The sequence below is a fragment of the Arthrobacter sp. T572 genome (genome assembly GCF_056780115.1).
The window spans coordinates 4,043,821-4,099,310 of record NZ_JBRAZQ010000002.1 but is presented as its reverse complement, the minus strand read 5'-3'; the positions used below and the strand labels follow the sequence as shown (position 1 = coordinate 4,099,310).

At 64.5% G+C, this 55,490-nt stretch carries 53 protein-coding genes and 1 riboswitch; of the genes, 34 read left to right on the top strand and 19 right to left on the bottom strand.

Annotated elements, in window-relative coordinates; translation table 11 throughout:
• The first annotated feature begins 171 nt into the window (after positions 1 to 171).
• A complete protein-coding gene (locus ACUYMZ_RS20170) occupies positions 172 to 519 on the top strand; it encodes a hypothetical protein (RefSeq protein WP_481605612.1) in 348 nt (115 codons plus the stop codon).
• A 34-nt stretch (positions 520 to 553) separates the two neighbouring features.
• Here the strand turns inward: ACUYMZ_RS20170 and mscL are convergent, their stop codons facing one another.
• The 5 genes from mscL to speB form a co-directional block, all read right to left on the bottom strand.
• Positions 554 to 1,012, bottom strand: a complete 459-nt coding sequence (mscL, locus tag ACUYMZ_RS20165) for a large conductance mechanosensitive channel protein MscL (protein WP_426004801.1) — start codon at positions 1,010 to 1,012, stop codon at positions 554 to 556.
• 197 nt (positions 1,013 to 1,209) lie between these two features.
• Positions 1,210 to 2,502: a D-arabinono-1,4-lactone oxidase gene (locus tag ACUYMZ_RS20160; protein ID WP_481605610.1), complete on the bottom strand. Its 1,293-nt coding sequence runs from the start codon at positions 2,500 to 2,502 to the stop codon at positions 1,210 to 1,212.
• A 42-nt stretch (positions 2,503 to 2,544) separates the two neighbouring features.
• Positions 2,545 to 4,050, bottom strand: coding sequence for an aldehyde dehydrogenase family protein (locus ACUYMZ_RS20155; protein ID WP_481605608.1), 1,506 nt, complete (start codon positions 4,048 to 4,050; stop codon positions 2,545 to 2,547).
• 27 nt (positions 4,051 to 4,077) lie between these two features.
• Positions 4,078 to 5,529 (bottom strand): purine-cytosine permease family protein, encoded by a 1,452-nt coding sequence (locus ACUYMZ_RS20150; RefSeq protein ID WP_481605606.1) that lies wholly within the window; start codon positions 5,527 to 5,529, stop codon positions 4,078 to 4,080.
• The gene (speB, locus tag ACUYMZ_RS20145; protein WP_481605604.1) at positions 5,526 to 6,524 is read right to left on the bottom strand and encodes an agmatinase; all 999 of its coding nucleotides are present in this window, start codon (positions 6,522 to 6,524) and stop codon (positions 5,526 to 5,528) included. Before speB ends, ACUYMZ_RS20150 begins: the two co-directional genes overlap by 4 nt.
• 165 nt (positions 6,525 to 6,689) lie before the next feature.
• Here speB and ACUYMZ_RS20140 point away from each other — a divergent pair, with 165 nt between their 5' ends.
• The 7 genes from ACUYMZ_RS20140 (at position 6,690) to lipA (ending at position 17,106) form a co-directional block, all read left to right on the top strand.
• A complete protein-coding gene (locus ACUYMZ_RS20140) occupies positions 6,690 to 8,183 on the top strand; it encodes a PucR family transcriptional regulator (RefSeq protein WP_481605602.1) in 1,494 nt (497 codons plus the stop codon).
• Between the two features lie 97 nt (positions 8,184 to 8,280).
• Positions 8,281 to 8,380: riboswitch (glycine riboswitch) on the top strand.
• 158 nt (positions 8,381 to 8,538) lie between these two features.
• The gene (gene gcvP / locus ACUYMZ_RS20135; protein WP_481605600.1) at positions 8,539 to 11,379 is read left to right on the top strand and encodes an aminomethyl-transferring glycine dehydrogenase; all 2,841 of its coding nucleotides are present in this window, start codon (positions 8,539 to 8,541) and stop codon (positions 11,377 to 11,379) included.
• Positions 11,380 to 11,390: 11 nt separating this feature from the next.
• Positions 11,391 to 12,512 (top strand): glycine cleavage system aminomethyltransferase GcvT, encoded by a 1,122-nt coding sequence (gene gcvT / locus ACUYMZ_RS20130; protein ID WP_481605598.1) that lies wholly within the window; start codon positions 11,391 to 11,393, stop codon positions 12,510 to 12,512.
• A 20-nt stretch (positions 12,513 to 12,532) separates the two neighbouring features.
• Positions 12,533 to 12,916 carry a glycine cleavage system protein GcvH gene (gene gcvH, locus ACUYMZ_RS20125; RefSeq protein ID WP_481605596.1) on the top strand — a complete coding sequence of 128 codons (384 nt, stop codon included), beginning with the start codon at positions 12,533 to 12,535 and terminating at the stop codon, positions 12,914 to 12,916.
• Complete coding sequence (gene glyA, locus ACUYMZ_RS20120) at positions 12,913 to 14,232, top strand: serine hydroxymethyltransferase (RefSeq protein WP_481605594.1); 1,320 nt, start codon at positions 12,913 to 12,915, stop codon at positions 14,230 to 14,232. Before gcvH ends, glyA begins: the two co-directional genes overlap by 4 nt.
• 432 nt (positions 14,233 to 14,664) lie before the next feature.
• On the top strand, positions 14,665 to 16,065 hold the full coding sequence (locus tag ACUYMZ_RS20115) for an L-serine ammonia-lyase (RefSeq protein WP_481605592.1): 1,401 nt from the start codon (positions 14,665 to 14,667) through the stop codon (positions 16,063 to 16,065).
• A 33-nt stretch (positions 16,066 to 16,098) separates the two neighbouring features.
• Positions 16,099 to 17,106: a lipoyl synthase gene (gene lipA / locus ACUYMZ_RS20110; RefSeq protein ID WP_426007037.1), complete on the top strand. Its 1,008-nt coding sequence runs from the start codon at positions 16,099 to 16,101 to the stop codon at positions 17,104 to 17,106.
• Here lipA and ACUYMZ_RS20105 read toward each other — a convergent pair.
• Positions 17,103 to 17,270 (bottom strand): hypothetical protein, encoded by a 168-nt coding sequence (locus ACUYMZ_RS20105; protein ID WP_481605590.1) that lies wholly within the window; start codon positions 17,268 to 17,270, stop codon positions 17,103 to 17,105. The genes lipA and ACUYMZ_RS20105 overlap by 4 nt on opposite strands.
• 459 nt (positions 17,271 to 17,729) lie before the next feature.
• Between ACUYMZ_RS20105 and ACUYMZ_RS20100 the strand changes: the two genes are divergently transcribed.
• The 12 genes from ACUYMZ_RS20100 (at position 17,730) to ACUYMZ_RS20045 (ending at position 28,137) form a co-directional block, all read left to right on the top strand.
• Entirely contained in the window at positions 17,730 to 18,185 is a 456-nt protein-coding gene (locus ACUYMZ_RS20100; RefSeq protein ID WP_426004785.1) for a hypothetical protein, read from the top strand.
• A gap of 81 nt (positions 18,186 to 18,266) precedes the next feature.
• Complete coding sequence (locus ACUYMZ_RS20095; protein ID WP_481605588.1) at positions 18,267 to 19,106, top strand: COG1470 family protein; 840 nt, start codon at positions 18,267 to 18,269, stop codon at positions 19,104 to 19,106.
• A 1-nt stretch (position 19,107) separates the two neighbouring features.
• The gene (locus ACUYMZ_RS20090; protein ID WP_481605586.1) at positions 19,108 to 19,629 is read left to right on the top strand and encodes a hypothetical protein; all 522 of its coding nucleotides are present in this window, start codon (positions 19,108 to 19,110) and stop codon (positions 19,627 to 19,629) included.
• Positions 19,626 to 20,873 (top strand): hypothetical protein, encoded by a 1,248-nt coding sequence (locus ACUYMZ_RS20085; RefSeq protein ID WP_481605584.1) that lies wholly within the window; start codon positions 19,626 to 19,628, stop codon positions 20,871 to 20,873. The genes ACUYMZ_RS20090 and ACUYMZ_RS20085 overlap by 4 nt, the downstream gene beginning before the upstream one ends.
• Positions 20,874 to 21,031: 158 nt before the next feature.
• Positions 21,032 to 22,090: an FUSC family protein gene (locus ACUYMZ_RS20080; protein ID WP_481605945.1), complete on the top strand. Its 1,059-nt coding sequence runs from the start codon at positions 21,032 to 21,034 to the stop codon at positions 22,088 to 22,090.
• Positions 22,091 to 22,174: 84 nt separating this feature from the next.
• On the top strand, positions 22,175 to 22,672 hold the full coding sequence (locus ACUYMZ_RS20075; RefSeq protein ID WP_481605582.1) for a MarR family winged helix-turn-helix transcriptional regulator: 498 nt from the start codon (positions 22,175 to 22,177) through the stop codon (positions 22,670 to 22,672).
• 84 nt (positions 22,673 to 22,756) lie between these two features.
• Positions 22,757 to 23,467 carry a hypothetical protein gene (locus ACUYMZ_RS20070; RefSeq protein ID WP_481605580.1) on the top strand — a complete coding sequence of 237 codons (711 nt, stop codon included), beginning with the start codon at positions 22,757 to 22,759 and terminating at the stop codon, positions 23,465 to 23,467.
• Positions 23,464 to 24,327, top strand: coding sequence for a serine/threonine-protein kinase (locus ACUYMZ_RS20065; protein WP_481605579.1), 864 nt, complete (start codon positions 23,464 to 23,466; stop codon positions 24,325 to 24,327). Before ACUYMZ_RS20070 ends, ACUYMZ_RS20065 begins: the two co-directional genes overlap by 4 nt.
• Positions 24,328 to 24,428: 101 nt before the next feature.
• Complete coding sequence (locus ACUYMZ_RS20060; RefSeq protein ID WP_481605577.1) at positions 24,429 to 25,919, top strand: hypothetical protein; 1,491 nt, start codon at positions 24,429 to 24,431, stop codon at positions 25,917 to 25,919.
• 166 nt (positions 25,920 to 26,085) lie between these two features.
• Positions 26,086 to 26,691, top strand: a complete 606-nt coding sequence (locus ACUYMZ_RS20055; protein WP_481605575.1) for a TasA family protein — start codon at positions 26,086 to 26,088, stop codon at positions 26,689 to 26,691.
• 194 nt (positions 26,692 to 26,885) lie between these two features.
• Positions 26,886 to 27,659 carry a signal peptidase I gene (locus tag ACUYMZ_RS20050; protein ID WP_481605573.1) on the top strand — a complete coding sequence of 258 codons (774 nt, stop codon included), beginning with the start codon at positions 26,886 to 26,888 and terminating at the stop codon, positions 27,657 to 27,659.
• Positions 27,652 to 28,137: an Hpt domain-containing protein gene (locus ACUYMZ_RS20045; RefSeq protein ID WP_481605571.1), complete on the top strand. Its 486-nt coding sequence runs from the start codon at positions 27,652 to 27,654 to the stop codon at positions 28,135 to 28,137. Before ACUYMZ_RS20050 ends, ACUYMZ_RS20045 begins: the two co-directional genes overlap by 8 nt.
• Before the next feature lie 40 nt (positions 28,138 to 28,177).
• Here the strand turns inward: ACUYMZ_RS20045 and ACUYMZ_RS20040 are convergent, their stop codons facing one another.
• Positions 28,178 to 29,455 carry an MFS transporter gene (locus ACUYMZ_RS20040; protein WP_481605569.1) on the bottom strand — a complete coding sequence of 426 codons (1,278 nt, stop codon included), beginning with the start codon at positions 29,453 to 29,455 and terminating at the stop codon, positions 28,178 to 28,180.
• Between the two features lie 211 nt (positions 29,456 to 29,666).
• On the opposite strand from ACUYMZ_RS20040, the gene ACUYMZ_RS20035 reads away from it, so the two are divergent.
• A complete protein-coding gene (locus ACUYMZ_RS20035) occupies positions 29,667 to 30,407 on the top strand; it encodes an IclR family transcriptional regulator (protein ID WP_426004771.1) in 741 nt (246 codons plus the stop codon).
• A gap of 107 nt (positions 30,408 to 30,514) precedes the next feature.
• A complete protein-coding gene (locus tag ACUYMZ_RS20030; protein ID WP_481605567.1) occupies positions 30,515 to 31,702 on the top strand; it encodes a 4-hydroxybenzoate 3-monooxygenase in 1,188 nt (395 codons plus the stop codon).
• A 313-nt stretch (positions 31,703 to 32,015) separates the two neighbouring features.
• Here the strand turns inward: ACUYMZ_RS20030 and ACUYMZ_RS20025 are convergent, their stop codons facing one another.
• Positions 32,016 to 34,217, bottom strand: a complete 2,202-nt coding sequence (locus tag ACUYMZ_RS20025) for an HNH endonuclease signature motif containing protein (RefSeq protein WP_481605565.1) — start codon at positions 34,215 to 34,217, stop codon at positions 32,016 to 32,018.
• Between the two features lie 52 nt (positions 34,218 to 34,269).
• On the opposite strand from ACUYMZ_RS20025, the gene ACUYMZ_RS20020 reads away from it, so the two are divergent.
• The 3 genes from ACUYMZ_RS20020 (at position 34,270) to ACUYMZ_RS20010 (ending at position 36,056) form a co-directional block, all read left to right on the top strand.
• Positions 34,270 to 34,638 carry a hypothetical protein gene (locus tag ACUYMZ_RS20020; protein WP_481605563.1) on the top strand — a complete coding sequence of 123 codons (369 nt, stop codon included), beginning with the start codon at positions 34,270 to 34,272 and terminating at the stop codon, positions 34,636 to 34,638.
• A 187-nt stretch (positions 34,639 to 34,825) separates the two neighbouring features.
• A complete protein-coding gene (locus ACUYMZ_RS20015; protein ID WP_481605561.1) occupies positions 34,826 to 35,716 on the top strand; it encodes a DUF2382 domain-containing protein in 891 nt (296 codons plus the stop codon).
• Positions 35,717 to 35,891: 175 nt separating this feature from the next.
• Positions 35,892 to 36,056 (top strand): hypothetical protein, encoded by a 165-nt coding sequence (locus ACUYMZ_RS20010; RefSeq protein WP_442423125.1) that lies wholly within the window; start codon positions 35,892 to 35,894, stop codon positions 36,054 to 36,056.
• Position 36,057: 1 nt separating this feature from the next.
• On the opposite strand, the gene ACUYMZ_RS20005 is transcribed toward ACUYMZ_RS20010, so the two are convergent.
• Positions 36,058 to 37,959: a glycoside hydrolase family 15 protein gene (locus ACUYMZ_RS20005; protein ID WP_481605558.1), complete on the bottom strand. Its 1,902-nt coding sequence runs from the start codon at positions 37,957 to 37,959 to the stop codon at positions 36,058 to 36,060.
• A 204-nt stretch (positions 37,960 to 38,163) separates the two neighbouring features.
• Here ACUYMZ_RS20005 and ACUYMZ_RS20000 point away from each other — a divergent pair, with 204 nt between their 5' ends.
• Positions 38,164 to 38,400, top strand: coding sequence for a DUF6458 family protein (locus ACUYMZ_RS20000; RefSeq protein WP_426004765.1), 237 nt, complete (start codon positions 38,164 to 38,166; stop codon positions 38,398 to 38,400).
• Positions 38,401 to 38,500: 100 nt separating this feature from the next.
• Here ACUYMZ_RS20000 and ACUYMZ_RS19995 read toward each other — a convergent pair whose 3' ends face one another.
• A complete protein-coding gene (locus ACUYMZ_RS19995) occupies positions 38,501 to 39,289 on the bottom strand; it encodes a ZIP family metal transporter (RefSeq protein ID WP_481605944.1) in 789 nt (262 codons plus the stop codon).
• Between the two features lie 77 nt (positions 39,290 to 39,366).
• On the opposite strand from ACUYMZ_RS19995, the gene ACUYMZ_RS19990 reads away from it, so the two are divergent.
• Complete coding sequence (locus ACUYMZ_RS19990) at positions 39,367 to 39,651, top strand: hypothetical protein (protein ID WP_426004763.1); 285 nt, start codon at positions 39,367 to 39,369, stop codon at positions 39,649 to 39,651.
• An 81-nt stretch (positions 39,652 to 39,732) separates the two neighbouring features.
• Here the strand turns inward: ACUYMZ_RS19990 and ACUYMZ_RS19985 are convergent, their stop codons facing one another.
• Positions 39,733 to 40,020 (bottom strand): hypothetical protein, encoded by a 288-nt coding sequence (locus ACUYMZ_RS19985; protein WP_481605556.1) that lies wholly within the window; start codon positions 40,018 to 40,020, stop codon positions 39,733 to 39,735.
• Positions 40,021 to 40,161: 141 nt separating this feature from the next.
• Between ACUYMZ_RS19985 and ACUYMZ_RS19980 the strand changes: the two genes are divergently transcribed.
• Positions 40,162 to 40,326, top strand: coding sequence for a hypothetical protein (locus ACUYMZ_RS19980; protein WP_481605554.1), 165 nt, complete (start codon positions 40,162 to 40,164; stop codon positions 40,324 to 40,326).
• A gap of 5 nt (positions 40,327 to 40,331) precedes the next feature.
• Here ACUYMZ_RS19980 and ACUYMZ_RS19975 read toward each other — a convergent pair whose 3' ends face one another.
• Positions 40,332 to 40,925 carry a histidine phosphatase family protein gene (locus ACUYMZ_RS19975; RefSeq protein ID WP_481605552.1) on the bottom strand — a complete coding sequence of 198 codons (594 nt, stop codon included), beginning with the start codon at positions 40,923 to 40,925 and terminating at the stop codon, positions 40,332 to 40,334.
• A gap of 115 nt (positions 40,926 to 41,040) precedes the next feature.
• Here ACUYMZ_RS19975 and ACUYMZ_RS19970 point away from each other — a divergent pair, with 115 nt between their 5' ends.
• From ACUYMZ_RS19970 to ACUYMZ_RS19950, 5 genes are all read left to right on the top strand, one after another.
• Positions 41,041 to 41,376, top strand: a complete 336-nt coding sequence (locus ACUYMZ_RS19970; RefSeq protein WP_481605550.1) for a hypothetical protein — start codon at positions 41,041 to 41,043, stop codon at positions 41,374 to 41,376.
• 122 nt (positions 41,377 to 41,498) lie between these two features.
• Positions 41,499 to 42,221, top strand: a complete 723-nt coding sequence (locus ACUYMZ_RS19965; RefSeq protein WP_481605548.1) for a GAF and ANTAR domain-containing protein — start codon at positions 41,499 to 41,501, stop codon at positions 42,219 to 42,221.
• A gap of 14 nt (positions 42,222 to 42,235) precedes the next feature.
• Positions 42,236 to 42,529 (top strand): hypothetical protein, encoded by a 294-nt coding sequence (locus tag ACUYMZ_RS19960; RefSeq protein ID WP_481605546.1) that lies wholly within the window; start codon positions 42,236 to 42,238, stop codon positions 42,527 to 42,529.
• A gap of 54 nt (positions 42,530 to 42,583) precedes the next feature.
• Positions 42,584 to 43,327, top strand: a complete 744-nt coding sequence (locus tag ACUYMZ_RS19955) for a GAF and ANTAR domain-containing protein (protein WP_481605545.1) — start codon at positions 42,584 to 42,586, stop codon at positions 43,325 to 43,327.
• A 318-nt stretch (positions 43,328 to 43,645) separates the two neighbouring features.
• Positions 43,646 to 45,112: a serine/threonine-protein kinase gene (locus tag ACUYMZ_RS19950; protein ID WP_481605543.1), complete on the top strand. Its 1,467-nt coding sequence runs from the start codon at positions 43,646 to 43,648 to the stop codon at positions 45,110 to 45,112.
• 232 nt (positions 45,113 to 45,344) lie between these two features.
• Here the strand turns inward: ACUYMZ_RS19950 and ACUYMZ_RS19945 are convergent, their stop codons facing one another.
• The gene (locus tag ACUYMZ_RS19945) at positions 45,345 to 46,574 is read right to left on the bottom strand and encodes a GAF domain-containing sensor histidine kinase (RefSeq protein ID WP_481605541.1); all 1,230 of its coding nucleotides are present in this window, start codon (positions 46,572 to 46,574) and stop codon (positions 45,345 to 45,347) included.
• Between the two features lie 154 nt (positions 46,575 to 46,728).
• On the opposite strand from ACUYMZ_RS19945, the gene ACUYMZ_RS19940 reads away from it, so the two are divergent.
• The gene (locus ACUYMZ_RS19940; RefSeq protein WP_481605539.1) at positions 46,729 to 47,193 is read left to right on the top strand and encodes a phage tail protein; all 465 of its coding nucleotides are present in this window, start codon (positions 46,729 to 46,731) and stop codon (positions 47,191 to 47,193) included.
• Between the two features lie 31 nt (positions 47,194 to 47,224).
• Here the strand turns inward: ACUYMZ_RS19940 and ACUYMZ_RS19935 are convergent, their stop codons facing one another.
• The 6 genes from ACUYMZ_RS19935 to ACUYMZ_RS19910 all read right to left on the bottom strand — a co-directional run bounded on the left by ACUYMZ_RS19935 (position 47,225) and on the right by ACUYMZ_RS19910 (position 54,719).
• On the bottom strand, positions 47,225 to 48,592 hold the full coding sequence (locus tag ACUYMZ_RS19935) for a NosD domain-containing protein (protein WP_481605941.1): 1,368 nt from the start codon (positions 48,590 to 48,592) through the stop codon (positions 47,225 to 47,227).
• 79 nt (positions 48,593 to 48,671) lie between these two features.
• Positions 48,672 to 50,255, bottom strand: coding sequence for a glycoside hydrolase family 32 protein (locus ACUYMZ_RS19930; protein WP_481605538.1), 1,584 nt, complete (start codon positions 50,253 to 50,255; stop codon positions 48,672 to 48,674).
• 41 nt (positions 50,256 to 50,296) lie between these two features.
• The gene (locus ACUYMZ_RS19925) at positions 50,297 to 51,337 is read right to left on the bottom strand and encodes a LacI family DNA-binding transcriptional regulator (RefSeq protein ID WP_481605939.1); all 1,041 of its coding nucleotides are present in this window, start codon (positions 51,335 to 51,337) and stop codon (positions 50,297 to 50,299) included.
• Between the two features lie 87 nt (positions 51,338 to 51,424).
• The gene (locus tag ACUYMZ_RS19920) at positions 51,425 to 52,459 is read right to left on the bottom strand and encodes a carbohydrate ABC transporter permease (RefSeq protein ID WP_481605536.1); all 1,035 of its coding nucleotides are present in this window, start codon (positions 52,457 to 52,459) and stop codon (positions 51,425 to 51,427) included.
• Entirely contained in the window at positions 52,459 to 53,346 is an 888-nt protein-coding gene (locus ACUYMZ_RS19915) for a carbohydrate ABC transporter permease (protein WP_426004747.1), read from the bottom strand. The genes ACUYMZ_RS19920 and ACUYMZ_RS19915 overlap by 1 nt, the downstream gene beginning before the upstream one ends.
• A gap of 86 nt (positions 53,347 to 53,432) precedes the next feature.
• Positions 53,433 to 54,719 carry an ABC transporter substrate-binding protein gene (locus ACUYMZ_RS19910; protein ID WP_481605534.1) on the bottom strand — a complete coding sequence of 429 codons (1,287 nt, stop codon included), beginning with the start codon at positions 54,717 to 54,719 and terminating at the stop codon, positions 53,433 to 53,435.
• Between the last annotated feature and the right edge of the window lie 771 nt (positions 54,720 to 55,490).

Sequence of the window (55,490 nt, the reverse complement as noted above, 5' to 3'; positions counted from 1 at the left end):
CAGACGCGGCGGCCGGGCTCGATGTGGCACCTCACCGCACCTCCAATTTTAGGATGCAAACTGCCCCGCGCGCAGGATCCCAGCCTGCTCCGCGCACCCTTCCCGGCCATCCGGCGTCGTTCTAAGCTGTTCCGTACGTGCGTTGCCATCCACCCAACAGGAGGTTGCCAAGTGACCGTGAAGCTCAACAAGAAGGCGTTCGACCACGCCAAACACCTGATCCGGGATGGCAAGGTAGCCAAAGACGAACGGGACGACTGGAGCGAGCACTCGCCCTCAACCAAGGACGAGAACGCGTTCCTGGACAAGCACGGCTTCGCTGACTACGGAAAGTGGTACCTCGGCGTCGACGATGAACACCCGGACAACCAGAAGGGGCACTACAAGTTTCCGATCGGCGATTTCAAGAAGATCCACCGCTGCGGAGTCATCTCGGCTGAGAGCCGGGCCGGACAATACGACTACGACGACATCCGCGACGCCCTCGGGAAGCTGCTGGAACAGATCGACGAGGAGTGAACGGCAGCAACAGGGAATGAATGCTGCGGCTCCCTCAGCGGATGCGGTCGGAGTCCAGGTCGTCGTCCAGGTTGCGGTCGGTGCGCGCGTTGGCAGCGCCTTCCTTGAGCAGGTCGCGGATTTCTGCGAGGAGAGCAGTGTCGGCCGGAAGCGGTTCTTCCTCCGGCTCCTCGGTGGCCAGGCGGTCCTTGACCATTGAATTGATCTTGTTCATGGGCGCCACAAAGATGAAGTAGACCACTGCGGCGGTGATCAGGAACGTCACCAGTGCCGTCAGCACAGCACCCAGGTTGACGAAGGTGGCCGGGTTGTCCTGCCAGATGCGGAAGCCCAGGCCATCCGCATTCACACCGCCTGCTGCGGCGATCACGGGGTTGATGATGTTGTTGGTGAATGCGGTGACCAACGCGGTGAAGGCACTGCCGATAACGACGGCGATGGCCAGCTCGATCACGTTGCCGCGGAGTATGAAGTCCTTGAAACCCTTAAACATGTCATGTCCTCTGATTGGTGCGGGGCGTATGGCTCCAGCAGAGATCAAACTACCACTGCGGGGTTTCAAGAAGGTGCAGCGGGGCGAGGGAGCGATCGGAAAATGCGGCCGGGATGTGAGCGAGCATCGGCAGTGATGGATGCCCGCTCACATCCCGGCCCACTTTTGCGGATGCCCGCTCAGATCCTTTGCACGCCCTAACCGAACAGGGCCCGGGTGTGGTCGTTGAGGAAGATGCCGCGGGGGTCGAACTCACGGCGAACCTGGAGGAACGTGTCCAGCTCCGGGTAGAGGCGTTCCAGCCGGCTCCGGGTCATGAAGTGGATCTTGCCCCAGTGTGCCCTTGGTTCGAAGTCCTGGAGCACGGCGTCGGCGTCGCGGAAGAACTGCCAGTAGTCCGTCCCGGGCTTGGTGGTGAGCGTAATGACCGTGCTGTCGCGGCCCTGGAACTGTGACATGTAGGCATCGTCGGCCTTCACCCAGCGGACTTCCACGGGGTACTTCTGGTCAGGGTGCTTGGAGCGGATCAGGTCCTGGATGGCTTCCGTGGCCGCCAGCCCGTCCTCGCTGCGGACAAAGTATTCGAGCTCGTGGAACTGCGTGGTGAAACCGCCCGGGTAGATCCGGTATGAACGGTCCAGCCGCGCGCCCTCGATAGTGGAGATGCCAGACTCGTCCTTCAGGTCCATCACGTTGTAGCGCTTGGTGTAGCTCCGGTTGGCCATATTGTGGTCCGGCGAACCGGGGAGGTCCAGGAGTTCGCAGGAGTCCTCCTCGGGGCACCACAGGAACGAGTAGTGCCGGTTGGAGTCGATGTCTTCCTGCCAAGTAGCCGCCGTCTCGGACCACGTCGGATAGGTGATTTCCTCCTGCAGGTAGTACTTGTCATCCACCTCGAGTTCGACCTCAAGGAAGATCCCCAAAGTCCCCAAGGCCACCTGGGCCGCACGGAGTTCGCGAAGCTGTCCTTCGCCGATCTCCACTATCTCGCCGTAGCCGTTGATCAGTTTCACCCAGCGCAGCTTTGACGAGAAGCTTCCAAGGTCCTTGCCGGATCCGTGGGTGCTGGTGGCCAGGGCCCCGGCGATCTGCTGCTTGTCGATGTCGCCTTGGTTGCTGAGCGCGAGGCCCTGCTCCCAGAGCGGGTCGCCGAAAGCGTTGATGGTGGTTCCGGCCAAGGCCCGGGCACGGCGATTCAAGCGGTCCGTTCCGGTGATCCCGGTGAGCTTGGACATGTCCAGCAGGACGCCACCGGTCTGCACCAGGGGAGAGGACGAATGTCCCGAGCCAGCCGCCCGCACCGGCAGGCCCTCGCGGATGGCGAACCGTACGGCGTCGAGAGTCTCCTGCTCATTCCTTGGCTGGACGGTGAAGACGGGAGTCGAGGTTTGGTTGCCGCCCCAGTTGGTCCACGGGACCTCGGTCTGGAAAGGGGCCGACGGCGTGGCTGCAGGCGGTGCCGAGGGAACGATGGGGTTCACAGTGGTCATTTCACAAAGCTCCGTTGCTTCTCTGGTTTCGCGTAGTGGGGCTTACGCGCCGTGGTTAATCATGACGTGCTTGGTCCGGGAGTAGTCATCCAGGGCGTAGAGGGAGAGGTCACGGCCGTAGCCGGAACCCTTGAACCCGCCCCAGGGAACCTCGTTCGCCAGCACCAGGTGGGCGTTGACCCATACCGTGCCGAAGTCCAACTGCTTGGGGACGCGGAGTGAAAGGCTGGAATCCTTGGTCCACACGGAGGCGGAGAGGCCGTAGGGACTCTCGTTGGCGCGGGTCACGGCTTCCTCGGTGCTGCTGAAGGATTCCACGGTGACCACAGGGCCGAAGATCTCGTGCGTCGCTATGGGCGCTCCCGCCGGAACGCCGGTGATGACGGTCGGTTCGATGAAGAAGCCGGTCCCTTCAAGAGCGGACCCACCAAGGGCGATGGTCAGTCCCGCGGAACGGGCTTCTGCCAGCGCTTCCTTGACGCGTTCGAAGTGCGGCCGGGAAATCATGGGGCCCATCTCCACCGTGTCCCCGGCATCCGGGGCACCCACCACCAGCGAACCCACCTCTTCAACCAGGTGTTGGGTGAATTCCTCGGCCACCGACTCGTGGACCAGCACACGGCAGGCTGCACCGCAGTCCTGGCCCGCGTTCCAGTACCCGGCGTTCCGGACGCCGGCAGCGGCAGCCCGGAGGTCGGCGTCGGGAAACACCACAACGGGAGCCTTGCCGCCCAGCTCAAGGTGGACGCGTTTGACGGAACGGGCCGCCGTTTCCGCAACGGCCTGGCCACTGACGACGCTGCCGGTCAGCGCCACCAGTGCGATATCGGGGTGCTCCGACAGCCGCTGGCCCACTGTCCGGCCTTGGCCGGTCACGACGTTGAGGATGCCGTCCGGGATGCGACCGGCCAGGAGTTCGACGAGCTTCAGCGTGGAGAGCGGCGTCTGTTCCGAGGGCTTCATGACGATGCTGTTGCCAGCAGCCAGGATAGGCGCGATCTTCCAGGCGGCCATGAGGAGCGGGTAGTTCCACGGGGTGATGACGCCAACCACGCCCACCGGCTCACGAAGGATCACGGAGGTGTGGTCGGTCGCGTAGTCCCCACCTGCCATGGAGGTCAGCGTCCGGGAGGCGCCGGCCATGAAACGGAAGGTATCGATGGTGCTGGTCACGTCGTCTTCGGCGACCGCCAATGGCTTGCCTGTGTTGGCGGACTCGATGACTTCAAATGCCTCGCGGTTGGCTTCGATGATGTTCGCGATGAGGTTCAGGACGTCTGCGCGCTCCTTCGGGGTGGTGGCACCCCAGGTTTTCTGGGCTTCGACGGCGGCTGCCACCGCGGCGTCCACATCGGCCGCGGTGCCCGCCTGGACAGAGGTGATGATTTCCTCGGTGGCGGGATTGACGACCTCGATCAGGTTGCCGGAAGCAGCGGCGGGAACGAAGGATCCATTCATGAAGTGCCCGGTGGGCGGAAGGACCGCGGAGACATCGGAGGTGCCTTCGGCACGGTGGACGGTGAACGTCTCGGACTGGGTGGTGGTCATGATGCTTCGCTTTCAGATGAGGTCTGGTCAGATGAGGTCAGGGGTGAGGGAGCTGGATGGAAAGGGGGCGGCTTCTGTCTTCTTGCCGAACAGGCGGGCCGCAACGTAGTAAAGCGGTGCGACGACCACCAGGCCGACGATCCAGGAGATGTCCACACCGCCCATGGCCGCAGCCAGCGGCCCGGTGTAGATGGCGGTTGCTGAGAAGGGCACCTGGATCAGGGCGCCTGCTATGTACGAACCGATGGCGACCCAATTGAACCGCCCGTACACGCCGCCGTCGCGTTTGAAGAAGTCCTCTACGCGGTATTCGCCGTGCTGCAGCAGGTAGTAGTCCACCAGGTTGATGGCGGTCCAGGGGACCAGGACGTACATCAGGAAGGACAGGAAGTTGGTGTAGAAGAGGATGAAGTTGTCGCGGGCGAACAGGGCGATGGAGACAGCAAGGATAAAGAGCACGACGGCGGCCACGCTGCGGGTTTTCGCGCGGGGAAGCCAGGTGGGCTTGAAGGTCTGTCCGATGGTCAGTGCGCAGAGGACGCCGCAGTAGAGGTTCATGGCGTTGGAGGCTGCTACGCCCAGGCAGAAGATGCCGACGATGATCAGTGTCCAGGGTTGGAGGAGGGTGCCCAGGCTGCCGACGATCTCTACGTCGCCGGCGCTCATGGACACTGCCAACGTGCCAACCAAGGCACCCAGGAGCATGGGGAAGAGCGTACCCAGTACGCAGCCTGAGTAAGAAGCCCAGAAGGCCGGGGCGGACCCCGTGCCTTGCGGCATGTAGCGGGAATAGTCTGAAACGTAGGGCGCGTAAGCCAACTGCCACAGGGCCGAGACGGAGATGGTGCCCATGAAGCCCACCCAGTTGAAGTTGCCTTGCTCCAGGAAGTTGGCTGGAAGACCATGCACAAGGAATATCCAGCCGAAAGCCAGCAGCAGCGCCAAGCCTGCCGCTACGCTCAAAATACGGGCGTAGGCGTGAATGAGCCGGTAGCCGAAGATCGTGGCGATGACGCTGACCACACCGATGATGATGATGCCCGCGTCAACGCTGATTCCCGGGCTGACGGCGGCCAACGCTTCGCCGCCGAACACCAGGTTGGCGGCGAAGAATCCCACGTACATGACCACCACGATCACCACGATCAACAGGGCGCCGAACGAACCGAACTGGCCGCGGGTCTGGATCATCTGGGCAACCCCGAGCTGGGGTCCTTGAGCAGAGTGCAGGGCCATGAAAATGCCGCCGAGCAGGTTGCCGATGATGATGCCGACGATCGCGGGGATGAAGCTCAAACCGAACACCGTGGTTGCGAGGCCGCCGGTCACGATGGTCATGATCATGATGTTGGAACCAAACCAGATGGTGAACAGGTCCCGGGCCTTGCCGTGGCGTTCGTTGAGGGGAATCGGCTGGATGGTCTTGTCCTCAAGCCGCGGAACCTCTGTTGCCTGTTTCGTGGATGACAGCGTACTCATGATGCGCTCCGGGACACCGATTCGAGTTCACGGATTTCGGAGGCCTTGCTCCGGTTGACCATCAGGGCGAGGAGGTCGAAGACCAGCGTGGCTGCGGCCACCGTGGTGATGTCTGCGTGGTCGTAGGCGGGAGCGACTTCCACCACGTCTGCTCCGACGATGTTGATGCCGTCCAAACCGCGGAGCAGGGCAAGGAGTTCGCGGGAGTGGAGCCCGCCCATCTCCGGGGTGCCGGTGCCGGGAGCGTAGGAAGGGTCCAGGACGTCGATGTCGATCGAGACATAGACAGGCGTGTCGCCAAGGCGTTCCTTGACCCGCTCGATCGCCGCCGGAACACCCATGACGTCCAGGTCCGAGCAGCGGATGATCTGGAAGCCGAACTCGTGGTCCCGGAGGAAGTCGTTGCGGTCATATACCGGTCCGCGGATACCCACATGCATCGACTTGTCCTCCACCAGCAAGCCCTCCTCGAAGGCGCGGCGGAAGATGGTGCCGTGCGTGATCGGCTGGTCGAAGTACGTGTCCCACGTGTCCAGGTGGGCGTCGAAATGCAGGAGCGCAACCGGCCCGTGGACCTTGTGCAGTGCCCGCAGCATCGGCAGGGCAATGGTGTGGTCGCCACCGATGGCTACCAAGCGCTTCGATTCGCTGATGAGGGGCAGGGCCTGCTCCTCGATTTCGCGAACGGCGCGGGTGATGTCGTAAGGGGTGCAGGCGATGTCGCCTGCATCAACGACCTGGGCTTCGTACACGGGCTCGACGTCGAGCTCGGGGTGGTAGCCGGGGCGCAGGAGACGCGATGCCTCGCGAACCGCGGCAGGGCCAAAACGGGCGCCGGGCCGGAAGGAGGTTCCGCCGTCGAACGGCACGCCGACAATGGCGATGTCGTAGTCCGGAACGCGGTCGATCTGGGGGAGTCGGGCGAAGGTGCCGAGGCCGGCGTAGCGGGGAACCTTGGTTGCGTCTACGGGGCCGATGGGCTGGTGCGTGGTCATGGCTGAATCCTTCGAGTAGCTGGGTGCTCGCCGTTGAGCGGGAAGTGCATAACTCAATTCTTGGTGACCCCGATCACTGCGGATAGCGGTACATTGACTACAAATGGTCGGGGTGTTTAGACAAACGTCTAAAGGCCCCGAAACAAGACCCAGGAGTCATCATCCATGGCCATCACCGTCGCCGAACTCGTGGCCGAGCCGCAGCTCGCTCTGACCCTCCTGGCCGGCGCCAGCGGCACCGGCAACCGCATCACGTGGGCCCACACTTCCGACCTGCCGCGATTGTGGGAGTGGGTCACCGGCGGCGAACTCATGATGACCAACGGGCTCTCGATCCCGGCGGACCCGGACGGTCAAGTGGCGCTCGCAGAGGCCTTGGTGGATGCCGGTGCCAGTGCGTTGGCGATTGGCGAGAAGATGCACGCGCCGCCGCTGACGGAGGAATTCCTGCAGGCCTGCGACCGGCTTCCCCTGCCCCTGATCAACATCCCATACCCGCTCCCGTTCATCGCCATTGCGCGGTCCGTGGCCGAGTCGTCGCTGCTTGAGGAATCGCGGCGGCTTCGGCAGACGGCCCGGGTGTACGACCTCCTCCGCACGGCCGGCGCCTCGGAGGACCACTGGCAAAGCCTGGTGCTGCGGCTCGCCACGGAGCTGGATTCGGAGCTGTTCGTGGTGGACCGCCGTTGCCTCCATCCATGGCACCCCGAGGGGCAGTCCCTGCCGGAATTCCTTGTGGAGGAATGGTCGCCGCACCCGGGCCAGGTCTCGGTTGCGGGCAAGAACTTCCAGTGGCACCGGATCCGCGGCCGGCACGTCCTCACCATGGCCATTCCCACCCACGCGAACGCGCTGCTGGTGGTGCTGCCGGGCAGCGAACCGCACCCTGACGCCGTCGTGCTCCTGCATGCCGCAACCGTGCTGGGACTGCAGCTGGCCCGGATTGTCCTCTCGCTCGAAGGCCGCCACCGGCTGGCCGGTGAGTTCCTGCTGCAGGCGCTGGATGGCCGCCTCGGGACAGCGGAAATGGAGCGGCGACTGGAGGCGTTCGAGGTCCCTCCGCAACGCTTCGTGGTCGCCTCGATGTCCGCGGACGACGCCGACAAGCTGGCAAGCGTGCACATCGAACTCTGGCGGCATGCGACATCGGCAGCTTCACTGAGGCGGAACGACCGGCTCCACGTGGTGGTCGCGGCTGACTTGGCGGACGAGTTGCTGATCCACTGTACGGGCTTGGGAACCACCATCGGTGTGAGCTCCGCATCCGCGGTGGGCGGGCTTCAACAAGCCTTGCAGGAGTCGTTGTGGGCGCTGGGTTCGGCCAAGGCGAACAAACTGGGGCTTGCCCGGTACGCCCAAGGGCCAAGCTGGCTGGGTTTGACCGGATTCGAGGAAGGAAGCGCATTGGTCCAGCGGCTCCTGGGCCCGGTTTTCGAATACGAGCAGCGCCAGGACGGTGACCTCATGGTCACGCTGAAAACCTATCTCAACTCACAACGCTCGTGGCAAAAGACGGCTTCCGCCCTCTTCACGCACCGGCAAACCATCATCTACCGGATCCGGAAAATCGGTGAGCTGACAGGCCTGGATATGGGTGAAACCTCAACGCTGGCGCAGCTCTGGCTGGCCTTGCAAATCCACGAGGCGATGCACGGTTAGGCCCTTCTTCAAACCCAGCGGGAAACGTCCGCCTTGCCATTGTCAGCGACCAGCCGCTATGGTGTGAAGCGTGTCACCGAGGTGGCGCACACGCTTTTGATCTGCGGCGGGAGAGTCCTGCCGGGTACATCCAGTCAGGCGCCGTAGGAGCAAATCCTCCCCAGGAATCTCTCAGGCCCATGTACCGCCGCGGCGAGGCAACTCTGGAAAGCAGTCCGGGCAACCGGGCTCACCGACGGTGCAAGTGGACCTTGCCAAGAACACAGTCCACGGAATCTCTCAGGTCCAATACAGAGCGGGGAGGAACCCATATTCACCATGGCGCTCAGCGGGCGCCTGAATCCTGGAGTTCCTCTTGACTGTTAAATCCTCCCCAACCGCTTTCGCGGACCGGCATATCGGCGCCCGTCGCCAGGCCGATGTTGAGACCATGCTCAAGGCCATCGGCTACGACTCCGTCGATGGCTTGGTTGACGTGGCCGTTCCCGATTCCATCCGCCAGTCATCGCCGCTCGCCCTGCAAAAGGCGCTGAGCGAGACCCAGGTCCTGGCCGAACTCCGCAAGCTCGCGGCGAAGAACAAAACCGCCGTCCAGATGATCGGCCAGGGCTACTACGACACCATCACGCCCCCGGTCATCCGCCGCAACATCCTCGAATCCCCGGCCTGGTACACCGCTTACACGCCCTACCAGCCGGAGATTTCCCAGGGCCGCCTCGAAGCGCTCCTGAACTTCCAAACCATGGTCCAGGACCTCACGGGCCTGCCCATCGCCAACGCTTCCCTCCTTGATGAAGCCACCGCAGTGGCCGAGGCCGTGCTGCTGATGCGCCGCGCCAACAAAGCTGTGAAGGACGGCAAGACCGTCCTGGATGCCGACCTCCTCCCGCAGACCATCGCGATCGTGAAGGGCCGCGCCGAGGCACTCGGCTTCGAAGTTCTCGTTGCGGACCTTTCCGCAGGACTGCCCGACGGCGACATCAACGGCGTCGTCCTCCAGCAGCCGGGCGTTTCCGGCCGGGTTTTCAACCACGCTCCCGTGATCGCGTCCGCGAAAGAACGCGGCGCGCTGGTCACTGTGGCCGCCGATTTGCTGGCTCTCACCCTCATCACGCCCCCGGGCGAGCAAGGTGCGGACATCGCCGTCGGAACCGCCCAGCGCTTCGGCGTTCCGCTGTTCTTCGGCGGCCCGCACGCCGCGTACATGGCTGTCCGCACCGGTATGGAGCGCACGCTTCCGGGCCGCATCGTCGGTGTTTCCAAGGACAACGCCGGCGTGCCCGCGTACCGCCTCGCCCTGCAGACCCGCGAGCAGCACATCCGCCGCGAGAAGGCCACGTCCAACATCTGCACGGCACAAGCCCTGCTCGCTATTGTTGCCTCGATGTACGCGGTCTACCACGGCCCTGAAGGCTTGAAGGCAATCGCCGAAACCGTCCACGGCCACGCCCGTGTGCTGGCTACCGCGCTGCAGAAGGCAGGCCGTGAACTCGTCTCCGACTCCTTCTTCGACACCCTCACCGTCCGCGTTCCCGGCAAGGCGGACAAGGTGATCGGTGCCGCCGAGGCGCGCGGCATCAACCTCCGCTACATCGATGAGGACACCGTGGGCGTTTCCGTCGATGAAACCACGACGCCGGAAGTCCTCTCCGCAGTCGCCGTCGCCTTCGGTGCCGGTCCGGTAGGGGACGCCGCCGGGTTCGAACTGTCCGCCGACGTGGTCCGCACTTCCGATTTCCTGCAGCACCCGGTGTTCAACACGCACCGTTCCGAGACGCAGCTGTTGCGCTATATCCGCAAGCTGTCCGACCGTGACCTCGCGCTGGACCGGACCATGATCCCGTTGGGTTCGTGCACCATGAAGTTGAACGCCACTGCCGAGATGGAAGCCATTTCCTGGCCGGAGTTCGCCTCGATCCACCCGTTCGCTCCGGACTCCCAGACCGAGGGTTGGCGTGAGCTGATCACTGGTTTGGAAGCCGACCTGACGGAGATCACCGGCTACGACCAGGTCTCCATCCAGCCCAACGCCGGTTCCCAGGGTGAGCTGGCCGGTCTCCTCGCGATCCGCGGCTACCACTTGTCCCGCGGCGATGACCAGCGCAACGTCTGCTTGATTCCGGCTTCGGCCCACGGCACCAACGCTGCCTCGGCCGTGCTTGCGGGCATGAAGGTCGTGGTTGTGGCTACCGCTGCCGACGGCACGATCGACCACGCTGACCTGGCTGCGAAGATCGAGGCCAACCGCGACGTGCTCTCGGCGATCATGATCACCTACCCCTCCACGCACGGTGTTTACGATGCCGATGTGGTTGAGGTGTGCGATGCCGTGCATGAGGCCGGTGGCCAGGTGTACGTGGATGGCGCGAACCTCAACGCGCTGGTCGGTTTGGCCCAGCCGGGCAAGTTTGGCGGCGATGTCTCGCACTTGAACCTGCACAAGACCTTCTGCATCCCGCACGGCGGTGGCGGACCCGGTGTTGGTCCCGTTGCTGCGAAGGCGCACCTCGCTCCGTTCATGCCCGGTGATGCCAACAAGGCTTCCTCCGAGGGCGGCGTGGCTATCTCGGCTTCCCGCTTTGGTTCGGCCGGCGTGCTCCCGATTTCCTGGGCCTACGTGAAGCTCATGGGCGGCGAAGGCCTCACCGAAGCCACCAAGTCGGCACTCCTGGCCGCCAACTACGTTGCTTCCCGCCTGGACGAGCACTTCCCGATCCTCTACACGGGCGATGGTGGACTCGTGGCGCACGAGTGCATCCTGGACCTGCGCGAACTGACCGCACGCACCGGCGTTACGGCCGAGGACGTGGCCAAACGCCTCATCGACTTCGGCTTCCATGCCCCGACCTTGGCGTTCCCGGTTGCAGGCACGCTGATGGTTGAGCCGACCGAGTCCGAGGACCTCGCCGAAATCGATCGCTTCATCGAGGCCATGATCACCATCCGCGCCGAGATCGAGCAGGTTGCTGCCGGTGACTTCTCCGTGGAGAACTCTCCGCTTCGCAACGCGCCGCACACGGCAGCCGCCGTCGTGAATTCCGTTTGGGAGCGCGACTACCCGCGTGAGCAGGCCGTCTTCCCGGTGCCGAGCCTCAAGCAGGACAAATACTTCCCGCCGGTGGGCCGGATTGACGGTGCGGCGGGTGACCGCAACCTGGTCTGCTCCTGCCCTCCGATCGAAGACTTTCAGAACTAAGGAACCCGACTATGTCTGAGAACTACACCGCTCTCTTCGAGCAGCACAAGAAAGCCGGCGCCTCCTTCACGGACTTCGGTGGCTGGCAGATGCCCCTCAAGTACACCTCCGAACTCGCCGAGCACCACGCAGTCCGTAACGCCGCTGGCCTGTTCGACCTTTCCCACATGGGCGAAGTCTGGGTGACCGGACCGGAAGCTGCCGCGTTCCTGGACTACGCCTTGGTGGGCAAGTTGTCCGCGATCGCTGACGGGAAGGCGAAGTACTCGTTGATCTGCGATTCCGACGGCGGAATCATCGACGATCTCATTTCTTACCGTCGGTCCGAGGACAAGTACCTCGTGGTTCCGAATGCGGGGAACGCTGCGGTTGTCGCCGCGGCCTTGCTCGAGCGCGCCGCCAGTTTCGACGTTGTCGTGGAAGACGCCTCCGCTGAGACGTCCCTCATCGCGGTCCAGGGCCCGAACGCCGAAGCGATCCTGCTGAAGCTCGTCCCGGCCGGGCAGCATGCCTTGGTCACGGAGCTGAAGTACTACGCCGCCGTCGAGGTTTCGATCAACGGTGACGAGCTGTTGTTGGCCCGCACCGGCTACACGGGCGAGGACGGGTTCGAGATCTACGTCCCGAACGCCGATGCACCTTCCCTGTGGGAGGCGCTGCTCGAAGCCGGCGAAGGCCACGGACTCATCCCCGCCGGCCTGGCAGCCCGCGACTCCCTCCGCCTCGAAGCCGGCATGCCCCTTTACGGCAACGAACTTTCCCGGCACATCAACGCCTACGCAGCCGGGCTCGGTCCCGTGGTGGCGTTGTCCAAGGAGGGGGACTTCGTGGGCAAGGAAGCACTGGCGGCGATCAAGGCTGCCGGTGTTGGAACCACGATCGGGCAGAAACTCGTCGGCCTCAAAGGTGCCGGACGTCGCGCAGCACGCGGTCACTACCCGGTCCTCAAGGATGGTTCCCTGATCGGAGAGGTGACCTCCGGCCAGCCGAGTCCCACGCTCGGTTACCCGGTCGCGTTGGCGTATGTCGACGTCGAGCATTCCGCCCCGGGCACCACCGTTGACGTCGACCTCCGCGGAAAGGCGGAGCCGTTCGAAGTCGTCGCGCTGCCTTTCTACAAGCGCCAAAAGTAGTCACGAGAGAAGGAATTGATATGAGCAAAGTTGTTGCCGAGCTGAAGTACTCGGCTGAGCATGAATGGGTTGCTGCAGATGGCGGCGGGCCGGTGGGTATTGGAATCTCCGCCGTTGCTGCGGACGCCCTGGGCGACATCGTCTACGTGGACCTGCCCGAGGTCGGCTCCGCAGTGACCGCGGGGGAGACCTGCGGCGAGGTGGAATCCACCAAGTCCGTCTCCGACCTCTACTCGCCCGTGACCGGTGAGGTGACCGAGATCAACGACGCCGTCGTCGACGATCCCGCCCTCATCAACAACGACCCCTACGGTGCCGGCTGGCTCTTCAAGGTCGCCGCCACCGAAGAAGGTCCGCTCATGACGGCCGAGGAATACGCAGCAGCCAACGGAGGCGAACTGTGAACCCGGTATCGGTGACTGAATTCGAGCAGGTTGTATCGCCGTCGTTGGACGCCGACCTCGCCACGCTGGACCCCGAGATCGCGGCAAAGATCGACGACGAACTCGGCCGCCAGCGCGGGGGCCTGGAAATGATCGCCTCCGAGAACCACACCGCGGTTGCCGTGATGCAGGCGCAGGGTTCGGTGCTGACCAACAAGTACGCCGAGGGCTACCCGGGCAAGCGCTACTACGGCGGCTGCGAACACGTTGACGTGATCGAACAGCTCGCGATCGATCGCATCAAATCGCTGTTCGGCGCCGAATACGCCAACGTCCAGCCGCACTCCGGTGCGCAGGCCAACGCCTCCGTGATGCACGCCCTCATCAAGCCGGGCGACACCATCATGGGCCTCAACCTGGCACATGGCGGACACCTCACGCACGGCATGCGGATCAATTTCTCCGGCAAGCTGTACAACGTGGTCCCGTACGGCGTCCGGGAGGACACCCACACCGTGGACATGGCCGAGGTGGAGGCACTGGCGCAGGAGCACAAGCCTGCACTGATCGTGGCCGGCTGGTCCGCATACGCGCGGCAGCTGGACTTCGCCGAGTTCCGCCGGATCGCCGACTCCGTTGGCGCCTACCTCATGGTGGACATGGCGCACTTCGCGGGCCTCGTGGCCGCGGGCCTGCACCCCTCGCCGGTCCCGCACGCCCACGTCGTCACCAGCACCACGCACAAGACCCTCGCCGGTCCGCGCGGTGGCATCATCCTGTCCAATGACGCCGACATCGCCAAGAGGATCAATTCGGCTGTGTTCCCGGGCCAGCAGGGTGGACCGCTGGAGCACGTGATCGCAGGCAAGGCCGTGGCGTTCAAGATCGCCGCGTCCGAGGAATTCCGTGAGCGCCAGTCGCGCGTCCTGGCAGGCGCCCGGATCCTCGCCGAGCGGTTGGTCCAGCCCGACGTCGCCGCGGCCGGTATCTCCGTGGTCTCCGGCGGCACGGACGTGCACCTGGTCCTCGTGGACCTGCGCAACTGCGAACTCGACGGCCAGCAAGCCGAAGACCGGCTCGCCGCGATCGACATCACCGTCAACCGCAACGCCGTCCCGTTCGACCCCCGTCCGCCCATGGTCACCTCCGGCCTGCGCATCGGCGCTCCCGCGCTTGCGACGCGCGGTTTCGGCGAAGCAGCCTTCCGCGAGGTTGCGGACATCATCGCCGAAGCATTGATCGCCGACGCCGACGCGGACCTCTCGGGGCTGCGTCACCGCGTCGAGACCCTCGCCGAAGCACACCCGCTTTACCCGGAGGTCGCGAACCTGGGCTAAGCCTCGAGGGGTTCGCCCGGCGGGCCTGACGTCCTCTGCGGGCTCGGTTGCGGCCTGGCGGCCGTTGGGGCCGGCATCCTCCGCGTGCTCGGTCGCGAAGACGCCCGCTGGGCGGACGTGACGCTCCCTTAGACGCACGCTTCCGGATGCCGGCCCCAAAGGGCCAAGGGTTGGATCCTCCGGGTTGGGGACAGGACTCGCGGGCTCGTTTGTTTTGAGAAATGGGACCACCTGCCGGGGGTGGGCTCGTATTGATCTACCCGGGTGGGGTATTTGCTGGGAACGAATGCCTCACATTAATACCGGGTTTGGAGGTTTGTACTGGACCTCCGCGGGGGCTGGGCCGCCTTGGCTCGGGATTTGGCCCAGCCCCCATCTTCTTGTTTTGCCTTCCACCTGCTTTTCTCCTTCAACCCAGAGAGGATCCCGGCTATGGCTGTTGGTGTTTTCGATCTGTTCTCCGTGGGCATTGGCCCGTCGAGCTCGCATACTGTGGGGCCGATGCGTGCCGGGGCGGTGTTCGCCCGGGAGCTCAAAGAGTCCGGAGTCCTCGACTCCGTGGCGGGGTTGCGGGTGGACTTGTACGGGTCGTTGGCTGCGACCGGAAAAGGGCATGGCACGTTCACGGCGACCCTGCTGGGCCTTGAGGGCTTCGAGCCCGAGTTGATCCTCCCCGACGAGGTGGAGGAGCGCTTGGCTTCCATCGCCGAGACGGGCAAGCTCAACCTCGCCGGAGGGCTGCTCCTGCCGTATGCGGTGGAGGATATGGTGTTGCATCCGTTGACGGTGTTGCCGCGGCATACGAACGGGATGAAGTTTGCTGTTTCTGATGCTGAGGGGAACGTGCTGAGGGAGGCGACGTTTTTCTCGGTGGGTGGTGGGTTCATTGTCCGCGAGGGCGAGGAAGACGCGGCGCAGCAGGAACTCGAGGAGTCGAAGCAGGAGTTGCCGTTGCCGTTCCGGACGGCGGCGGAGTTGTTGGGCCGGTGCTCGTCGAAGGGCCTGGGCATCAGCGACATCATGTTGATCAATGAGCGGGCGTCCCGGTCCGAGGAGGAGATCCGGGAAGGGCTCTTGCATATCTGGTCTGTGATGGAGGCCTGCGTTGAGACCAGTCTGAAGCGTGAGGGTGTGTTGCCGGGCGGTTTGCGGGTGAAGCGTCGTGCGCCTGATTGGTTGGAGCGGTTGTTGAAGGAGGACAAGGACCGCAATGATCCGAAGTATTGGCAGGAGTGGGTGAACCTGATCGCCCTGGCCGTGAATGAGGAGAACGCGTCCGGTGGGCGGGTGGTGACGGCTCCGACCAATGGTGCGGCGGGGATTATCCCGGCGGTGCTGTATTACGCGTTGCATTACGCCCCGGGGATGGATCAGGCCAGCCAGTCGGACCGGGATGATGTGGTGGTGCGGTTCCTGCTCGCTGCCGGTGCGGTGGGGGTGTTGTACAAGGAACAGGCCTCGATTTCCGGTGCCGAGGTGGGGTGCCAGGGTGAGGTGGGGTCGGCGTCGTCGATGGCTGCTGCGGGGTTGGCTGAGGTGATGGGTGGTTCCCCGGCTCAGGTGGAGAACGCGGCGGAGATCGCGATGGAACATAACCTGGGTCTCACGTGTGATCCGATCGGGGGGTTGGTGCAGATTCCGTGTATTGAGCGGAACGCGATTGCTGCGGCGAAGGCGATCAATGCCGCGAAGATGGCGTTGTGGGGTGATGGCACGCACCGGGTGTCCCTGGACGAGGTCATTGTCACGATGCGCGAGACCGGCAAGGACATGTCCCACAAGTACAAGGAAACCGCGATGGGCGGCCTCGCCGTCAACGTCGTCGAATGCTGAAAACCACATCCGGATTTAAGACGAAGGAAAACCATGACCTTGGCACCTGAAGGTCGTAAGTTGCTGCGTATCGAGCAGCGTAACGCTGCGGTCCCTGTTGAGCGTAAGCCGGAGTGGATCAAGGCGAAGGTCCAGATGGGGCCGGAGTTTGTCGGGTTGAAGAACCTGGTGAAGAAGGAAGGCCTGCACACGGTGTGTGAGGAGGCCGGGTGCCCGAACATTTTCGAGTGCTGGGAAGACAAGGAAGCGACGTTCCTGATCGGCGGGTCCGAGTGCACCCGGCGGTGTGATTTCTGCCAGATCGATACCGGCAAGCCCTCCCCGCTGGACCGGTTCGAACCCACCAAGGTGGCCCGGTCCGTGCAGGCCATGCAGCTGCGCTATGCCACCGTGACCGGGGTGGCCCGTGACGACCTCGAGGACGAGGGCGTGTGGCTGTATGCCGAAACGGTCCGCAAGATCCATGAACTGAACCCCGGCACCGGGGTGGAGTTGCTGATCCCGGACTTCTCCGGCAAACCCGAACACATCGCCGCGATCTGCGACTCCAAGCCCGAGGTGTTCGCCCACAACGTGGAGACCGTGCCTCGTATTTTCAAGCGCATCCGGCCCGCGTTCCGCTACGAACGCTCCTTGGATGTCATCACGCAGGGCCGGGACCTGGGCATGGTGACCAAGTCCAACCTGATCCTGGGCATGGGCGAGACCCGCGAGGAAATCTCCGAAGCCCTGCGGGACCTGCACGCCGCCGGGTGTGACCTGATCACGATCACCCAGTACCTGCGCCCGTCCGAACGGCACCTGCCCGTGGACCGGTGGGTCAAGCCGCAGGAATTCGTGGACCTCCAGCACGAGGCCGAGGAGATCGGCTTCCTCGGCGTCATGTCCGGCCCGCTGGTGCGTTCCTCCTACCGCGCCGGCCGGCTCTGGGCCACCGCGATGCGCAAGAAGGGCTGGGCCATCCCCGAAGCCCTGGCCCACATCGAGTCCTCCGGAACCACCCGCCAGGAAGCCTCCACCATCCTCGCCGCCCACAGCTAGGCCACGGCCGGCGCACGGCCGGAACTGTGCAGGCCACCCGGCCCGGAAATGAGGGTGGGGACAAATACTACGACGGCGGTCCGCCCACCTCCCACGGTGGGCGGACCGCCGTCGTCATGGGAACAAGCGCGGGCCCGTGAAGCAGCCTCGCCACGTTCGAACACCAGCGCATTTTTGGCTCAAGACGGCCACAATGTTGACGCACCCCCTCCAAGCCCGCCGTCCACATTCCGGACAAGAAGCCCAAAAGCCGGAAATGGACGCAGAAAAACTGAGTACCGCTCCAGGAGCCCCCAACGTGGACCGGGGCACCGGTGTCCAGCATCCCCCGATTCCAGTACTGGCGCGGAAATCCACCTTGCGCAGAGGCCGCACCAGGAGTCCCCCCGCTGGCCTTCACCAGCGTGGAACCAAGTAGTCCCCTTTCGGAAAAATGAGTACTTAAAGCGAATCAGGACGTATTCCTGAACGGTCGGTCGGCGCAAAAAATGGCGTACTTCCAAGGGTGGCAAGGGGGTGGCGGCAGCCAGAAATATTGGGGCATCGCTTCATCCGACAAACCCGATCGGATGCTGGGGGTGCGAGTCGGCTCCCCGGGGACGCACAACAACAGAGGAGTCAAAATGCAGAAGCTTTCCAGGAAGAGCCGTATCACCGCCGCCGTCGCAGGTGTGGCATTGGTAGCAGTCGGCGGCGGCGCGGCCTACGCCTACTGGACCACCACGGGTTCGGGCAATGGCACGGCCACCAACTCGTCCGGTGGCGGCACGGTAACCCTGCACGCCGCATTCGACGCCGGGCTTGCCCCGGGCAACCAGGTTCCGGTGGCCTACACGGCCGACAACGCGACCACGTCCGGCACGGTGGTAGGCGAGCTGAGCGCCACCGTCAGCACCAACAACGCCGGCTGCCTCCCGTCCTGGTTCACCGTGACCGCGGTGACCGGCAACAACCACGTTGCGGCCAACACCAGCGGTGTGTCCGTGGGCTCCGGCATCCTGACGTTCAACGACAGCGCCACCGAGAACCAGGATGCCTGCAAGTCCGCTGTCGTGACCGTCAACGTCACCAGCAAGTAAAACTCCGGCAGCCGGGCCCACCCATCTGGGAGGTGGACCCGGCTTCCGCATCCCGCTCACGAGTCCATCAGGAGAGCTTTCATGGATCACCGGTCTCAGCGAAAAACACCCGTCTTCCGCGTCGGGGCACCTGTCCGCGCCCTCCTGCTGGCCTTGGTGGTGGCGTTCATTCCCGTCACGGCGCTGGCTGCGAGCGGTGGCCAGGGCACGCCGTCGAAAGCTCCCAAGGGAATCACGGTGTCATTGACGCCGTCCAGCCGCACCGTGGACCAAGGACAGGCGGCCACGTATACGGTCATTGCGACGTCCACGGGCGGCTTTTCGGGCCCGGTTACGTTCGCAGCCGCGGGCCTTCCGGCGGGCACGACGGCGGCATGGTCGCCGTCGTCGGTATCCTTGCCTGCGGGCGGAACCGCCCAGGTGACCCTGACATTGGGCACCGCACCGACCACTGCCGTTGCCAAAACCAACTTCACCGTCACCGGCTCCAGCGGCACCGTCAAGTCCAATGCGGCTCCGGGGCAGTTGCAGGTGCTGGAAGTGAAGCGGAGCTTCGGGATTTCGGGCTCCGTGGCCGGGGTCCTTGCTCCCGGCACATCGCGGCCGATCGATCTTCACCTCACCAACACCAGCAACAAGGGCTTCGGAGTCACCAACCTGACGGTAGCCATCAGCCAGGTGGTCCGGATGCAGACAGCAGTGGCAGCGAACCTTCCGTGCACCGTATCGGACTACCAGCTCACGCAGTACTCCGGCACTTACCCGCTGTCCATCCCGGTGGGAACCAGTTCGTTGTCCGGGTTGGGTGTTCCACAGGCCGCATGGCCGCACGTAAAGATGCTGGACACCCTGCAGCTGCAGGACGGATGCAAAGGTGCGACCATCCACTTCACGTACTCCGGCACTGGACAGGCGGACTGAAATGACCACGGCAACCAGATCACGGCGGAGCAGCAGCACTGTCCGCAAGGGGCGCGTGGCCCGGACTGCGGCCACCACGGTCGCATTGTGCCTGTTGGGAGGCATGGGGTCGGCCTACGCCTACTGGGCAACGGCAGGCGCCGGAAGCGGCAGCGCCACCAACGGAACCATGCAGGACGTCACGGTGGACGCGCTCGTCCCGGGCGATACCCTGCAGACCGCCTTGGTCCCCGGCGGCACGGCCGACGTCATTGTCCGGGCCGGCAACCCCAACCCGCATCCTGTCACCGTCCATGCCGTGGGCACCAGCGGAGCCGTAACGGCTGACGCCTCCCACCCGGGCTGCTCGCCCACGGACGTCACTTTCACCCCACCGGCCGGTTTCCAGGAGCCGGTGGTCATTCCCGCGAACACCTCCATCCTGCTGACCCTCCCCGGAGCGGCCAGCATGGGCGCGTCGTCACCGTCCGCCTGCCAGGGAGCCCGGTTTGCTGTCCCCGTCACCTTGGAGGTGCGCAAGTGAGCCGGCATCGTCAAGAAGGCCCGCCGTCCACGGGCCTGGTGCGGCGTTGCGCCGTGATCGTTATGGGCGTTCTCCTTCTTTCATGGGGTGGCCCGGCGGCCAGTGCTTTTTGGAGCTCGGTGGCCAGCAACTTCGGGGCGGCCGCAGCCGACACCGTCGGCCAGGGCGCCACTCCCAGTACCAGCGTTTCGGGCAGCACCGTCAGTGTCGCGTGGGAGGCCGGCACGACGGCGGCAGGCAGGTCCGTGACCGGCTACAGCATCGCCCGCTACAGTGCAGCTACCGGGGGCACCGCGATTGCTGCCGGCGGAACCTGTAGCGGAACGGTGGCTGGATTGGGTTGCTCCGAGACGGTCCCCTCCGGGACCTGGTACTACACAGTGACGCCGTTGCTGTCGTCCTGGAAGGGTGCCGAAAGCAACCGGGGCGCGGCGGCTGCCATCGATTCCACCCCGCCTGCTGCTCCTGCAATTACTGCGCCGACCTACGTCAACCAAGCCAATGTGGGGAATGTGCCCGTGAGCGGAACAGCCGAGGCCGGGTCCACGGTGGTCCTGATCGTCACCGACTCGGGCACACAGTCATCCAGCCAGACCCTCACCGCGAACGCGGCGGGCGCTTGGACGGCAGCGCCGCTGAACCTTACGGCCTTCAACGCCGGAACCATCACGTACTCGGCCCGGGCCACTGATGCGGCCGGAAACACGGGGGCTGCAGGCACAGCAACGTCCACCAAGGACGTCATCACACCGGCGGTGGGCTCGGTCCGGCTGAACAACGGCGGAGCCACGGCCGGCAAGGTGGAGCGGGGCGACTCGGTCACCATCACCTTCTCCGAACCGCTCAACCCGGCCACGATCTGCAGTGCCTGGACCAACGGCCCCGGTATCCAGACGCAGAACGGCAACGGCAACAACCAAGTGGTAGTGAACATCAGCGCCAACGATGTCCTCACCGTCACCGGCGCGGGCTGCCCCACACTCCGGGTTGGTTCCGTGGCCCTGGGAGCGGACTACACCTCGGTGCCGCTCACCTTCATGGGCAACAACACCAACGCATCCAGCCTGCAGTGGAACCACGACCAAAGCACGCTGACCATCACCCTGGGAGCCGGTACGGCGGGAGCGGCCACGATCACGTCCACCACCGTCTCCCCGTCCTACACCCCGGCAGCCGGAGTGACGGACGCAGCCGGAAACGCCTTGCCAACCACGCAGACAGCAGGCCTGGCCTCACGGTTCTGACCTGGAGCCCGAACCCGGAAGTGCCCTTCATCCACCGTGATGAGGGGCACTTTTGGCGCCCGAACCCTGAGTAGCCCAGCGGGCCGGGAGTAACCTTGGAAGCGGACGCCAGTGCCGCCGTCGTACTTTTGATCCTGCGACGGAAGGCGAGCCGCCCCTTGAAGGCTGTCACGGAAATGTTCACGATGGGTCCCGGAAACAAGGACCACCATCCCGCTCTCCGTTGCGCTGTAGGTGTGTTCGTTCCGCTGATTACCCTGACGTTGATGGGGCGGCTGGATCTGGCGGTGTTCGCGTCGTTCGGTGCCTTCACGGGAATCTATGGGCGCAACGAGCCACACAGCGTCCGGTTCAGGAGTCAGCTGCGTGCCGGCGGCTTCATGCTGCTGGTGATTCTGTTGGCTACGGTGACCGCGCGTGTGGCGGGTGCACTGGGCATCGACGGCATGGCCTACTCCTGGCTCCTGACGGCGGCCACCACCCTGGTCGCGGGGCTGTGTTCCGTGGTGGTGGCTGCGTGGCGGCTGAGGCCGGGAGGCTCACTGTTCCACATCTTCGCTTTCGCCGCGATCGCGTCCATCCCCTCGCAGCCCTCGCTATGGGAGGCGATGCTGGTCTCAGTCCTCACTACCGGCTTCTGCCTGCTCGTGGGCATGTCGTCGCGTGTGGTGAAGAGCCATCGCACACCCTGGAAGCGTCCCCCGCCGATCCGGCATACGGCTCCCGAGCGGCGTGCCATGTGGCTGGAGGGTGGCGGCTACCTGGTGGCGGCTGGCCTTGCCGGGACCATTGCAACTCTGGTGGGCGAGCGGCTGGGCTTTGGGCATACGTACTGGGCGATGGTGGCCGCCGTGGTGCCCCTGGTGGGGCATTCCACCCGGCATCGGGTGAGCCGCGGCATCCAGAGAATCGCAGGAACGGTGGTGGGGCTGGTGTTGCTTGCCGGCATCCTGTGGCTCAACCCGGCTCCCTGGGCCATGGTGCTGGTGGTTGCGGTGTGCCAGTTCGGAGCCGAGATGTTCATCGCCAGGCAGTACATGGTGGCGCAGATCTTTGTCACGCCCCTTGCTTTGGTGGCCACACTGCTGGCTGCGCCGGTAGACCCGGGGCTTTTGCTTCGGGACCGCATCGTGGAAACGGTCATCGGTGCTTCAGTGGGCGTCGCGGTGGTGGTTGCCCCCGCTGTCTGGCGCAGGGTGCGCGGATCGTCCGCCTAGCGCGGCGGTTTGAGTGCAAGGACCTGTTGCGCCTAAAATCAATTGCTTAGACAGTCAAGATATATGTCTATCAAGGGGTTGGTGATGAGCAACAGAAGCGCGACGCTGGGTTATTGGTACGGCACGGCCGACCGTCCGCAGGCCGATGCTGTCGACGTCCTCAACGAACTCAGGGATTACCGGGCCGCTGAGGCTGCGATGCGCAGACGGACCCGGACTGCCATGGGCATGGGGGAAACGGACCTGATTGCCCTTCGGTATTTGCTGGAGGCCGAAAGGGCCGGCAAGGACGTGGGGCCCAAGGAGCTCGCTGTCAGGCTGGGCGTCACCTCGGCCTCGATGACCTCCCTGGTGGATCGGCTGGTGAAGTCGGGGTACGTGACCAGGGAGCCCCATCCGACGGACCGTCGCGCCTTGATCCTGCGCTCTACTCCTGGCGCAGACCAGGAGGTGCGGAACACGCTGCGCGACATGCATCAGCGCATGATGGAAGTCGCGGAGTCGCTGTCGGGGGAGGAGGCAGCCTTGGTGGCCGCTTTCCTGCGCCGCATGCGGGCCGCCATTGATGAGATCGGCAGCTGATTAGATCCTCATTGGACATTAATGCTAAGTAAGCATATAACTAGATTGCCAAGCTACTTAGGAATCTAGCCAGTGGGAGTACCGATGACAGCAGTGCTGCGTGAGCCGAATTCCTCACCGGAAGTCCAGGAAGTCCAGAATACCCAAACCGTTCCGTCGACGGATGCCGGGAATGCTCCGGAGGGTGACGTTCCGCTTCTGGACGAATCAACCATCGAAGAAGAAGCCGCGCCCGGAGGCGATCTGGCTGCTGCTGTCGATGAGGCCGTCGAGGGGGTGGCAAGGGGCGAGGAAGTTGCTCTTGCAGATGGTGTTGCCCTTGCTGGCGAGGTTGCTCTTGCGGACGGTGTTGCTCTTGCCGGCGGCGTTGCGCTTGCCGGTGACGTTGCTCTTGCCGGAAAGATTCTGGAAACCGCCGGAACGGCGTTGGGCACGGTTGACGCCGGGGAGCTGGCCGTCGTCGAAAAGCTCGCCACCGGCCCTGTCCACTGCGGCTCCAACATGGCAGTTTCGGCCGGTCCGGCTTTTGAATCCATGCAGTGGGTCACGGTAGAGCCAGTGTGGCCGGAATGGGCATGCGACTGCGGTTTCCGCATGGACATGGACGCAGTGGACCCTGTCAGCAGCGTATGGCTTGCCGCAGTGCGGCGGCAAAGCCTTCAGCGGGAGCTCACAGTTGCCCAGAACACGCTTGAACTGGCTTTCAGGAAGGCTGTCGACGCCGGCGTCGAGCCTCAGGAACTGGCCAGGCTGGCGGGAATACCGGCCCACGAAGCTGAAACCCTCGTCCGGTGACGCTCGCGGATCCCGGGCTAAGCGAGCCGGCGCACCGTCCGGATCCTGAATCCGGGCACCCGGTACTGAACGGCAGGTACCGCCTCGGCCGGCACCTGGGCGGTGGATCCGAAGCCCATGTGCACGAAGCCCTGGACCTGCGCACCTCGAACCTTGTTGCCGTGAAGGTTTTCCGCGCCAAAGATCCCAGCGACGACGCCCCGTATCGGCGGGAGCTGGAGATCCACAGCCGGCTTAAGCACCGGAACGTCGTCCGGATCCGGAATGGGGGCCGTGCCGTCCTTGATCAAGGGAGCGGTGAGGCGCGCAACTTCCTGGTAATGGAGCTGGTGGACGGTCAAGACCTCAGAAGCATTACCCACGCCGGTCCGGTGTCCTCACTGCGGACAGCCGCATGGATGACGGACATCGCCAGTGCACTGGCCCACGTCCACCGGAGGGGCGTCATCCACAACGACGTGAAGCCCGGCAATATCCTGGTGGACTTCAGCAGGACTCACGACGGCGAGGCGAGACTGACCGACTTCGGCATCGCCCTGAGTTCGCGCCATCAAGCGCCCGGCTCCTCGTCCGGAACTCCGCATTACCTGAGTCCGGAGGAAGTTGCCGGCGAACCGGCGACGGCGGCCAGCGACATCTACTCCTTAGGCTTGGTGGCGCTCGAATGCCTCACCGGGACCAAAGCATTCCCCGGGCCGCCCCTTGAATCGATGGTTGCCCGGACGCTGACTGAACCAAGGATCCCGGGCACTGTTTTACGGCGTTGGTCCATGGTGTTGCACGCTATGACGGATCCAAGCCCGGAAGCGCGGCCGACTGCGCGAGAAGCCACCAGGATGCTCCGCCGGATCAACCGGTAGCCGGTCACAAATCCCCCGTAACTCCCCAAATGGGGGACTCCTCGTCGGCTCGGATACGCTGCATTCGATCTACGCCGCATCCGCATGCTTGGGGGTAACCAATGACGCTCTCCTCGGCCCGGGACGCCACCGGCCACCCACAGCCTGGCCGACCGCAGTCTGGCCAGCCGCAGCGTGACCGGCCGCAGTCTGGCAGGCCGCAGCGTGACCGGCCGCTGTCCGGCAGGCCGCAGCGTGACCGGCCGCTGTCCGGCAGGCCGCAGCGTGGCCGGCCGCTGTCTGGCAGGCCGCAGCGTGGCCGGCCGCAGGAGCGTGGTGCACTGGGTACCATCCTGGGTGCGTTCAGCGTGGTCGCGCTGGTGGGGGGATTGTCGCTGGCCCTCACCAAGCTGGCGGCCGCTTCGCCCGGTTGGGGTCCCGCTTACGACGGCTGGGCCGCAGCAGCCGCCGGCCAACCCCTCGCCGCATTGCGTTGGTTCCTTGGCGACATGACCGAGCCGCTCTTCTTCAAATCTGAACTCGCGGCAATCGGCCTGCTGGCCGGGGCCGTCGTGGCATGGTGGTGCGGACGGCGACGCCGCGGACTCCGGAAGGGGCTCGAGGCCGGCAGCGACCCCTGGGGCGGATTGAGCTACGGTACCGGCCTCTGGCCTTGGGTGCTGGCTTCGGGGATGCTGAGCCTGCTCTTGTCCAACCTTGCGTTCAGCAAAATGCTCGACGGCGGATGGCAGCCCACGTTTGTGCCCCTGGTTTGTGTGGCCCCGGCCATGGTCCTGATGTACGGACGCGGGTGGTTGACCTGCCTCACCGCGGCGGTCCTTGGGGTATTGACCACCACGCCCTTGGCCCTGCTGTTCATTCCCGCGGTCTCTGTTCCGCTCGGTCTTCCTGCCGTGGTCGCCAACGTCCTGGCCATGGCAGCGGGATCGGTGGTGGCGTTTGCGATCGCCCGCAGGCTGCCTTGGCTTGTCCTGCGGAAGCAGGACCCGGCACCGGAAGCCGGCCCACCGCCGTCGGGCACCAACCAGCTGCGCGCCGGCAACCAGCTGCGCGCCGGCAACCAGCTGCCCTCCGGTAACCAAGTGCGCGCCGGCGACCAAGTGCGCGCCGGCAAGCAAGTGCGCGTCGACGCGAGCTGGGCGGCGCAGAGGGTCCTGAAGGACTTCACCGAGACACACTTCTACGCCAACGGAATCGCGGGATTGGGGTTGATCGCCGGGGTCTCGATCGCGTTCGTGCTGAATCCGGCGCTCCCGGCGTACGGCTCGGGACTGCTGCCGCACATCCTGTTCGCCCAGGCCCTCACCTCTGCGCTGGGCATCGTGCTCTGGCGCGGCTGGTACCGGGGCGGCGGGTGGGCGGCGACCTACGCGTCAGTCGTGTCGGTTGCCCCGGCGGCAGTCCTCGCCTTCAATGGCTCGTGGCAGGGCATCGTTGGCGGGGCCGTGCTGGGAGCGGTACTCGCGCCACCTATTGCGCGCGTGGTGTCGGCACGCCTTCCAGAGGGATTCCACCCGGTGATCGGGAACACCGCTGCCATGGCCATCACGACGGCGGTCACCGTCCCGCTGCTCGGATTGTTGCCGTCCTGAGAGCCTCCGCACTTCGCCAATGGGTCTTGAGAATTTCCTGAGCAACAGTTGAGGGTTTGCAGGACCGGTTCTTGATGCTGCCCCGGCACAGTAATTCCTGTCAGCCGGACAGGCTGGATGAAACGGCCGGCCCGCAGTGGTGGCCTCTCGGAAGGACAGGATCCACATGGCCATCAGCCTGAAGACCACCAGCGGCAAGATCCTCGCGTCGGTCGCACTCGTAGGCACCGCGGCCGCCGTCGCCGGCATGGGCACCTACGGTGCCTTCACGTCGTCGACGTCGGCAAACCAGGCAGTCACGGCCGGCACCGTCACCATCGCGCTGGGATCCGGCACCTCCAACACGCTCAGCGTTCCGGTGGCCGGGCTGCTCCCCGGGGACAAGGTGGAAAAGCTGGTCACCCTGGGAAACACCGGCAACTCCGACCTCAACGCCATCACACTGACGACGTCGGCCGGCGCCACTGGCTCCCTCCTCACCACCGACGTGACGCACGGACTGCAGCTCACCATTGAAAACTGCAGCGTTCCCTGGACGGGCACCGCCGCACCCTACGCCTGCAACGGCAACAAGACCACCGTGATGGCCTCCGCTCCCGTGATCACCGCCAACAAGGTCCTGAACAACCTGACCTCACTGGCATCCTCCAAGACGGACAACCTGAAGGTCACCACCTCGTTCCCCGCCACTGCCCCCGATACCTTCCAAGGCGCCGCCAGCACCATCGCCTTCAGCTTGACCGGAACCCAGCGCACCGAAACCGTCAAGTAGCTGCACCACCACAGGCTCCGTCGGGCCTGGTCGGGCCTCCCCCCTGCCTGACCAGGTCCGCCGGTGAAACCGTGAATCCACCAACGGCGGATTTCCATCCGACTATCGCAGAACCTAAACACCGCAGAACCCGACCATCGCAGCCCCCGACCATCGCAGAACACCGCCATCACAAGAGGAAGGAACGCAGGACATTGAGCGCATTGACAAGCTTGGACCACCCCGGCCTCCGTGACAGGCGTTCCACCGGGGAATCAACTGGCGCTACCCCCAAGACCGCCGCTGTGAAGCAGTCCGCAGCGGCACCCAAAGCAGCCATGAAGCGGGGCGGTATCCACCGCATTGCAGGTGCAATCTTCAGGATCGTGGCCGCGTGCATGCTGGTAGTGGCGGCGCTGATGTTCGTGTTCCTCGCGATAGGTCCCAGGGTCCTCGGCTATCAGACGTCCACCATGCTGACCGGGTCCATGGCCCCGCTGATCAACCCCGGCGACGTTGTGGTCACCGTCCCCACCAGCATCAGCGATCTCCAGGTGGGAGACGTCATCACCTACCACATTCCCGTGGAGGACCAGCGGGTGGAAACCCATCGGATCACGGACATCACCCCTGCTGCAGACGGACAGGTGGCAGTGCAAACAAAGGGCGACGCGAACAACGGCGTCGACCCGTGGATCGCCACACTGCAGGGCGAAACCGTGGACAAACACGTGGCCACGATTCCCTACGTGGGTTCGGCAATTCGTGCCCTGCGCGAGCCCGTCGTCCTGAATGCCCTCATGTACGGAGCGCCCGCTGTCCTGGTGGTCGGGATGCTTGCCTCCATATGGGGCACGAAGCCGGACGGGACGCCCGGGGCCAGCGGGGCGCGCAGGGCCAGCGAGATGCCCGGACCCAGCGGGACGCGCGGGACTACCCGGGACGGGACGCCTGAAACCACTGGTCGGGAGGTGAGCGGCGATGTCTGAATTCCCTTGCGATCATCCGGCCCCCGGCACCATGGGTCCTGCCGGCAGTCCCGCCGAAACACCTGTCTTCGAGGACCGTCGACTTCAACATCTGGCGGACGAGCTCGGTGATGCCCAACCAGTCCTGCGCCTGTGCTCCATGTACCTCTCGATGTTGCCCGGCCGCATCTCGAACATCTGCAGCGGGCTGGACGAAGGTGATGAAGAGGCAACCATGACCGCCGTCCTGAGCCTGAAGGTTTCATCAGCCATGGTGGGCGCGGTGGAAGCCGAACATCAGTGCCGTGAGCTTGAGCTGATGATCAGGGCCCATCACCTGGACTTCGTGGCCAAGGCACTGCCCGCACTCCAGAGCTACAGCGAGCGATGCGTAGCCGCCGGCCCGCAGTTGCTGGGCAGGGCGTGGGAAACCTTGGCACGTGGAATTCCGCTGATTCCGGGCCAAGCAGCAAACCCACGGCCGGCCGGGGGGATCTAGTCCCCCTGGCCGCCGTGGGCTCCAGTCGTCGTGCCGGCGGTTACCGTTCTCCCGCCGGCACGGCATCCATATCTGTCTTGATGTGGTGGGGTACCAACAGCAGTGCAGCCACCGCCAGGACCCCGGCCCCGGCGAAGACGTAGAACCCGGCGGGGTAGGCGATGTTCGCGGCAACCAAGGTGCCGGTCACCGCGGGACCCACAATGGCACCAAGCCTGCCCACGCCGGCGGCGAATCCGAGGGCGGTTCCCCGCAGCCTGGCCGGGAACAGCTGGCTCACCCACGCGTAGACCAGCACCTGCGAACTGAACACGAAGATGCCCGTGACGAACACGGCGGCGTTGAGCAGCAGTTCATTCTGGATCTTGACGCTGAGGACCGCCAGGAACACCGCTGACAGGCCGAACCACATCAAAACGATCTTCTTGGTACCGTGCCGGTCGGCCAGGATACCGGCGAGGACCAGGCCCGCCACGGCCCCCAGGTTCAGGACAAGCAGCAGGGTCAGGCCCGTGCTGACGGTGTACCCGGCGGCGGCCATCAGCTGCGGCAACCAGGTGTTGAGTCCGTAGACGAGCAGCAGTCCCATGAAGGACGCGATACCGATGCCCACGGCAACCAACGGGTATGGCTTTTGAAGCAGGTCGCGGAAGCCGGTCTTCGGCGCCGCTGTGGTGCCGTCTGAATGCCCGACGGCGGCACCCGCCTTGGGCTCCCGACCCGCCGCTGAAGGGGCTGCTTCCGTCAGGGACTCGGGGAGCTTGGCCCACAGGAACGGCAGGAGCACCAGCCCCGCCACGCCACCAATGATGAACATCAGCCGCCAGTTGGGAACGATGACGATGGCCAGGAGGGCGGTAGCGACAGCGCCCACGTGGTAGCCGGTCATGGTCCTGGTGGTGGACTTCCCTGCCGACCCTGCCGGCGCATAGTCGTTCATGTAGGCGAGGGCGGCGGGAAGGCATGCTCCCAGGCCGAGCCCGGCCAACATTCGCAGGACCGAAAAAACTGCGACGTTGGGTGCGAAGGCGATGGCGATCGTGAACAGGGAGAAACCGGCCACACATGCGATCAGCAGTTTGCGGCGGCCGAACTTGTCCGAAAGGGGTGCGATGAACAATGCCCCGAGGCCGACGCCGACCAAGGAGATGGTGGCTGCGAAGGTGGCACCTACAGCATCGAATCCCAGGTCGCCGGTCTTGATGAGCGTAGGGATGACAGTGCCCAGGACCACGAGGTCGAAGCCGTCAAGGACCATGGCCAGCCAGCAGAGCCAGACGGGCCATTGGGAGCGGCGGGAAGATGACATCGTTGGCATAGCGTCCTCGGTAAGTGTGATGAGCGGTTGACCCGCCAGAACGGCCGGTCAGTTATGAGAGTTCTATCACCCGGACTTGTTGCGCAGCACACGTTCTACCATTGAATGGAAGGCGCTCGCCTATCGTGAGTCAAGCGGGGTGCTGATCAAGGCACTGGCCGGACGTGGGTCCGCGTCACGAAGCTCGCGAGCGCGCAGGCAAGGAGGCAACGTGGCCAATTCGATATCGGGGGATTCGGTGGTGGACCGCGTGGTCAGGATACTTCAGGCGTTCCCGGAAGGCGTGACAACGCTGCAGCTGACCGAGCTGGCCGAACGATCCGGGCTGCCGTTGTCGTCTGCCCATAGGTTGGTGCGGCAACTTTCACATCATGGGCTGCTGGATCTGGGGGCAGGAGGCAGCGTCCGGCTGGGGCTCCGGCTATGGGAACTCGTCAACAGGAACTCGCCCACATTGGCCCTTCGCCAGGCGGCCATGCCGTTCATGGAGGACATCCAGCAGGTCCTGAACCAGAACGTGAACCTCGCTGTTCTTGAAGGATGGGAGGCGCTTTTCGTCGAACGCCTTTCCCGCCGCGGTTCGGTTGCGAACAGGGCGAAGATTGCCGGACGGATGCCGGTCCACATATCCTCGGCGGGGCTCGCGTTGATGTCCAACCAGCCCCGTGAACTGCAGGCGGAGTACCTCAAGCAGTTCCAGGATCCGACCGGAAAGGTGAGTGTCGACGTCGTACGTCACTTGCTTGCCGAAGCCGCCCAACAGGGGTACGCGCAGCTTGCGGGCGTGGTGGATCCTGACACGTGGGGGATTGCGGTACCGGTGATGAACGGCAAGCGGAAAACCGTTGCCGCGCTTGGCGTGGTTGTTCCCTTGGCCGAGGTGCGGCTGCAGGCGCTGGTTCCGGCGCTTCAGACCGCTGCCCGTGGTATCGGACGGTTGCTGGCCGACTGAAGGATTCCGTTGAATGGAATCCCTGTAACGTCGGTCACGGCGTCTGGTTCACACTGATTCCAGACTCAGCCCGCTGCTTCGGCGGGGCGCAAAGAAGCGAGGAACTCATGGCCAGAACAACCATCACCACCCAGGTCGCCATCATGGGCGCAGGTCCGGCAGGCCTCATGCTGTCACACCTGCTGGCCAAACAGGGCATCGAATCCGTGGTCGTGGAAATCCGCAGCCGCCAGCAGATCAGCGAAACGGTGCGCGCAGGCATCCTCGAACACGGAACGGTCAACCTGCTGGTCGATTCCGGGGTGTCCGACCGTGTACTCCGGGAAGGAGACCGGCACGACGGTATCGAGCTTCGCTTCAACGGCGAAAGTCATCGCATCAATTTCAAGGAACTTGTGGGCGAGTCCGTGTGGCTCTACCCGCAGACCGACGTGTTCATGGACCTGGCCGCGCGGCGTGAGGCCGACGGTGGCGACGTCCGGTACAACGTCACGGACACCAGCGTGCATGATCTTGAAGGTAAGCCCAAGCTGTGGTTTACCGACGCCGACGGTCAGGAATTCGCGGTTCAGGCGGACTTCCTGGTCGGCGCCGACGGCTCCCGCAGCCACTGCCGGTTCCAGATCCCCGAAGCGAACCGGAAGTGGTACTTCCACGAGTATCCGTTCGCCTGGTTCGGTATTCTCGCCGAGGCGCCCCGTAGCGCCGACGAGCTTATCTACGCTAATTCCGCCGACGGGTTCGCACTGATCTCCCAGCGCACCGAAACGGTGCAGCGCATGTACTTCCAGTGCGACCCGAAGGAAAACGTCGACGACTGGGATGACGAACGCATCTGGTCGGAATTCCGCAAACGCGTGAACGGCAACGGGTTCGAGCTCAAGGAAGGGCCGGTCATCGAGAAGATGGTGCTGCCGTTCCGCAGTTTCGTGCACACCCCGATGCGGCACGGCAACCTCTTCCTCGCTGGCGATGCCGCGCACACCGTGCCGCCTACCGGGGCCAAGGGGCTCAACCTCGCAGTCCACGACGTCAAGGTGCTGTTCGAAGGCCTGGAGTCCTACTATGCCAGCGGGTCCACGTTGCTCCTGGACACGTACAGCGACCGCGCCTTGGACCGCGTCTGGAAGGCCCAGCATTTTTCCTACTGGATGACGTCCATGTTGCACACCGTCCCTGGTGCCGATGATTTCGACCGTGCCCGCCAACTCGGTGAGTTGCACTCGGTGGTCACGTCGGAGCATGGCAAGGCATACCTCGCCGAGGCCTACACGGGCTGGCCGGGCTCTCGGTAGGTTCGGCGGTTGCTGGCCTGATGGTCGGCGACAAGTCCGGCGGCTGGTTTAGTCCCCCGGTTCGTGTTGAGTCTGGTGGCTGTTCCCGGCCCGATGCTCTTCCTGGCCCGATGCTCCTCGTGTGGTGACTACGACCGCAATGCTTTAGGCCGACTCGGCTTCGTGTCCTGATTTCGTGGCCCATTTGAGAGGCGCTCGACAGCAGCGCGTCACCCTCTGGTGACCGCTGGCTGTCGGGCGCTTCTGTGTTGTCCTGGCGCGTCTGATTCATGCGTCTGTTTCATGCGTCTGTTTCAGAGAGCAGGTCTAGGAGTCAATCCGGCCTGCCCCGTTCGGGCGGCGGTCCGCTGTTCGTGGTCGGGATCTCCTTCACCGGCACCTGCCGTGTGTGGTTTGTGGGCGTGTGGTTTGTGGGCGTGTGGTTTGTGGGCGTGTGGTTTGTGGGCGTGTGGTTTGTGGGCGTGTGGTTTGTGGGCGTGTGGTTTGTGGGTGAGTCGTGGGTGGCGTGTTTTGTGTGGGTGGTTGTGTGGTGGTGGTTTCGGCGTGGGGCTTGTTGGGGGTCAATGTGTGGCGGTGGGGTAAACCATGGGGTGCCGTTCCGGGTGGTGATTTTCCATTGTTCTTTGTGGATGAGGTGGTGGTGGTGTGAGCAGAGAAGGGTGCCGTTGTTGGTGCTGGTGGGTCCGCCGTGTGACCAGTAGGTGATGTGGTGAGCTTCGCACCAGGGGGCGGGGATGGTGCAGTCGGGGAAGGCGCAGCCTTGATCACGGGCGGTGATGGCTTTGCGGATGTGGGGTGGGAAGATCCGGGTGGTGCGGCCGATGTCGAGGATTTGTCCGTCGGTTCCGAGCAGGACGGGCAGGATGTCGGCGTCGCAGGCGATTTTGCGGATGGTGTTGGGGTGTAGTGGTCCGGTGAAGGTCGCGGTTCCGGTGGAGAGGTGTTTTTGGGTGGGCTTGGTGGTGGGGTGGAGCTGGTTGAAGAGTTCATGGGCGTCGATGGTGATGGTGAGTTGGGGTTTGAGGCCGCCGTTGGCTGGTAGATGGGTGGTTTTGAGGGCCAGTGCGCAGGCGGCGACGAGGCCGTCGAGGAGCTTTTGCGCCCGGGAGCGGCGGTCCAGTTCCGGGGCGGGCCCGGGCGTGGGGCTGGTGGGTTGCTTGTGGCTGGTGGGTGTTCGGTGGGGTGGGGTGCCGGGGTGGGCCAAGGATTTGTGCTCGATGACGGCTGCGGTGGCCGGGGCGGGTTTGCTGGCAGCGGGGTAGGTCTTTGCGACTGCTGAGGGGGTCGTGTCGGCGGTGGTGTCGGCGGCTGGATAGGTGCCGGTGCCTTGGGCGTTGAGGCAGGCGGGGCCGGGTGCGTTCGGTGTGGTGGTGCTGTTGTTTGGCGTGGCGCCGGGAGTTTCTGGGGTGGGGCCGGGTGCGTTCGATGTGGTGGTGCTGTTGCTTGGCGTGGTGGGGGTTAGACGGGGGTTGGTGGCGGCGTTCATGGCTGTTGCGAGGGTTTCGTATTGTTCGGCGGTGGCGAAGATTTCGATGTGGTGTAGTCCGTGGCGGGGTTTGCGGATGAACGCGCCTTGGTGGTGGCGGAGGGCTTCTTCGGTGGGTTCGGGGCCGTCCTGATCGATGCGGTCGCTCCAGCGGCGGGCTATTTTGGCGACGAAGTCGGGGTCAGATTCGGTGGCGGTGGTGGTGAGGGCGTGTTCCATGGCGGCCAAGGTCTGCGGATGGGCGGCGTGCCGGACCTGGTCCAGGGCGGTGGTGATGATTGTTGCTGAGCGGGATGGTATTTGGGCGGTGGCCAGGGCGTGGGCGAGCCCTTCGTGTCGGGCGGGGGTTGGCTGGCCGGTGATTGTTGTTCCGGGGAGGGTGTCGTGGGCCAAGGCAAGGCGGCGCCGGGCTTCGCGGATCTCGATCCGCAGCCGGGCGCGAAGGAATTCGGCGGTGTTGCGGTATCCGTCATCGAGTACGGACCTGTTCTGCCAAGCCGGCTCGGCCGAGGTGCTCCCTTCCCCGGCGGTGGTGCGTGCTTCTTTCGCGGCCGGGAGGGTTCCGGTTTGGTCGGCAGGGTCCTGGCCTGGGTGCCCTGGGGTGTCGGGGGTGCCTGGGGTGTCGGGGGCGTTGCCGGTGTCGAGGGTGTTGTCGGTTTCGGTCCAACCCGTCCGCCATCCCGGCCCCGCACCCGCACCCGCACCCGCGCCGACGGTTTCGGCAGCAAAAGCGGTGGTGGTGTGTGGGGTATGTTTGGCTGCCTCGCGGGTTCGCTCGACCGCTTGGGCTGCAACTATCTGGAGGTACCCAATGGTCCGGGCGAGGTCTTCGACCCGGCCGGCGAAGTCAGCGGCCTCTTGGACATCGAACAGCCGTGCCGCCGAACCCGCCGCGCTCCGCAGGGCTTCGAGGGCGGCGGCGCCCTCTTCCAACGCCTCCTCCACTTCACCACCGGCGGGAGCGGGCGTGGGGCCGGCAAGGGCGGATGTTCCTGCCCGAAGGGCCGCGACCTGTCCGTTGATTCCCATGAACCAACCCTCCCAACCCGCCGCCGCTATGTAACCACCCAACATCCCGTATGTGGAAAACCACCGCACCGGCGGAACGGACACCGCGAAACCCGGTGAAGGGATGTCCGGGAGGAGCGCCGGCGGAACGGACACCGCGAAACCCGGTGAAGGGATGTCCGGGAGGAACGCCGGTGAACCCGTCGGGATGTGCGAGGGGAACGCCGGTGAACCCGTCGGGATGTGCGAGGGGAACGCCGGTGAACCCGTCGGGATATGCGAGGGGAACGCCGGTGAACCCGTCGGGATATGCGAGGGGAACGCCGGTGAACCCGTCGGGATATGTGAGAGGAACGCTGATAAACACGTAAGGATGTGCGAGCGGATCGCCGGAAAACCGTCGGGATGTGCGAGGAAAGCCGATAAACCCGGTGGGACGTGAGAGGGAAACACAAACCCGATTTTTGCCTTCCCCCTTGCCAACTAAACACTAAGCATGCTTACGATATTATCAATCCGTGATGCAGAACGATCGATTCCACGATCCCACTCCGCTCCCGGATCCTGAGACCGGTGAAGCAGGCCGCCGGACATGAAAAGCACCACACATCGAATTCCAAGGAGACGCCATGCTCGCCAGGGAAAACATCGACCGTTTGTTGGGCCTCGACGGAAATGTCCGCACCACAGAAGGGGACAAGGTTGGCTCGATTGGTACTTTCTACACAGACGACGACACAGGGGAGCCTACGTGGGTGACCGTCAAAACCGGTCTCTTCGGCACCTCCGAGTCGTTTATCCCGCTGGAAGGGGCCACCGTTGACGGTGACGACGTCCTGGTTCCTTACAGCAAGGACCACATCAAGGACGCGCCAAGGGTAGCCGAGGATGGCCACCTGGATCCCGAAGAGGAACGCCGCCTCTACAGCCACTATGGCATCGAAGACGGCTACGCCCCAGGAACCGGGACGGCTGGCTACGCCACCACCTCAACCGGAACCACCACCGGAACCGGAACCACCACCGGAACCGGAACCACCACCGGAACCGGAACCACCACGGGGGCCGGAACCACCGGCTTCGGCGACCGCACGGACGATGTGGACGCCGACCGTCTGGACAACGACCGCGCCTCCCGCGGCGACGACGCCATGACCCGTTCGGAGGAGCGGCTCAACGTGGGCGCCGAGCAGACCACCACAGGCCGCGCCCGACTGCGCAAATACATCACCACGGAGCATGTCAGCACCACGGTTCCCGTGCAGCGCGAGGAGGTCCGTCTGGAGCGTGAGCCCATTACGGACGCCAACGCCGGTGATGCACGTTCGGGCCCGGACCTGACCGAGAGTGAGCACGAGGTGACCCTCCACGAGGAGCGTCCGGTGGTGGAAAAGGAAACCGTTCCGGTGGAGCGGGTCCGGTTGGAGAAGGACACGGTCACGGAGAACGTCCCCGTCAACGAGGAAATCCGCAAGGAACGCATCGAAACGGACGGCACCGACGAGACCCGTCGGCTCTAGCCCTCACTAGCCCCTCCAGGGCTGACGGATTCCAAAGCCAAGGGGCGTCAGCCCCGGGATTCCGCCACCGGTGGGGTCAACACCAGTAGGGTCAGCGCCCGACGGCGGGAGGTCGCCGTCGGGCGTTTGGCCCACCACCTGCTGCTACCGCAGCAAGGCCGCAGATCGGATGGCCATGAACAAGGAACAGGACACGGAGCAGGGCTCACCTACCACACAGCAGATGAGCACCGTGGGCCAGCGCCGCCGCGAGGCTGAGCGCAAACTCGACCAGCACCTGGAGGAGGCCCGGCACAAAGCGGAGTCCGCCCATCCTGACGAGCAGACGACCGAGTCGTAAGTCAGCGGCTGGTTTCCGGCCGCTTCTCCGGGGCCGGATGACTCGTGCCCGGGCCGCTCTCCATGGCGTTCTTGGGCAGTTGGCCGGATCCCCGTTCGGGATGCTTGGGCCGCTGCAATGGAGTGTCGCTGCCGTGGGCTTGGCCGTGGTGGAGTTGCAGTGCGCAGTGGATCAGCGGGAAGTGGCTGAAGGCTTGCGGTGTGTTGCCCAGTTGTCGTTGGGAGGCCGGATCCCATTCCTCGCTGAGCAGGCCGACGTCGTTGCGGAGTGACAGCAGGCGCTCGAACAGTGCGGTGGCTTGGTCCCCTCGGCCCAGTCCCAGCAAAGCATCCACCAGCCAGAACGAGCACGCCAGGAATACGCCTTCATGTCCGGTCAGTCCGTCGTGACCTGACTCTGTCCGGTACCTCAGCACGAGGCCATCTTCCGTGAGCCGCTCCTGGATGGCCTGCACGGTACCCGCAACCCTGGGATGGCGGTGCGGCAGGAAGCCGACGCGGGGAACCAGCAGCAAGCTGGCGTCGAGTTCCTTGCTGCCGTAGGACTGGACGAATGAGTTGAGTTCCTCGTTGAAACCGTTCCTCATCACATCAGCGTGAATCCCGCTCCGCAGTGCTGCCCAACGGTCGTCCGGTCCGGGCAAGCCAGAGGTCCTGACCGCCTTGACCATGCGGTCTGCCGCAACCCAGGCCATGACCTTGGAGTGCGTGAAGTGGCGGCGCGGTCCGCGCATTTCCCATAGTCCGTTATCGGGCTTGTCCCAGGCGCCTTCGAGGTACTCCATCAACGCGACCTGGATGTCCCACGAGGTATCCACGGTGCCCGGCGGTGACGCAGCCCGGGTCAGTGACAGTCCGTCCAGGACTTCACCCCACACGTCCAGCTGGAGTTGGGGTGCGGCGGCGTTGCCGGTGCGGACCGGCCGGGAGTTTTCGTAGCCGGACAGCCAGGGGATGTCCGCTTCGGGAAGCCGGCGGGAGCCGTCCAGGCCGTAGACGATCTGCAGCTCGGAGGGGTCGCCGGCGATGGCGCGGAGCAACCATTCGCGCCAAGCTGCGGCTTCTTCCGTGTATCCGGCCGCCAGGAGCGATTGCAGCGTCAGCGTGGCGTCACGGAGCCAGCAGAACCGGTAATCCCAGTTCCGGGACCCGCCAAGTTGTTCGGGCAGGGAGGTTGTTGCCGCAGCCACGATCCCGCCGGTGGGAGCGTACGTCAGGGCCTTCAGCGTGATCAGCGACCGCTCCACGGGGTCCTTGTACTTGCCCTCCATCTCGCTCCTGGCGATCCATTCGCGCCAGAACGAATCGGTGGCGTCGAACGCCTTGAAGGGGTCGATGCGGCGTGGCTCGGGTTCGTGGCTCGGAGCCCAGCGAAGCGCGAAGGGGATGCGGTCTCCCGCTCGCACGGTGAACTCGCTGACGGTGTGTTTGTTTTCTCCCCGCAACGGGGCCGGTGTGGTGAGGTAGGCGGAGTCGGGTCCCGCCACTGCGCTGATGCCGTGTTTGCTGTGGCGGACCCAGGGCACCACCCGGCCGTAGTCGAAGCGAAGCACCACCTCGCCGCGCATGGCCACCTCGCCGGAGAGCCCTTCCACGATCCTCACAAGGTCCACGGCGTCGTCGCGGACGGGCATGAAGTCGGTGACGCGTACTGCGCCGCCGTCAACTTCCCATTCGGTTTCCAGGATGAGCGTGTCCGGCCGGTACCGGCGTCTGGTGCAGTTGCCCGGGGCGCCGGCGGGTGCAATCAGCCAGCGGCCGGCTTCGCTTGTGTCCAGCAGTGCGGCGAAACATGCGGGGGAGTCGAAACGCGGAAGACACATCCAGTCGATGGACCCGTTACGGCCCACCAAAGCCGCGGTGTTCAGGTCCCCGATGATCGCGTAGTCCTCAATCCTGGGCAAGGCATCAGATCCTTCCGTCGGCGTCCTGGCTACGCCCGACGCTACTCCTTACGGGCACGGCCTGAAAGAACCGGCCCGACGTAAGGCGGACAATGCAAGGCACAAAGCTCTGGTGCCCCCACATTCTCCGTCAGTATGCTTACCATATCGGCAGTGCCCGGGTTCTTCCGTTCTCCGGACGCCGACCACGAGAGGAGCACGACCATGAGGATAGGTTCTTCCATAGCCCTGATCGCGATCGGTGCGATCCTGGCCTTCGCTCTTGCCCCGGGACTCATTCCCTTTGTTGATCAAGTTCTTATTGGCTACATCCTGATAGTGGCCGGAGTCATCGGCCTCATCGTTTCCATCATCCTGAGCACCCGGACCCGGCGTACGGACACGGTCGTGGAGCGCCGCGGCGCGCCGGACACGATCGTCGAACGCCGCACCGATATCTAACAGAAAATCAGCCAGGCACCCTGGCGACAAAGCGCACGACGGCGGGAGGTCGCCGTCGTGCGCTTCCTTGCGTTAAGGCGGGGTGCTGCGCCGCTGCCACTCAGGCAAGCGACAGCGAGAACGACAGGACGAATCCCGCTGCCGTGCTCAACGCCACCGCCGGGCCGCCGTGTTCGTAGGCTTCCGGCATCAGCGTGTCGGCCAGGGAAGCAATGACGGCGCCGGCGGCGAAAGCGAGCGGCAGGGAGATGGTCTGCGGATCCGCGGAAGACAATGGTCCTGCGCCCAGCATCACCGCGGCCACAAGGAGGACGGCGCAGACGGTCCACAGCAGCATGGTGGCGCCGGCGGACTTGCCTTGGCTGCGCATGGAGGACGCGCCCACCAGGGCCTCGGGCAGGTTGGATACGAAGATTGCGGCCAGGAGGGCAAGGCCGCCGGAGCCTTCCTGCAGGGAGATGCCCAGGGCCACATTTTCCGGGACGCCGTCCAAGGTTACTGCCGCCAGCAGGGCCATGCCGGCGGCGCCGCGCGTCGAGGCGGAGGTAGCGCGCTTGCCGGAGGCGGCGGCGTCGGTGTCGAGCTTGGGGCTGCCTTGGATTTCGTCGGCAGGTTTGGTCTTGTTGCCCGCCTGCGCCCAGCGGTCCAGCAGTGCACTCAGGACGGTGAAAACCAAGGCTCCGGCGGCGAGGCCCAGTGCCGCCCTCAGGATGCCGCCCTGTTCGTAGGCATCTTCAAAGAGTTCAAAGGCAAGGGCCGTGATCAGGGAGCCGGCAGCGAAGGACAAGAGGATGGCGAGAAGCCGCTTGGGCAGTTCGAACCGCACGCCGACCAGGGCGCCGATCACCAGGGCGCTGGAGGCAATCAATCCAAACCACAATGCTGCCATCACACGGCCAGTATAGAAGTAAGGAGCCTGATCTTTACATGTCCCTGGGACGCGGGTTCCCGGCGTAGGCTGCTGCCATGGAGAAGTCGTTCGACATTGAACTTGTCAACCAGGATGAATACGTGGTCCGCTGGGCGTCGGAGGGGCAGACCGGGGAATCGGTCTTCCGGGTCACCTCTGATTTCCTGGGGGAGTCCGGGCTGGAGGGCCATGACGGGCAACGGATCGTCGAGGAAACGTCCCACTACCTGGCTGAGCGGCAGCCCGTCATCGACTTTCCCCAAACGGTGGACCTTGAAGAGATCGCGGCGGCGTACCCGGACTTCGTGCAGGCACTGAAGACAGCGTTGGAAAAGCGCTAGGCCCGTTACTGCGGCTGATCGAGCCCGGAGTTGGTCAGTACCGGGTTGGTCAGTACTGCAGGTTGGTCGGTACCAGGTTGGTCAGTACTGCAGGTGGACCTCGAACTCCCCGGGGTCCCTGCCGGTCAGCTGCGACAACGCGTTGACGACGGCCGTTTCAGCATCTTCCAGGCGTGCCGCGTGCACCACCAGGCCCGGGTATTGGGCTACTTGGAGTTCGAACCAGCAGTCGGCCGCCAGTGACACCACCGCTGTCACCGTGGTGACAGCGCCCGTGGGTGGCTCCTTGTCCCCGGCGGAATCGGCCCCGGCGGAATCGGCCTCTGGGGATCCGGCCTCGCGGGGTCCAGCTCCGGGGGATCCGGCCAAGCTGGATCCAGACCCGGGGGATCCAGATCTGGGGGATCCGGCCAAGCGGGATTGGCGGGCGGCGGCGAGAGGCATGCTGACCTCCAAGGCATGGAGCGTTGGGGCCAACTTCTTGACTGCGTCGAGCATACGCAAAGTGGCATGGCCCATGTCAATAACCGGGGTGCTGTGGCGAGCCTGGCCCACCCGCTGCGGCCTGCCGCCCAGGGTTACCCGCTGCGTCCAGGCTGGGCCATCCGCTTCGGCGAGCCTGGGCCACCCGCTCCGGCGAGCCTGGCCAGCCACCTTCGCTGGCCTGTCCGTTGAGGAAGTCAGGCGTCCACAGGGGACGTCAGAAGCTCGCCGTTGAAGTATTCCAGGCGCCATCCATCGTCCACATGGTGGTGCGCCAGATTCAGCACGGCATTCTGCACACTGTCCAAGGTCCGTCCGATCGCTTTGCTGAGGGCCAGCCTGATCAGGGTCCCGTGTGCCACCACCAGCACACGCTGTCCGGGAAACTCCTGGGCCAGTTCGTGGAGTGCTGCGATGCCGCGGTTGGCAGCGTCTTCGTCGCTCTCGCCGCCGCGGAATCCGCCGTCGATACGGAGGGCTTCCAGTTCCGGCCCTGCCTGCAGCCCCTCTGCTTCCCCGAAGCTCCGTTCGGTCAACGCGGGTACCCGCCGCGCTACCTTCAGCCCAAGGCCTTCGGCGATGAGGTCGGCTGTCTCTGCGGCCCGGCTCAACGGCGAGGAAACGATCGTGTCCCATTCATAGCCGGAAAGGATGCCCACGGCATCCCGGGCCTGTCCGCGGCCAATCTCGTTGAGCGGAATGTCCGTGGCGCCCTGCAGCCGTCGCTCTGCGTTCCAGTCAGTCTGGCCGTGGCGGACGAGGGCGAAGGTGGTAAGGGTCATGATGTCCATTCTGCCCTGCCCGCCGGCAACAACCTGAACCCATGGCTTGTGTGACCCGGGAAGCCTATAGTGAAAGAGTCAGAGCTGATGCAGTCCGGCAACGATTACTAATCCCGAGGTTGCCATGATTCGCCACGATCTGACCCAATTCATCCATGAGTCCCTGGTGTATGAGGAAGACACCACTGAAGGCCTGGATTTCGACACCCTGTACGGCCTCTACATCAGTTGGTGCCACCTGCAAGGAAGCACTCCCGTGTCCGAGCGTGCCCTTGGCGCCGCGCTCAGGAAGCAGCGGTTCCACCGTGTCCGCCACTCCAGGAACCAGTCCTACGCCGGTCTGCACATGGTAGGCCCGGCTGCGCGCGACTACGTTATGCACTGCGACACGTGCTGGTCCGCCGAGTCACTGGATGACCTGCAGGACGTCACGGAGGACCGCGGGCTCCTGCTCCGATAATCCCTCCACGGAAGAATTCAACTTGTCCTGCGCAGAAGTGGAGCATCGGTGCTTTGTGTGCTGGGATGAAGCATGGGGAACTTCTTTCCTGCGCAGGCCAACAATCACGGAGTGGAGCAGTCATGGATACTGAACTGCCGCTGCCTGGCGAACTGGCTGCGGTTTTTGCCTGGGCGAACGGCATGCTCCTCAGCGAGGAAACAGTCGACGCCGCACTGAACCTCATCACCGAAGCCGCCGTACTGGCTGCTGACGATGCCTCCGGCGCGGGTGTTTCCCTGATCGAGCCGGACGGCTACCGCAGCAGCACTGCTTCCACCAACGATCTCGTGGCGCAAGCCGACGCCCTGCAGTATGAGATGGGCCAGGGTCCATGCCTGACGGCGTGGGCCGCCGGACGGCCCGTCATTGTGGAGGATGTCCGGCTGGACAGCCGATGGCCCGAATGGGGTGCTGCCGCTTTCGACCTTGGCCTGCGCTCCTGCATCAGTGTTCCGCTGGTCTCCGGCGGCCTGGCCTTCGGTGCCATCAAGATCTACTGGGAGAACCCCCAACTCGCGTCGCCGCGTCTGGTCCGCCTCCTGGAGACCCTGGCTGCACAGGCGGCCATCTTCCTGCTCAACATCCAGACCCGGGACAGGGTTTCCTCGATGAGCGAGCAGCTTAAAGCAGCCTTGCTGCAGCGCAATGTGGTCGGTACTGCCAAGGGAATCATCATGGCCAGCCATGGCCTCGATGAAGGTGAAGCCATCCTGCATCTCATTACAAGGTCCACCAGGGAGGGCCGGACGTTGCGGGACATCGCACAGGAAGTCATTGATGGCCTGTCTGGACATGACTCCTGACCGGGGGTGAATCGATGGCCGTCCCTGGAGACGAGGACGAACAGCGCGGAACGTTCAGGGCTGCCTTCGAGGCGGCAGGACTCAAGATCGACCATGTGTGGATGCAGTATTTCAGCATCGGCGGGATGTCGGGCCTGGTTGAAGTCCAGGCCTATGTCTACGGCGCCCTCACCCTTCCGCCGCTGGAGCGTGATCTGCTGGCGCACGCGTTGAACGAGTCGCTGGACGCCCTGGGGGTGGACGGCCGGAGGGCCAGTTACAGCCGTGAAGTCTTTAAGGACAGCGGCGACGATCCGCACCTGGAGTGACTCTCTCCGCCACGGGAATCGGACCCCTTTCGGGCCGATACGTGTCCTACTAGCATGGGTTCCGTGGAAACGGGTGAGCAGAACGAGGACTTCCAAAGACTCCACCAGCTCGTGTCGGGGACCGATGACATTAAGGGCTTTCTGGACGGCACTACCCGCTATGCGGCTGTCACCTTGAGCCGTGCCACGGGCTCGCGGATCGAATGCGCCGTGACGCTTCATCGCCGCAAGCGCGCCATCACCATCGCGGGCAGCAGCGATGACGCGATACTCCTGGACGGGATTGAGCAGGCCATCGGGGAGGGCCCCTGTTTGGAGGCACTTCGCATTAACTCACCTGTGCTTCTGAACGATATCGAGGATGACAGCCGCTGGCCGCGGTACGTCAAGAACCTGCGCGCTGCCGGAGCGCGGAGCGTCCTGGGCATTCCCCTCGAGTTGGGGGAGGACGCCTCTGCCGCCCTGAACTTCTTTGCCTTGGGACCCGGCCTCTTCACGGATGAGGCCGTGGAGGAAGCCAGGGTCTTTGGTGACATGGCAGGACAGGCGCTGCGCCTTGCCCTCCGCATCGCGGCCGCGGATTTGCTGGCCCAGGACCTCAGGGCAGCCATGGAGCGCCGTACAGCCATCGACCTGGCGTGCGGCATCATCATGTCCCAGAACTCGTGCACGCAGGAGGCCGCCTTCGGCTACCTGCTGAAAGCCTCGCAGCACCGGAACCAAAAGCTCCACGACATCGCCGCGGAAATCATCACCGGGCGGATCGACGGCTCGGTAGCCACCAACTTTGAGGACTGAACGCACGACGGCGGCAGGTCGCCGTCGTACGTTTTCCTGCGGTGGGTGTCGCCCGCGGCGGAGTTGACGGGCCAAGGTGACCACCCAGTAACATTCAGCAGCCCCACATTGCCTTCCCCGGCGAGTAGTAAGTATCCTGATGACTTATCTGGTGATCCGGATGATGCTGTTTTGACGCAGGGATGCTCAAGCCGCAGCGGTTGGCCCCCAATCCAGCCGCGCGGCAACGTGAAAGTTTGATCGACGGCGTTACCTGGAAGCAAGGAACAGTGGTTGGGTTCAGGAGCACCCGGGTAAGCCTGAAGGGCGTGACAATTCGTGGGCGACAATCAACAGACCGTGGACCTCAACGGCCCCGGCTGCAGTGACGGCGACACCATCGGTGACCGTTACCGGCTGGGACCTGTCCTGGGGCGGGGAGCGATGTCCACCGTTTACCGGGCGCAGGATCTGCTGCTCGGCAGGGACGTGGCCATCAAGCTCTTTTTGCCTGGTTCCGGCGACGAATCCTTCCGAACGCGGCAGGAAACGGAAATGCGGCTCCTGGCCGCTTTCGACCACCCGGGGCTCGTAGCGGCTTTCGACGCAGGCGTCGATACCCGCAACGATGAAGAGCGGGCCTACCTGGTGATGGAGTTGGCCGAGGGTCGTGACCTCCGGGCCGTGTTGTCCGAAGGGCCACTGACAGTGCCCGAAACCACCCGCATCGGCGTGAAGCTTGCCGGCGCGTTGGCGCAGGTCCATGGGCATGGGGTGATCCACCGAGACATCAAACCCGCCAACATCCTGGTCTCGGAGGAATCCGGTGAGGCCCAGTCCGTGAAGCTGGCGGACTTCGGCGTGGCCCTGGTGATGGACGACAACCGCCTTACAGCCACGGGCTTCACTGTGGGCACGGCCCAATACCTCAGTCCGGAGCAGGCCCAAGGGCTGCACCTGACTCCGGCCAGCGACATCTACTCCCTGGGCCTGGTGCTCCTGGAATGCATCACCGGCAGGGCTGAATACCCGGGCACTCCGGTTGAAACCGCGTCGGCCCGGCTGCACAGGGCACCCGAGGTTCCTGAGGGCCTGCCCGGTGGACTCACGGCCCTGCTCCGCGCCATGACGGATATGGACCCTGGCCTGCGCCCCGCCGCGGGGGACGTCGAAGAGATGCTGGCCAATGGCGGCAGCTACGCAACCTCCGGCACCGCGATCCTTCCTGCCTTCGAGGCGGTGCCGGATGGCTCGGCTGTCGCCTTCGAGACGCTGCCTGGTGGTTCGGCGGGGCGGGTGCATGCCGAACCCTTCCACGCTTCGCATCCTCCGCAGACCCGCAGGGCACGCCGGCGCAGGCCTGACCGGCAGACCGGAACCCTGGCCGTCCTTGGTGCGGTGGGGAAGCGCCACCCCAGGGTGGTGGGCGGAGTTGCCGCTGCGGCCGTGACCATCCCGGTGGCACTGGCCCTGCTGAGCCAGGGAGTCGTCGCTTCCGGAACGCCCGACCAGTCCACGGAGCCGGCCGGATCCGACGTCTCGATCGCCGAGCCCCTCCATAACGTCCCCGCGGCCCCCGACCCGGTGCCGTCCGCCGAGGTTGTTCCTGCTGCGGAGGTTGCCAGCATCCCGGAGCCCGCGTCGGTTCCCGTCCCGGTCCCGGCGCAGCAGGTTCAGGTGCCTGTCCAGGAGGCCGTGCCGGGCGGCACCGGAGGAAATCCCGCAGCCGTGAAGAGTGGAGGCAAGAGCGAGACGAAGCCGGGTGGCGGAAAACCTGAAGGCGCCAAGGGCGGCGGCCGCGACTGACCTGCGAGGTATAGGCGCAGGATCTGCAGGGGAAAATCCTAAGGAGCCTGATCTTGAGGCAATCTTGAGGTTTTCTTCCGGAATTCTTGAGCCGCGGCTGACACCTTAAAGGTGTCTCGCATCAGCCGAAGGCATGCTGGGTGGTCTGTTTGGCAGTAGGCAGGCCACCCACACTTTTGTCTCCTGCCCGGGATAGCCGCCCCGCGGGTGGCGTTCAGAAGACCCGCGGAACCTAGCTCCCGGCCGGGAAACTGATTGCCACAGTGGTTCCACCGCCCGGGGTTTCCCGGAGCATCAGTTCGCCGCCGTGTGCTTTCGCGATGCTGCTGCACGTGGCCAGTCCCAAGCCGCTGCCCGGCCCGTCTCCCGGACGGCGCAGGCGTACCAGGGGCTCCAGGACCTTGGCACGATCCTCCGGGTCGATCCCCTTCCCGTTGTCGGCCACGTAGATCGTTGCTCCGTGATAGTTCGAGACACCACTGACCCGGATCCGCAGGTCCCGCTCCGGACTGCGGTAATTCATGGCATTGGTCAGCAGGTTCTGGAGGAGGGTCCGCAATTGGCCGCGGTCTGCATGGAGGAACACATCATCCACTTCGACGAGCCCGTCCTCCTCAATGCCCAGGTCGCGGATGACGTCGTCCGTTGCTTCCTTGAGCGACACCCGCACCGGGTGGATACCCCCGCCCACCCGCGAGTAGCTGAGGACGTCTTCCAACATGGCCAGCATGCGGCGTCCTGAAGCCCCAATGCGTTCCAGGTACTTGGCAGGCGTACTCCCCGGTTGGATATCGGGATCGTCCTCCACCATTTCCACATAGCCAAGGATGGTGGTCAGCGGGATGCGGAGATCATGGCTGACCCGGCCGGCGAATCCCGCGAGCTTGGCATTGCTGTCCTTGAGCTCGGCATAGGTCCGGTCCAGCTGGACCGTGCGGTGCTGCAGTTCCAGGAGCTCAACAACCTGCTTGGCCAGGATCTCAAGCATGCTGACCTGCTGGGGCAACAGCTCCTGCGGCTTGTCAGAGAAAACGCACAGGGTGCCGGGGACGAATCCCGAGTCGGTCTGCAGCGGCACTGAGGCGTAGAAGCGCACCTTGCCGATGTCGCCTGTCACAAAGGGGTTGTCGGCAAAGCGCGGGTCCTGGGAGGCATCGGGAACCACCGTCTTTTCACGGGACAGGAAAACCTTGGCGCACATGGAGTCTTCGCGTGAGCACACCCCGGGATCAACTCCCCAGGCGCCGATCTGGTGCTGGTACTCCGCGCTGATGATGTTGACGACGCCAAAAGGCGCGCCACAGAGTTCGGTGGCCAGCCGTACCAGGTTCTGAAGGGCACTGAGGACGGCGGAATTGGGAAGAAGGTTGGATTCAAGCGACGGGTCCAGCCCGTATTCGCGCAGTTCCAGGTCGCGGCTGACATCGTCCGCGAAAGTTAGTTGCCCTCTTGCACCCGACATGTGAGTAAAGTCCCCCCAGCTTCATAAGGATTCCCTGCCGATGATACCTGCCGGCAGCCGATGTCTCTGGTCAAGGTGAGCAGGATCCGAGAAGCGCCGCAGGACGGCTGGTCCTAGGCTGAAGACCACATCGGATTCCCATCAAAGGAGCACCATGCCATACACCGTCAATTTCCAGGAGGTCTCCACCGTTGGCCTGGAGTCTTCGCCAGTGGCCGGGGCCTTGGCCGGACTGCGGGCCAACGAGGCCCGCTACTTCAAGAACAAGTACGACCACGAGTTCACGGTGGTACCTGCAGAGGAGGCTCCGGAGATCGTCGACTACGTGAACAGGGTGCTCAAGGAGCGGGACCTTGTCATGGAATCCCGCCCCCTGGAAGTTACGTCCTTCGACGTGGAGGGCACCCGTTGGACCTACGTGTTCTACGAATCCGGCTTGTCCATCAATGTCCTGTACGGACTCGAGCCCGGCAGCAAGCGTGCCGTGGGGTTCAAGCTCTCCCAGGGCATGGAGGTCCCGGAAGAACTGGCCGGAACCTTCAAGTTTGCCCGTCAAAAGTCCAAGCTGGCCGGGGAAATCCGCGGCTCATTCTTCGTGATCAAGGGCGAGTACAACTAGTCCGCTTTTGGCAGCAGGCAGGGGCTGCCCGTCACTGTTGCCGCTGGGGGTTGTCCGCACCGCGTGCAAAGCCGGGCGTGGTCCGGAGCGCATTGACTGCCCTGTCCGCGATGATCTGGGCATCGGTGCCGGAATCCAGGATGGTGTTCCTTACCGACCCGGGATCAACGAGGACTGTTGTCACGTCCAGGCCATGGGTGGTCCGGGTGGTCAACAGGGCGTCCACCTGCGCTTCGAAGCAGGACTCACTCGATGTGGCACGGACATCTTTCGCCACCACGTGGTTGGTGGAGACCATGTTGCCGGTTCCGTCAGTGAGCCTGATGATGACGGGAGTCGCCCCCGGCGGCCGGATGCTGTCCGCGTCGATGACCAACGAGAAGTGGTTGGCGAGGACTGAGTTGTCGCTGCCGTGGACGGTGAGCAACCCGTGGGTGTCGTCCAGGCCGTTGTCGATGCCGAAGAAGGGCGTCCACGGCTCGTGGTCCCGCAGGAAATGGTTGGTGGCCACGAGGTTTTCAGAGCTGTTGGCCGCCAGGACCACCATCCCGGGGTAGAACGAGTGCAGGCGGTTGTTGGTCACGCTGGACCGGGTGACGCCGGAAAGATGGACGCTGTCGGCACCCCGGGGAAAGACGTTGTTGGCAGTGACCAGGAGCCCGCCGTGGTTCTCCGCATAGATGGAGTGGCCCTTGAAACCTGCTCCGATCAGGTTGTCGGTGATCTTGGAGGCCTGCCCCCAGCTGCGCAGTTCGATGCAGTTTCCACATTCGGCAATGAAGTTGTCGTGGATGGAGAGCGCATCGGCTTTGTGGATGGTCAGCGCGTGTTCCAGGTAGATGAATCCCATGCCGTTGATGCGGAAGGAATCGTTGGCACTGGCAACATGGATACCGGTTTTGCCGTTGACATAGGTGTTCTCCGGCGGCAAGGAAGAGCCGTCTGCGCTGAAATGCAGGCCGTCGATGCAGAAATTGGTGAACTCGACGGAGCTGATCCGCGGGCTGCCGTTCCGTTCGACGTAGAAGGCGGCTCCCTGGGCTTCCGCCACGCCGTCGCCGGCGGGAAGGTCCACCAAAATCCTGCTGCCCCCGGGCCACAGCTCGTGCAGATCAGGCCATTCCTCGCCCGGGACGTTGAACCGGATGCTCGATGACGTGAAGCCATGGCCCGCGCCCTGGATGGTGAGGAAGCTGATGTCAATCAGCACCTGTGTCTTCAGGCGATAGTCGCCGGGCGGAAGATGGATCACCGCCCCCGGCTTGCCGCCGTCGTTGACGTCCGTAGCGTGTTGCCGTTGCTTGATGTCGGCGATGATGCTGTTGATGACGTGGCCAACGTCCTCGAAGGGGTTGCCCACGGGCCACGTGGTGACGTCGTAATAGTTGCTGCCGGACATGGTGCGGATTCCCTCTGGGTAACGGGCCTGGAAAGCGGGGCTCAGGCTGTGGGCTTGGTGTGTCATGGTAGTCCCCTCTTTAAGTAAGCGTCCAAACGGTGAGTTTGAGCAGCGTTGCCGGGCCTCCACCGACCGTGAGCCAGTTCTCCACGCTGTGGGCGTCCGGGAAAACAAGGTCGGTCAGGACCACCCTGCCGTCCTGGGCAAAGACTTCCACTGAGCACTGGTCTGCAACGATCAGCAGCTTGAGCACGCCACGGTCCAGTGCGACGGGCGCTGACTCAACGGACGGGAACCTGGGGTGGAAACCGGTGTTGCCCGACTGCCGGCGGTCCAGGGTGAGCCTCGATGTCGCTGTGTCATAGCGCAGGACCGTGCCCTGCGTCTGATCGGTGCTGCCGAAGAGCAGGAATTCGGCGCCTTCAGCTCCGGCGAGGTGCATGGATGCCTCGATCGCGTAGGCACTGCCCGGTTCGACGTCCGGCAACCTGAGTGATGAGTCCCGCAGCTCAAAGGGGCCCGGGTCCATGAGCTGCCCCGCGCCGGACTGTGCGGGAAGGACAGGCTGCTGGACCAACCGCGCCGAGCCATCGACGGTGATAAGCCGAAGTTCCCGGGGCAACGTCATGGACGAACGCCACGGCGATGTGGGCAGCTCGTTCGCGTAGTCCCAGTTGTTCATCCAGCCCATGATGATCCGCCGGGTGTCCGGGACATTGCTGAAGGAGACCGAGGCGTAGCAGTCCCGCCCCCAGTCCAGCCACAGGCTTCGCTGCAGGGCATCGGCCCGGCCTGCGGGGTCGGCAATGGCTGAAACTCCGGCAGGAGCTGCAACTGAACCCGGGTCCGGAACGAAACGGGCGCCGTCGAAATGGCCCACGAAGTACTGGCCGCCGGATCCACCCGCCACTGCGCCGGGATTCACGTTGACGATCAGCACCCACGTGATGCGGTCCGGATTACCGTCCACGGGAAGGGGAAACAGGTCAGGGCACTCCCACTCCCCGGCGTCCGCATTGGCGGGGCCAAAGTCGCTGAGGAAATCCCAGGTTTTGAGGTCGTCTGAACGGTAGAGGACTACCTTCTGCTGCTGGGCCTCGACGGCGACCATCACCCAGTACGCGTCAAAGTCACCCTGGTACCGGAACACCTTGGGATCGCGGAAATGCGCTGAATTCCGGGCCAAAACGGGATTCCCTGGGTATTTTTCCCACGTCATGCCGCCGTCGGTGCTGTAGGCCAGGGACTGGGCCTGCGTTCCGTGGTGCGCCGACGCCTCCTTAAAAGCGCTCGTGTACACGGCAACCAGCGGAGGCGTCTCCGAAGAGCCAAAGCCGGACGTATTGCCGTGGTCCACCACCACGCTGCCGGAGAAAATGTCCTCGGTGTCGTCACCGGCGATCGCCACAGGGTGTTCCGTCCAATGCAGCAGGTCGCGGGACGTGGCGTGCCCCCAGGACATGTTGCCCCAAACGCTGCCGTAGGGGTTGTTCTGGAAGAAAAGGTGGTACTCACCATCGTGGAAAACCAGGCCGTTGGGGTCATTCAGCCATGTGTCCCTTGCCGTGAAGTGGATGGCGGGCCGGAATCTGGCGGTGGCCTCCGGGGTGGTTTCCGTGCCCGGGACTGTTTCCGGGCGTGCGGCATCAAGGCTGCTGGACATGGGGGCGTTCCTTTGGGGACGTTGAGGTTGGTAATGGGGCGTTAGCGAGGTGCTGCAACGGAATCGCGGCGGACCAGGGGACAGCCCAGGATGGTCGGGTGGAGCGTCAGGAGGGACAGGTCGGTCTTTCCCTCGATGGCGTCAATCAGGTGCTCGGTAGCCCAGGCACCCATCTCGTAGTGGGGGAGGGCCACAGTGGTGAGGCCCGGGAAGAGGTTGGCGGCGATCAGTTCCTGGTCATCGAAGCCGACCACGGAGAGGTCCTCGGGAATCCGAAGCCCCAGCTCCGCAGCGGCGCGGTAGGCGCCCATCGCCATGCGGTCGTTGTAGCAGAACAATGCGGTAGGCCGGTCCTCGCGGGACAGGATCCGGCGGGCTGCTTCATAGCCGCCCTGCACCTCGGAGACCTCCGACTCCACAGGTGCGCCGCCGCCGTCGAGCCCTGCTTCGGTGAGCATGGCCCGGAAAGCCTGGAGGCGCTCGCGGGTGGCAGGAACGTCGTCGGTGTTGTTGATGAAGCCCACCTTGGTGTGGCCCGCCTCCAGCAAAGCGCCGACGGCGGCACGCGCACCTCCCGCCTCATCGGGGATCACGGCCGTGATGTTCCCTCCCGTGGCCACCGAGTCCACCAGGACGGACGGTACGCTGCCAAGGTTCGATGGCAGGTCCACATTCCGGTGATACATGGTGGCGTAGAGGATGCCGTCCACCCGCCGCTCCAGCAACGCCTGCACATCAGCTTGCCGGGATTCGAGGCTGGCCGAGCCCGGCGTGTTGATGATCATGAGGTTGTAACCCCGGGCCTTGGCAGCCTCGTCCGCGCCGAGAATGATCCGGCCTGCGTGGGGCGTGGTGGCGATTTCTTCGCTGACCAGCCCCAGCATGCCGGTCCTTTGGGTTCGCAGTGCCTGGGCAAGGCGGTTGGGTCCGTAGCCGAGCTGCTCGGCCGCGGACCGGACCTTGTCCCTGGTTTCGGGGCTGACCCGGGCATAGGAGACCTCGTTGAGGACGTGCGAGACAGTCGTGACGGAGACACCGGCGGCGACGGCCACGTCCTTGATACCGATGTTCTTGTTGCTCATCTTCTCTGCCACGTCCTTATGGTTTGTGATGCCCGGGTGGGGCTATCAGTAGGCTACTTCGTTGTCGGTGTGCTGGCCGTGCAGGAGTCAGCCCTTGACCGCGCCAAGCGTCATGCCCGCCACGATCTTCCGTTGCAGCAGCAGGGTCAACAGGATGACCGGGATCGAGTACACGGCCGCGAGGGCCGTCATGGAACCCCAGTCGAGCCCGAACTGCGTTTGGAAGTTGGCGATCACCACGGGCGTGGTCTGCGAACGGATGGCGGTCATGAGCAGTGCGAACAGGAACTCGTTCCATGACGCCAGGAAGGCGAAGATCGCCGTCACCGCAATGCCGCCCGAGACCACCGGGATCACCACCCGCCAGAGGGCGCCCAACCGGCTGCAGCCATCCACGGTGGCCGCTTCTTCCAGGTCCTGGGGGACGGCTTCGAAGAAGCTGGACATCAGCCAGATGGACAGGGGCAGGGAGATGGTGGTGTGCGCGATCGACAAGGCAATGGGCGTGTCGGCCAAGCCCACCGATGCCATCATGGACGCCAGCGGGATACCGATCGCCACCGGCGGAACCATACGGGTCACCAAGGCGGCCATGATGAACACCCGGCCACTCGGTGTCTTGTAGCGGGTGATGCCGTAGGCCGCAGGTATGGCCAGGACCAAGGACAGCAACGTGCTGATCACGGCCGTCTGGATGCTGTTGATGAACGACGCCACCACCCCGCCCCGGCCCAGCGCGTTCACGTAGTTCTCCAGCGTCCATTCCTTGGGCAGGATGGTCGGAGGGACGGCGATGGTGTCGATCGGCGTCTTGAACGAGGTAAACAGCAGGTACAGGAACGGGAAGCCATACAGCACCATGGCCGCGGCCAACAGGATCCACAGGATGGTCCGGGTGCTGCGGCGGCCTGCTTCCAGGCCTTCCCGGTTGACCCCGCGCCGCCTTCGGGGCGGCTGCGCATCGGAAACGTTCGACGCCGGCAGCCCGGGCCCGGTGTTTACGGCGGTTTCGCGGGGGTGCTTCGCCACGGCGACCCGTGTGGCGATTCCGTTGCCGCGCTGCGGTGGGACAGAAGCAGGACCCCGCCTGCCGCCGTCGTACGTGGACTCTGCGGTGCTCATCAGCTGTCCTTTCCTGGCCGCCAAATGGTGGCCACCGCGAAGAAGGCGACGGCGAGCATCGCGAGGAGGTAGATGGTGCCCATGGCGCTCGCCAGGCCCGGATCGCCGAAGCGGATCATGGTGCGGTAGATCAGCAGGCTCATGGTCTCGGAGGCCGACTGCGGGCCGCCGTTGGTCTGGATGAGGATGGTGTCGAAGGCCCTCGCGGCGTCGATTCCACGGACCACCAGCGCCACGGCGATCACAGGCCGCAGGAGCGGGATGATGATCCGGAACAGGAGCGCCGGGGCTCGGGCACCGTCAAGGCGGGCTGCCTCGATCAGGTCGCCGGGGATGTTCTGGAGGCCCGCGAAGAGCACCAGGCACATGAAGGACGTAGTGAGCCAGATATCCGGGATGGCCACCGAGAACAGCACGATGCTTGGGTCGGACAGCCAGCCGATCTGGTTCGGGTCCGAGAGGATCCCCGCCTGATGGAGGAGGGTTCCGATGAGGCCGAAGTTGTCGATCATCAGGAACTTCCACAGCAGGCCGGCCACGATCGGGGCGATCATCAGCGGGTAGAGGAAGACGGTCCGCCAGATCTGGGACTTCTTGCCCAAAGCGGTGAACAGCAACGCCATGCCGAGCCCGAGCGCGAACTCGAGGGTCACTACCACCACCGTGTAGGCGAGGGTCCGCCAGCCCGCGCTGGTGAAGGCTTCGGACGTGAAAGCCGTGACGTAGTTCTGGAAGCCCACGAAGTCGCGGGGACCGCCGGCGATGGGCGAGATCTTGAAGAAGCTGTCAGCCACCAGGCGGAACAGCGGGTAGGCGACGAAAACGGCCAGGAACAGGGCCGCAGGCGTCATCAGGAAGAGGGCAAAGCGGCGATCGGAGATACGCACGGTTTTCTTTTCTGCTGGGTTGTTATTGCTTCTTGGTGCCGCGGCCGGCACTGTCCTTGGATTCGGGCGGTGCCGGCCGCGGAGTCTTACTTGAGGAGGTCCTGGATCTGCTTCTTGGCATCTGCCAGGAGGGCGGAGGTGTCCCCGCCGGCCACTGCCTTCTGCAGCAGCGGGACCAGGACGGTGTCAACGATTTGCTGCCACTTGGCCGTTGCCGGACGGGTAGCCGTCGCTGGAGCGTTGAGCGTTTCGATCAGGGGCTTGAAGCTCTCGTAGCCAGGCTGGTCCTGGTACTTCTGGAAGGCGCTGATGCGGGACGCGAGACCGAGCTTGGAGTCGATGCCCGAGCTGTTGTGGTCGTAGGCGCACTTCACGAACTTCTTGGCGGCCTCGGTGTTCTTGGTCGCCTTGGGAACGGACAGGTACCACGGTCCCGGAACACCCGCGACGCCGGCGCTGCCGCCAACCATCGCTGCGGCACCCACTTTTCCTGCAACCGGGGAATCGGCGGGGATCTGGCGGTAGGCGTGGGCCCAGAAGCGCGTCATGGCTGTCTTGCCCTGGTTGAACAGGTTCTGCGCTGCTGCCCAGTCGACCTGTGCTGCACCGCTCGGAGCGGACTTAGTGAGGCTTACGTAGAAGTCCAGGGCTTCCTTGTGGGCGGCATTGTCGATGACTACGTTGTTGTCCTTGTCCAACACCATGGGGGACCCGGCCTGGAGCACGTGGGCCAGCCATTCGGTTTCCACGGCACCCTTGACGTCCGTGCCGAACATGCCGTCCTTGGTGAAGAATTCGGAGATGTCCTGGTACTGCTTCCAGGTCTTGGGGGCCGCCAATTCGTAGCCGTACTTGGCTTGGAAGTCAGCCTTGTTCTTGGCGTCCTCGAACAGGTCCTTGCGGTACAGGATGATCTCGGCATTGGTCCAGGCCGGCATGCCGATGAAGTGGCCGTCCACGTTGGCTTCCTTCACCAGGGCCGGGAAGATGTCCTTCTTAGCCTCGTCGGTGAAGAGCTCGTCGATGGGCTGGACGGCGTCCTTGAAGCTCGGAAGCCACACGGAGTCCAGGGCGGCCACGTCGAAGGAGACGTTGCCGGAGGAGAACTCGCTGGAGAGGCGGTTGAACATGCCGTCGTAAGGGAGTTCGACAAAGTTGACCTCGACGCCGGCGTCTTTCTTGCATTGTTCGGCTACGCCGGTGAGCTCGGCATGGCCGCCGGCTTCCACCAGGACATTGATCGAACCTGAGCCGCCGGATCCACTGGACGAGGGCGCAGGACCGCCGGCGCCACAACCGGTGGCAACGAGTGCGACGGCGGTGCACAGCCCGCCAAGGGTGACGAGCTTGGAGATGGTCTTTCGAGTGGACATCGCTGTCGACTCACTTTCTCTTGAACGGAAATTGCAGAGAGATGGTGGGGATTGCTTTTGGCTTTGAAAAATCGTTTTGCCAAAACGACTTGGCATTGACACTAGGGCTGGGTGGGCGGATGTGTCAACGGTGTTCGCAGAAAATTTTCGACCCCTTGACGGCGGGGATTTTCTGGTTCTAGAGTGATCGGCGCTGAACAGCAAATCGTTTTGGCACAGATTGGCTGATTTGGCATTTGTTTGGCACGTGGCTCGGTGGACCGCGCCCGTTTGCGCCGATCGCACCCGTACGCCGGGATGACCGACGTGGGCCGCACGCGTTTGCGCCGATCGCACCCATAATCCTGGGTGCATGGGGCGGGAAAGGGCGCGGTGCACTCCACGAAGGGGTGCATGGGGCGGCAAAGGGTGCGCTGCACTCCACGAAGGGGTGCGCCTGGCGGAAGCGGGTGCGCCTGCAACTTTGGCTGCGCGTCCGTTTGCACCGCACCCGTACCCCGGGATGACCGACGTGGGCCGCACCCGTGTGCGCCGATCGCACCCGTCATCCTGGGTGCATGGGGCGGGAAAGGGCGCAGTGCATTCCACGAAGGGGTGCGCCTGGCGGAAGCGGGTGCGCCTGCAACTTTGGCTGCGCGTCCGTTTGCACCGATCGCACCCGTACCCCGGGATGACCGACGTGGGCCGCACCCGTGTGCGCCGATCGCACCCATAATCCTGGGTGCATGGGGCGGCAAAGGGTGCGCTGCACTCCACGAAGGGGTGCGTAGG

Excerpts from the sequence above, each read along its gene's own strand:
- mscL (WP_426004801.1), bottom strand. The coding sequence starts at position 1,012 with ATGTTTAAGGGTTTCAAGGACTTCATACTCCGCGGCAACGTGATCGAG.
- ACUYMZ_RS20160 (WP_481605610.1), bottom strand. The coding sequence starts at position 2,502 with ATGACCACTGTGAACCCCATCGTTCCCTCGGCACCGCCTGCAGCCACG.
- ACUYMZ_RS20155 (WP_481605608.1), bottom strand. The coding sequence starts at position 4,050 with ATGACCACCACCCAGTCCGAGACGTTCACCGTCCACCGTGCCGAAGGC.
- ACUYMZ_RS20150 (WP_481605606.1), bottom strand. The coding sequence starts at position 5,529 with ATGAGTACGCTGTCATCCACGAAACAGGCAACAGAGGTTCCGCGGCTT.
- speB (WP_481605604.1), bottom strand. The coding sequence starts at position 6,524 with ATGACCACGCACCAGCCCATCGGCCCCGTAGACGCAACCAAGGTTCCC.
- ACUYMZ_RS20140 (WP_481605602.1), top strand. The coding sequence starts at position 6,690 with ATGGCCATCACCGTCGCCGAACTCGTGGCCGAGCCGCAGCTCGCTCTG.
- gcvT (WP_481605598.1), top strand. The coding sequence starts at position 11,391 with ATGTCTGAGAACTACACCGCTCTCTTCGAGCAGCACAAGAAAGCCGGC.
- gcvH (WP_481605596.1), top strand. The coding sequence starts at position 12,533 with ATGAGCAAAGTTGTTGCCGAGCTGAAGTACTCGGCTGAGCATGAATGG.
- ACUYMZ_RS20115 (WP_481605592.1), top strand. The coding sequence starts at position 14,665 with ATGGCTGTTGGTGTTTTCGATCTGTTCTCCGTGGGCATTGGCCCGTCG.
- lipA (WP_426007037.1), top strand. The coding sequence starts at position 16,099 with ATGACCTTGGCACCTGAAGGTCGTAAGTTGCTGCGTATCGAGCAGCGT.
- ACUYMZ_RS20100 (WP_426004785.1), top strand. The coding sequence starts at position 17,730 with ATGCAGAAGCTTTCCAGGAAGAGCCGTATCACCGCCGCCGTCGCAGGT.
- ACUYMZ_RS20095 (WP_481605588.1), top strand. The coding sequence starts at position 18,267 with ATGGATCACCGGTCTCAGCGAAAAACACCCGTCTTCCGCGTCGGGGCA.
- ACUYMZ_RS20090 (WP_481605586.1), top strand. The coding sequence starts at position 19,108 with ATGACCACGGCAACCAGATCACGGCGGAGCAGCAGCACTGTCCGCAAG.
- ACUYMZ_RS20075 (WP_481605582.1), top strand. The coding sequence starts at position 22,175 with ATGAGCAACAGAAGCGCGACGCTGGGTTATTGGTACGGCACGGCCGAC.
- ACUYMZ_RS20070 (WP_481605580.1), top strand. The coding sequence starts at position 22,757 with ATGACAGCAGTGCTGCGTGAGCCGAATTCCTCACCGGAAGTCCAGGAA.
- ACUYMZ_RS20060 (WP_481605577.1), top strand. The coding sequence starts at position 24,429 with ATGACGCTCTCCTCGGCCCGGGACGCCACCGGCCACCCACAGCCTGGC.
- ACUYMZ_RS20055 (WP_481605575.1), top strand. The coding sequence starts at position 26,086 with ATGGCCATCAGCCTGAAGACCACCAGCGGCAAGATCCTCGCGTCGGTC.
- ACUYMZ_RS20045 (WP_481605571.1), top strand. The coding sequence starts at position 27,652 with ATGTCTGAATTCCCTTGCGATCATCCGGCCCCCGGCACCATGGGTCCT.
- ACUYMZ_RS20040 (WP_481605569.1), bottom strand. The coding sequence starts at position 29,455 with ATGCCAACGATGTCATCTTCCCGCCGCTCCCAATGGCCCGTCTGGCTC.
- ACUYMZ_RS20030 (WP_481605567.1), top strand. The coding sequence starts at position 30,515 with ATGGCCAGAACAACCATCACCACCCAGGTCGCCATCATGGGCGCAGGT.
- ACUYMZ_RS20025 (WP_481605565.1), bottom strand. The coding sequence starts at position 34,217 with ATGGGAATCAACGGACAGGTCGCGGCCCTTCGGGCAGGAACATCCGCC.
- ACUYMZ_RS20015 (WP_481605561.1), top strand. The coding sequence starts at position 34,826 with ATGCTCGCCAGGGAAAACATCGACCGTTTGTTGGGCCTCGACGGAAAT.
- ACUYMZ_RS20010 (WP_442423125.1), top strand. The coding sequence starts at position 35,892 with ATGAACAAGGAACAGGACACGGAGCAGGGCTCACCTACCACACAGCAG.
- ACUYMZ_RS20000 (WP_426004765.1), top strand. The coding sequence starts at position 38,164 with ATGAGGATAGGTTCTTCCATAGCCCTGATCGCGATCGGTGCGATCCTG.
- ACUYMZ_RS19995 (WP_481605944.1), bottom strand. The coding sequence starts at position 39,289 with ATGGCAGCATTGTGGTTTGGATTGATTGCCTCCAGCGCCCTGGTGATC.
- ACUYMZ_RS19990 (WP_426004763.1), top strand. The coding sequence starts at position 39,367 with ATGGAGAAGTCGTTCGACATTGAACTTGTCAACCAGGATGAATACGTG.
- ACUYMZ_RS19980 (WP_481605554.1), top strand. The coding sequence starts at position 40,162 with ATGGCCCATGTCAATAACCGGGGTGCTGTGGCGAGCCTGGCCCACCCG.
- ACUYMZ_RS19975 (WP_481605552.1), bottom strand. The coding sequence starts at position 40,925 with ATGGACATCATGACCCTTACCACCTTCGCCCTCGTCCGCCACGGCCAG.
- ACUYMZ_RS19970 (WP_481605550.1), top strand. The coding sequence starts at position 41,041 with ATGATTCGCCACGATCTGACCCAATTCATCCATGAGTCCCTGGTGTAT.
- ACUYMZ_RS19965 (WP_481605548.1), top strand. The coding sequence starts at position 41,499 with ATGGATACTGAACTGCCGCTGCCTGGCGAACTGGCTGCGGTTTTTGCC.
- ACUYMZ_RS19960 (WP_481605546.1), top strand. The coding sequence starts at position 42,236 with ATGGCCGTCCCTGGAGACGAGGACGAACAGCGCGGAACGTTCAGGGCT.
- ACUYMZ_RS19955 (WP_481605545.1), top strand. The coding sequence starts at position 42,584 with ATGGGTTCCGTGGAAACGGGTGAGCAGAACGAGGACTTCCAAAGACTC.
- ACUYMZ_RS19945 (WP_481605541.1), bottom strand. The coding sequence starts at position 46,574 with ATGTCGGGTGCAAGAGGGCAACTAACTTTCGCGGACGATGTCAGCCGC.
- ACUYMZ_RS19940 (WP_481605539.1), top strand. The coding sequence starts at position 46,729 with ATGCCATACACCGTCAATTTCCAGGAGGTCTCCACCGTTGGCCTGGAG.
- ACUYMZ_RS19935 (WP_481605941.1), bottom strand. The coding sequence starts at position 48,592 with ATGTCCGGCAGCAACTATTACGACGTCACCACGTGGCCCGTGGGCAAC.
- ACUYMZ_RS19930 (WP_481605538.1), bottom strand. The coding sequence starts at position 50,255 with ATGTCCAGCAGCCTTGATGCCGCACGCCCGGAAACAGTCCCGGGCACG.
- ACUYMZ_RS19925 (WP_481605939.1), bottom strand. The coding sequence starts at position 51,337 with ATGAGCAACAAGAACATCGGTATCAAGGACGTGGCCGTCGCCGCCGGT.
- ACUYMZ_RS19920 (WP_481605536.1), bottom strand. The coding sequence starts at position 52,459 with ATGAGCACCGCAGAGTCCACGTACGACGGCGGCAGGCGGGGTCCTGCT.
- ACUYMZ_RS19910 (WP_481605534.1), bottom strand. The coding sequence starts at position 54,719 with ATGTCCACTCGAAAGACCATCTCCAAGCTCGTCACCCTTGGCGGGCTG.